Annotated in this window: 55 protein-coding genes (1 of these 55 running past the window's edge); 31 read left to right on the top strand and 24 right to left on the bottom strand. The window is 71.3% G+C overall.

Annotation, left to right across the window (positions count from 1 at the left end; all coding sequences use genetic code 11):
* On the top strand, window positions 1-1,189 hold a 1,189-nt coding region (gene groL / locus C4T42_RS12270; protein WP_103985154.1), incomplete at its 5' end, for a chaperonin GroEL.
* 100 nt (window positions 1,190-1,289) lie between these two features.
* Here the strand turns inward: groL and C4T42_RS12275 are convergent.
* The 8 genes from C4T42_RS12275 to C4T42_RS12310 form a co-directional block, all read right to left on the bottom strand.
* Complete coding sequence (locus tag C4T42_RS12275) at window positions 1,290-1,580, bottom strand: hypothetical protein (protein WP_244491748.1); 291 nt, start codon at window positions 1,578-1,580, stop codon at window positions 1,290-1,292.
* Window positions 1,581-1,875: 295 nt separating this feature from the next.
* Complete coding sequence (gene fae, locus C4T42_RS12280; RefSeq protein WP_012317540.1) at window positions 1,876-2,388, bottom strand: 5,6,7,8-tetrahydromethanopterin hydro-lyase; 513 nt, start codon at window positions 2,386-2,388, stop codon at window positions 1,876-1,878.
* A 238-nt stretch (window positions 2,389-2,626) separates the two neighbouring features.
* Window positions 2,627-3,466, bottom strand: coding sequence for a triphosphoribosyl-dephospho-CoA synthase (locus C4T42_RS12285; RefSeq protein WP_103985155.1), 840 nt, complete (start codon window positions 3,464-3,466; stop codon window positions 2,627-2,629).
* Window positions 3,463-4,371, bottom strand: a complete 909-nt coding sequence (locus C4T42_RS12290) for a RimK family alpha-L-glutamate ligase (protein WP_103985156.1) — start codon at window positions 4,369-4,371, stop codon at window positions 3,463-3,465. The genes C4T42_RS12285 and C4T42_RS12290 overlap by 4 nt, the downstream gene beginning before the upstream one ends.
* Window positions 4,372-4,492: 121 nt before the next feature.
* Complete coding sequence (gene mch, locus C4T42_RS12295; RefSeq protein WP_020091841.1) at window positions 4,493-5,467, bottom strand: methenyltetrahydromethanopterin cyclohydrolase; 975 nt, start codon at window positions 5,465-5,467, stop codon at window positions 4,493-4,495.
* Entirely contained in the window at window positions 5,464-6,615 is a 1,152-nt protein-coding gene (locus C4T42_RS12300) for an ATP-grasp domain-containing protein (protein ID WP_103985157.1), read from the bottom strand. The genes mch and C4T42_RS12300 overlap by 4 nt, the downstream gene beginning before the upstream one ends.
* A gap of 22 nt (window positions 6,616-6,637) precedes the next feature.
* Window positions 6,638-7,531 carry an NAD(P)-dependent methylenetetrahydromethanopterin dehydrogenase gene (locus tag C4T42_RS12305; RefSeq protein WP_056521160.1) on the bottom strand — a complete coding sequence of 298 codons (894 nt, stop codon included), beginning with the start codon at window positions 7,529-7,531 and terminating at the stop codon, window positions 6,638-6,640.
* A gap of 89 nt (window positions 7,532-7,620) precedes the next feature.
* Window positions 7,621-8,598 carry a beta-ribofuranosylaminobenzene 5'-phosphate synthase family protein gene (locus C4T42_RS12310; protein ID WP_103985158.1) on the bottom strand — a complete coding sequence of 326 codons (978 nt, stop codon included), beginning with the start codon at window positions 8,596-8,598 and terminating at the stop codon, window positions 7,621-7,623.
* A gap of 398 nt (window positions 8,599-8,996) precedes the next feature.
* Between C4T42_RS12310 and C4T42_RS12315 the strand changes: the two genes are divergently transcribed.
* The 16 genes from C4T42_RS12315 (at window position 8,997) to folK (ending at window position 22,716) form a co-directional block, all read left to right on the top strand.
* On the top strand, window positions 8,997-10,067 hold the full coding sequence (locus C4T42_RS12315; protein WP_103985159.1) for a formyltransferase: 1,071 nt from the start codon (window positions 8,997-8,999) through the stop codon (window positions 10,065-10,067).
* Window positions 10,061-11,707 (top strand): formylmethanofuran dehydrogenase subunit A, encoded by a 1,647-nt coding sequence (locus C4T42_RS12320; RefSeq protein ID WP_056521167.1) that lies wholly within the window; start codon window positions 10,061-10,063, stop codon window positions 11,705-11,707. The genes C4T42_RS12315 and C4T42_RS12320 overlap by 7 nt, the downstream gene beginning before the upstream one ends.
* Before the next feature lie 27 nt (window positions 11,708-11,734).
* Window positions 11,735-12,682, top strand: a complete 948-nt coding sequence (fhcD, locus tag C4T42_RS12325; RefSeq protein WP_103985160.1) for a formylmethanofuran--tetrahydromethanopterin N-formyltransferase — start codon at window positions 11,735-11,737, stop codon at window positions 12,680-12,682.
* Window positions 12,683-12,685: 3 nt separating this feature from the next.
* Window positions 12,686-13,480: a formylmethanofuran dehydrogenase subunit C gene (locus C4T42_RS12330; protein WP_103985161.1), complete on the top strand. Its 795-nt coding sequence runs from the start codon at window positions 12,686-12,688 to the stop codon at window positions 13,478-13,480.
* Between the two features lie 84 nt (window positions 13,481-13,564).
* A complete protein-coding gene (locus C4T42_RS12335) occupies window positions 13,565-13,771 on the top strand; it encodes a hypothetical protein (protein WP_012317529.1) in 207 nt (68 codons plus the stop codon).
* 78 nt (window positions 13,772-13,849) lie between these two features.
* Entirely contained in the window at window positions 13,850-15,508 is a 1,659-nt protein-coding gene (locus C4T42_RS12340) for a HAMP domain-containing sensor histidine kinase (protein WP_103985162.1), read from the top strand.
* Entirely contained in the window at window positions 15,505-16,209 is a 705-nt protein-coding gene (locus C4T42_RS12345) for a response regulator transcription factor (protein ID WP_020091831.1), read from the top strand. Before C4T42_RS12340 ends, C4T42_RS12345 begins: the two co-directional genes overlap by 4 nt.
* A gap of 224 nt (window positions 16,210-16,433) precedes the next feature.
* Window positions 16,434-16,523, top strand: a complete 90-nt coding sequence (gene pqqA, locus C4T42_RS12350) for a pyrroloquinoline quinone precursor peptide PqqA (RefSeq protein ID WP_012317526.1) — start codon at window positions 16,434-16,436, stop codon at window positions 16,521-16,523.
* Between the two features lie 33 nt (window positions 16,524-16,556).
* Entirely contained in the window at window positions 16,557-17,456 is a 900-nt protein-coding gene (pqqB, locus tag C4T42_RS12355; protein ID WP_103985163.1) for a pyrroloquinoline quinone biosynthesis protein PqqB, read from the top strand.
* Between the two features lie 186 nt (window positions 17,457-17,642).
* Complete coding sequence (gene pqqC, locus C4T42_RS12360) at window positions 17,643-18,728, top strand: pyrroloquinoline-quinone synthase PqqC (RefSeq protein WP_020091829.1); 1,086 nt, start codon at window positions 17,643-17,645, stop codon at window positions 18,726-18,728.
* Window positions 18,725-19,870, top strand: coding sequence for a pyrroloquinoline quinone biosynthesis protein PqqE (pqqE, locus tag C4T42_RS12365; protein WP_103985164.1), 1,146 nt, complete (start codon window positions 18,725-18,727; stop codon window positions 19,868-19,870). Before pqqC ends, pqqE begins: the two co-directional genes overlap by 4 nt.
* A complete protein-coding gene (locus C4T42_RS12370; RefSeq protein ID WP_103985165.1) occupies window positions 19,867-20,592 on the top strand; it encodes a hypothetical protein in 726 nt (241 codons plus the stop codon). Before pqqE ends, C4T42_RS12370 begins: the two co-directional genes overlap by 4 nt.
* The gene (locus tag C4T42_RS12375; RefSeq protein ID WP_091978084.1) at window positions 20,573-20,935 is read left to right on the top strand and encodes a hypothetical protein; all 363 of its coding nucleotides are present in this window, start codon (window positions 20,573-20,575) and stop codon (window positions 20,933-20,935) included. The genes C4T42_RS12370 and C4T42_RS12375 overlap by 20 nt, the downstream gene beginning before the upstream one ends.
* Before the next feature lie 97 nt (window positions 20,936-21,032).
* The gene (gene folP, locus C4T42_RS12380) at window positions 21,033-21,869 is read left to right on the top strand and encodes a dihydropteroate synthase (protein WP_103985166.1); all 837 of its coding nucleotides are present in this window, start codon (window positions 21,033-21,035) and stop codon (window positions 21,867-21,869) included.
* A gap of 2 nt (window positions 21,870-21,871) precedes the next feature.
* A complete protein-coding gene (folB, locus tag C4T42_RS12385) occupies window positions 21,872-22,249 on the top strand; it encodes a dihydroneopterin aldolase (RefSeq protein ID WP_091678357.1) in 378 nt (125 codons plus the stop codon).
* Window positions 22,246-22,716 carry a 2-amino-4-hydroxy-6-hydroxymethyldihydropteridine diphosphokinase gene (folK, locus tag C4T42_RS12390; RefSeq protein ID WP_103985167.1) on the top strand — a complete coding sequence of 157 codons (471 nt, stop codon included), beginning with the start codon at window positions 22,246-22,248 and terminating at the stop codon, window positions 22,714-22,716. The genes folB and folK overlap by 4 nt, the downstream gene beginning before the upstream one ends.
* A 27-nt stretch (window positions 22,717-22,743) precedes the next feature.
* Here the strand turns inward: folK and xoxJ are convergent, their stop codons facing one another.
* The 6 genes from xoxJ to C4T42_RS12420 form a co-directional block, all read right to left on the bottom strand.
* Window positions 22,744-23,589, bottom strand: coding sequence for a rare earth element methanol dehydrogenase accessory protein XoxJ (xoxJ, locus tag C4T42_RS12395; protein WP_244526844.1), 846 nt, complete (start codon window positions 23,587-23,589; stop codon window positions 22,744-22,746).
* Window positions 23,589-24,200 carry a c-type cytochrome, methanol metabolism-related gene (locus tag C4T42_RS12400; protein WP_020091821.1) on the bottom strand — a complete coding sequence of 204 codons (612 nt, stop codon included), beginning with the start codon at window positions 24,198-24,200 and terminating at the stop codon, window positions 23,589-23,591. The genes xoxJ and C4T42_RS12400 overlap by 1 nt, the downstream gene beginning before the upstream one ends.
* Before the next feature lie 133 nt (window positions 24,201-24,333).
* Window positions 24,334-26,139, bottom strand: a complete 1,806-nt coding sequence (gene xoxF1, locus C4T42_RS12405) for a lanthanide-dependent methanol dehydrogenase XoxF1 (protein ID WP_026604740.1) — start codon at window positions 26,137-26,139, stop codon at window positions 24,334-24,336.
* Window positions 26,140-26,842: 703 nt separating this feature from the next.
* The gene (locus tag C4T42_RS12410) at window positions 26,843-27,130 is read right to left on the bottom strand and encodes a hypothetical protein (RefSeq protein WP_020091819.1); all 288 of its coding nucleotides are present in this window, start codon (window positions 27,128-27,130) and stop codon (window positions 26,843-26,845) included.
* Window positions 27,131-27,240: 110 nt separating this feature from the next.
* The gene (gene rnd / locus C4T42_RS12415) at window positions 27,241-28,428 is read right to left on the bottom strand and encodes a ribonuclease D (RefSeq protein ID WP_056522182.1); all 1,188 of its coding nucleotides are present in this window, start codon (window positions 28,426-28,428) and stop codon (window positions 27,241-27,243) included.
* 93 nt (window positions 28,429-28,521) lie between these two features.
* A complete protein-coding gene (locus C4T42_RS12420; protein ID WP_020091817.1) occupies window positions 28,522-28,920 on the bottom strand; it encodes a hypothetical protein in 399 nt (132 codons plus the stop codon).
* 144 nt (window positions 28,921-29,064) lie between these two features.
* Here C4T42_RS12420 and aspS point away from each other — a divergent pair, with 144 nt between their 5' ends.
* Genes aspS through C4T42_RS12440 form a run of 4 tightly spaced genes read left to right on the top strand, consistent with a single transcriptional unit; the run spans window position 29,065 to window position 33,204 of the window.
* Complete coding sequence (gene aspS, locus C4T42_RS12425; RefSeq protein WP_103985168.1) at window positions 29,065-30,909, top strand: aspartate--tRNA ligase; 1,845 nt, start codon at window positions 29,065-29,067, stop codon at window positions 30,907-30,909.
* 20 nt (window positions 30,910-30,929) lie between these two features.
* Window positions 30,930-31,802 (top strand): glycosyltransferase family 2 protein, encoded by an 873-nt coding sequence (locus C4T42_RS12430; RefSeq protein WP_103985169.1) that lies wholly within the window; start codon window positions 30,930-30,932, stop codon window positions 31,800-31,802.
* Window positions 31,799-32,875: an acyltransferase gene (locus tag C4T42_RS12435; RefSeq protein WP_103985170.1), complete on the top strand. Its 1,077-nt coding sequence runs from the start codon at window positions 31,799-31,801 to the stop codon at window positions 32,873-32,875. The genes C4T42_RS12430 and C4T42_RS12435 overlap by 4 nt, the downstream gene beginning before the upstream one ends.
* On the top strand, window positions 32,872-33,204 hold the full coding sequence (locus C4T42_RS12440; RefSeq protein ID WP_103985171.1) for a hypothetical protein: 333 nt from the start codon (window positions 32,872-32,874) through the stop codon (window positions 33,202-33,204). Before C4T42_RS12435 ends, C4T42_RS12440 begins: the two co-directional genes overlap by 4 nt.
* Here the strand turns inward: C4T42_RS12440 and C4T42_RS12445 are convergent.
* Together C4T42_RS12445 and C4T42_RS12450 are read right to left on the bottom strand one after the other, a co-directional pair.
* Complete coding sequence (locus C4T42_RS12445; RefSeq protein WP_091978078.1) at window positions 33,174-33,425, bottom strand: DUF3297 family protein; 252 nt, start codon at window positions 33,423-33,425, stop codon at window positions 33,174-33,176. The genes C4T42_RS12440 and C4T42_RS12445 overlap by 31 nt on opposite strands.
* Entirely contained in the window at window positions 33,422-34,084 is a 663-nt protein-coding gene (locus C4T42_RS12450; protein ID WP_181049162.1) for a CatB-related O-acetyltransferase, read from the bottom strand. The genes C4T42_RS12445 and C4T42_RS12450 overlap by 4 nt, the downstream gene beginning before the upstream one ends.
* Window positions 34,085-34,150: 66 nt before the next feature.
* Between C4T42_RS12450 and C4T42_RS12455 the strand changes: the two genes are divergently transcribed.
* Window positions 34,151-36,478 carry an NADP-dependent malic enzyme gene (locus tag C4T42_RS12455; protein ID WP_020091810.1) on the top strand — a complete coding sequence of 776 codons (2,328 nt, stop codon included), beginning with the start codon at window positions 34,151-34,153 and terminating at the stop codon, window positions 36,476-36,478.
* A gap of 82 nt (window positions 36,479-36,560) precedes the next feature.
* Window positions 36,561-38,006 (top strand): acetamidase/formamidase family protein, encoded by a 1,446-nt coding sequence (locus C4T42_RS12460; RefSeq protein WP_020091809.1) that lies wholly within the window; start codon window positions 36,561-36,563, stop codon window positions 38,004-38,006.
* Between the two features lie 12 nt (window positions 38,007-38,018).
* Here the strand turns inward: C4T42_RS12460 and C4T42_RS12465 are convergent, their stop codons facing one another.
* The 5 genes from C4T42_RS12465 to C4T42_RS12485 form a co-directional block, all read right to left on the bottom strand.
* Window positions 38,019-40,535, bottom strand: a complete 2,517-nt coding sequence (locus C4T42_RS12465) for a methyl-accepting chemotaxis protein (protein ID WP_103985172.1) — start codon at window positions 40,533-40,535, stop codon at window positions 38,019-38,021.
* A gap of 401 nt (window positions 40,536-40,936) precedes the next feature.
* Window positions 40,937-42,490, bottom strand: coding sequence for an exopolyphosphatase (gene ppx, locus C4T42_RS12470; RefSeq protein ID WP_020091807.1), 1,554 nt, complete (start codon window positions 42,488-42,490; stop codon window positions 40,937-40,939).
* An 82-nt stretch (window positions 42,491-42,572) separates the two neighbouring features.
* The gene (locus tag C4T42_RS12475) at window positions 42,573-44,960 is read right to left on the bottom strand and encodes an RNA degradosome polyphosphate kinase (protein ID WP_091978075.1); all 2,388 of its coding nucleotides are present in this window, start codon (window positions 44,958-44,960) and stop codon (window positions 42,573-42,575) included.
* Window positions 44,961-45,058: 98 nt separating this feature from the next.
* Window positions 45,059-45,769: a DnaA/Hda family protein gene (locus C4T42_RS12480; RefSeq protein WP_020091805.1), complete on the bottom strand. Its 711-nt coding sequence runs from the start codon at window positions 45,767-45,769 to the stop codon at window positions 45,059-45,061.
* 13 nt (window positions 45,770-45,782) lie between these two features.
* Window positions 45,783-46,907 carry an AI-2E family transporter gene (locus C4T42_RS12485; protein WP_103985173.1) on the bottom strand — a complete coding sequence of 375 codons (1,125 nt, stop codon included), beginning with the start codon at window positions 46,905-46,907 and terminating at the stop codon, window positions 45,783-45,785.
* 143 nt (window positions 46,908-47,050) lie between these two features.
* On the opposite strand from C4T42_RS12485, the gene purM reads away from it, so the two are divergent.
* Together purM and purN are read left to right on the top strand one after the other, a co-directional pair.
* On the top strand, window positions 47,051-48,130 hold the full coding sequence (gene purM, locus C4T42_RS12490; RefSeq protein ID WP_103985174.1) for a phosphoribosylformylglycinamidine cyclo-ligase: 1,080 nt from the start codon (window positions 47,051-47,053) through the stop codon (window positions 48,128-48,130).
* Window positions 48,130-48,780, top strand: a complete 651-nt coding sequence (gene purN / locus C4T42_RS12495) for a phosphoribosylglycinamide formyltransferase (protein WP_103985175.1) — start codon at window positions 48,130-48,132, stop codon at window positions 48,778-48,780. Before purM ends, purN begins: the two co-directional genes overlap by 1 nt.
* Window positions 48,781-48,921: 141 nt before the next feature.
* On the opposite strand, the gene C4T42_RS12500 is transcribed toward purN, so the two are convergent.
* Entirely contained in the window at window positions 48,922-49,287 is a 366-nt protein-coding gene (locus C4T42_RS12500; RefSeq protein ID WP_020091801.1) for a hypothetical protein, read from the bottom strand.
* 173 nt (window positions 49,288-49,460) lie between these two features.
* Window positions 49,461-49,883 carry a nucleoside-diphosphate kinase gene (gene ndk / locus C4T42_RS12505; RefSeq protein WP_012317495.1) on the bottom strand — a complete coding sequence of 141 codons (423 nt, stop codon included), beginning with the start codon at window positions 49,881-49,883 and terminating at the stop codon, window positions 49,461-49,463.
* Between the two features lie 268 nt (window positions 49,884-50,151).
* Here ndk and C4T42_RS12510 point away from each other — a divergent pair, with 268 nt between their 5' ends.
* The gene (locus tag C4T42_RS12510) at window positions 50,152-50,616 is read left to right on the top strand and encodes a DUF2147 domain-containing protein (protein ID WP_020091800.1); all 465 of its coding nucleotides are present in this window, start codon (window positions 50,152-50,154) and stop codon (window positions 50,614-50,616) included.
* A gap of 6 nt (window positions 50,617-50,622) precedes the next feature.
* Here the strand turns inward: C4T42_RS12510 and C4T42_RS12515 are convergent, their stop codons facing one another.
* Window positions 50,623-51,258: a glutathione S-transferase N-terminal domain-containing protein gene (locus tag C4T42_RS12515; protein WP_103985176.1), complete on the bottom strand. Its 636-nt coding sequence runs from the start codon at window positions 51,256-51,258 to the stop codon at window positions 50,623-50,625.
* Window positions 51,259-51,498: 240 nt separating this feature from the next.
* On the opposite strand from C4T42_RS12515, the gene C4T42_RS12520 reads away from it, so the two are divergent.
* From C4T42_RS12520 to C4T42_RS12540, 5 genes are all read left to right on the top strand, one after another.
* A complete protein-coding gene (locus C4T42_RS12520) occupies window positions 51,499-51,807 on the top strand; it encodes a hypothetical protein (RefSeq protein ID WP_103985177.1) in 309 nt (102 codons plus the stop codon).
* A 126-nt stretch (window positions 51,808-51,933) separates the two neighbouring features.
* The gene (locus C4T42_RS12525) at window positions 51,934-53,973 is read left to right on the top strand and encodes an FUSC family protein (protein WP_020091796.1); all 2,040 of its coding nucleotides are present in this window, start codon (window positions 51,934-51,936) and stop codon (window positions 53,971-53,973) included.
* 23 nt (window positions 53,974-53,996) lie between these two features.
* Window positions 53,997-54,191: a DUF1656 domain-containing protein gene (locus C4T42_RS12530; RefSeq protein WP_020091795.1), complete on the top strand. Its 195-nt coding sequence runs from the start codon at window positions 53,997-53,999 to the stop codon at window positions 54,189-54,191.
* Complete coding sequence (locus C4T42_RS12535) at window positions 54,191-55,246, top strand: HlyD family secretion protein (protein WP_103985178.1); 1,056 nt, start codon at window positions 54,191-54,193, stop codon at window positions 55,244-55,246. The genes C4T42_RS12530 and C4T42_RS12535 overlap by 1 nt, the downstream gene beginning before the upstream one ends.
* Window positions 55,247-55,317: 71 nt before the next feature.
* Window positions 55,318-55,496, top strand: the 5' portion of a protein-coding gene (locus C4T42_RS12540; RefSeq protein ID WP_103985179.1) for a DUF3280 domain-containing protein. It continues 304 nt past the right edge of the window; only the first 179 of its 483 coding nucleotides appear in the window; it begins with the start codon at window positions 55,318-55,320; its stop codon lies off the right edge, out of view.

Consider the following 55,496-nt stretch of genomic DNA (forward strand, 5'->3'; position numbering starts at 1 on the left):
CGCCAACGGCGACAAGGAGATCGGCGAGATGATCGCCCACGCCATGCAGAAGGTGGGCAACGAGGGCGTGATCACGGTCGAGGAGGCCAAGACGGCCGAGACCGAGCTCGACGTCGTCGAGGGCATGCAGTTCGACCGCGGCTACCTCTCCCCGTACTTCATCACGAACGCGGAGAAGATGGTCGCCGAGCTCGAGGACCCCTACATCCTCATCCACGAGAAGAAGCTCTCGTCGCTCCAGGCCATGCTGCCGGTGCTCGAGGCCGTCGTTCAGACCGGCAAGCCGCTCCTGATCATCGCCGAGGACATCGAGGGCGAGGCTCTCGCCACCCTCGTCGTCAACAAGCTCCGCGGCGGCCTCAAGGTCGCGGCCGTCAAGGCGCCGGGCTTCGGTGACCGCCGCAAGGCGATGCTCGAGGACATCGCGATCCTGACCAAGGGCCAGATGATCGCCGAGGACCTCGGCATCAAGCTCGAGAACGTGACGCTCCCCATGCTCGGCCGCGCCAAGCGCGTGCGCATCGAGAAGGAGAACACCACGATCATCGACGGCGTCGGCGAGAAGTCCGACATCGAGGGCCGCATCACCCAGATCAAGGCGCAGATCGAGGAGACCACCTCGGACTACGACCGCGAGAAGCTCCAGGAGCGCCTGGCCAAGCTCGCGGGCGGCGTCGCGGTGATCCGCGTCGGCGGCGCGACCGAGGTCGAGGTGAAGGAGAAGAAGGACCGCGTTGACGACGCCCTCAACGCCACCCGCGCGGCGGTCGAGGAAGGCATCGTCCCGGGCGGCGGCACCGCGCTGCTGCGCGCCAAGAAGGCGGTCTCCGAGCTGAAGTCCGAGATCCCGGACGTGCAGGCCGGCATCAAGATCGTCCTGAAGGCGCTCGAGGCCCCGCTCCGCCAGATCGCCCAGAACGCGGGCGTGGAAGGCTCGATCGTGGTCGGCAAGATCACCGACAACACCTCCTCGGAGACCTTCGGCTTCAACGCCCAGACCGAAGAGTACGTCGACATGATCCAGGCCGGCATCGTCGACCCGGCCAAGGTGGTGCGCACCGCCCTGCAGGACGCGGCCTCGGTCGCCGGCCTGCTGGTGACCACCGAGGCGATGGTCGCCGACGCGCCGAAGAAGGACAGCCCTGCTCCGGCCATGCCGGGCGGCGGCATGGGCGGCATGGACTTCTAAGTCCGAGCCATCCGCTGAGACGAAGGAAGGGGGTCGCCGCGAGGCGGCCCCTTTTCTCTTGGCGCCGGCCTGCCGCGGTGGCCCGCGGGGCGCAGGCCGGTCAGAGGCCGCGACGCGACGCTTCGGCCGCGAGACGCGCCCGCACGGTGGCGATCAAGGATTGCCGGACGCGCTCCGTCGCCTGGAACGGGATATCGAAGTTCAGGCTGTGGTAGATCAGGGATCGGATGCTGTCCTGATCGGGATCGTCCGCGCTTGTCTGCATGAAGTCGAGGATCCAGGCATGGATCGCCGCGTGGTCGGACGTGTCGGGATCCGCGGCGAGGACCAAGTGGCCGCCGTGAATCCAGTCATCGCGCAGGGTTGCGGACACTTCGTCCGATGCAGGCATGACCTCACCTCGCGGCTCTGCCCGGTGCGGCCGGGACGATAGAGTTTTCGCGCGCGCCGATCCCGTTCTCCACCAGCGACCGCGGAGCTTCGACGCCGCGTCACCTGTACGTCGGCGCCTCGCCCGGCCGCGATGTGGCGCGGCGGTCCGGGCGGTGGGCGATCAACAAAAAACGGGACGGCTCGCGCCGTCCCGTTCAGGGGCCTAATTATCGGCCAAGGAAGATCGAAGCCAGTCGCTGGAGCAGGCCCCGCGGTGCGGGCGGAGGCTCGCTCTGCCCAGGACCGTCCCCGATCTAAGCGTTGGCGGCGAAGGGGTGCTGCGCCGAGTTGCGCTGCTCGGTGACCGTCGAGGCCTTCGGCTCGCCGTTCACGGCGCGCTGGATCGACAGCTTGGTGGCCTCGTAGTTGTACTTCTGGATCTTGGCGTCGTCGGCCGCCTCCCAGTGGATGAACACGCCGACCAGGATGTACAGGTCGTCGGCCTCGTCCGCCGGGATGATGCCCTCGGCCACCGCGTCCTGCACGGCCTTGGCAACGCCGTGCTGGGCCGGGCCGAACATCTGGACGGCCTGACGGGCGTCGTTGATGGTGACCTTGTTGAACATCAGGGTGTTCGGCTTGCACGGCAGGTTCGGCGCGATGACCGCGAGCAGGCTGGTGAAGCCGTGCTTGTTGTTCACGAGGCCGTTGCAGAAAGCCGTCTCGGCCGGCGAACCGCGCGGTCCGATGATGAGGTCGATGTGGGCGACCTCGTTGCCGTCGCCGACGAGCGCTTCGCCGACCTGAACCTTGGTGATCTTCGCCATTCGGTGTCTCTCCCTGGATTCCGAAATAGAGCCGCGCGCCGGGCGGTGCCGCGGCCGGGAAGCCATCCTTGTTATCGGCGCCCGACCATGCCGGCCGAGCCGGTTGGGCCGAGCCGGTTGGGCCGGACAGCGCGGCGGACCCTACAGCGGGCCCCTGCGGCTCACAACCCGCGCAAGGCCCTGACACGAAGGAATTTCCATCCGCCCGGCGCTATGGACACCGGATCGTGCACGCGGCTCAGGCCAGCCGGGCGCCGGCGCCCGCGAGCGCGTCCCAGAACAGCGTCGCGACGGTGAAATCCGCGCTCGTGCCGGGATTGATCGACCGCGCCTTCAGCGACGCGTCGAGGGCCAGCAGCGCGTCGACCGGCCGCGCGGCGAGGTCGATCCCGGCGAGTGCCGCCTCGACGTCCCGGCGGACGCCCTCGGCCGCGGCCGCGCCGTGCTTGCGCGCGACGTGGCTGTCCGGGACGGCGCGCAGGAAGGCGAGGTGGATCGCGGTCGTGCACCAGGTCGGGTCGAGCCCGGCGGCGCGGGCCTCGCGCAGGGCCGCGAGCCCGATCGCCGGCACGTCCGCGAACCCCGTAACGTAGGCGCGGGCGATCCGGTCCCGGTCGGCGGCCTCCGCCATGGCGTCGCGCAGGGCGCCGGGCGCCGCCTCGGCGACATCGTGCCGGGCGGCTTCGCCGAGGCCGCCCGGATTCGCGCGGCGGATGCCCGCGAAGACCGCCTCCGAATCCGCGCCGTCCAGCGTGTCGAGCACCGCAGCGACGGTCCGGTCCTCCTCGGCCGCGACCGCGAGCGGCGCGCAGAGCAGCAGGATGCCGAGATTGGTGTTCTGGCCCACCGCCGCCACGGTGGCGGCGACGCCGTCGCGGACCCGCGCCCCGACGCCCGCGCCCGGGCGGGCCAGGGGCGGGGCCGAGACGTCGGCGCTCGTGACGAAATCCGCCAGCACCATGCGGTGGCCGGGCGCGTAGGCGTGGACGTTGCCGGGCTTGAGGGCGTCGAGCTCCGCGAGGCAGGCCGCCCGGTAGAGCGTGCCGATCAGCGCCGCGTCGAGGCCGGCCCCGCTCATGCCACCACGAGCCGGGGGCGGCTGGCGCCGCGGGCCGCGGCGAGGAAGCCCCGCACCACCGCGGCGGCGATGTCGGTCTCGCAGACGGTCTGGAGCCCCGACCAGGCCGGCATGGAATTGACCTCGAGGACCGAGAACCCGCCCTCCCCGTCCTCGACGAGGTCGACGCCGGAATAGTCGACGCCGACCGCGGCGGCCGCCGCCTCGGCCAGCTCGGCGGCGGCGCGCGGCATCGCCCAGGGCAGCGGCCGGCCGCCCCGGTGGACGTTGGTGATCCAGCCGTCGCCCTCGCGGATCATGCCGGCGATCGCCCGTCCGTCGCAGACGAACACCCGGTAATCGCGCCACAGGCCGTCCCGGCGCGGCACGTAGCGCTGGAGGTAGTAGACCCGGGCCACCGCCTCCTCGTCGGGCAGGTCCTCCGGGCGCTCGATCAGGGCGAGCCCCTCCCCCTGCGAGCCGAACAGCGGCTTCAGGACCAGCGGCGCGCCCGGCCGCGCCTCGGCGGCGACCAGGGCCGCGGCCGCCTCGCGCTTCGAGAACACCCAGGTCGCCGGGGTCGGCAGGCCGGCCCGGTCGATGAGCAGCGAGGTCGCCGCCTTGTCGACCGAGCGCTCGATCGCGGTCGGCGCGTTCCAGACGGTGACCCCCGCGGCGACCAGGGCGTGCAGAACGCCCAGCCGCATCGTCGTCGCCTCGAAGGTGCCGCCCGCGATGGTCCGCATCAGCACGCCGTCCGGCAGCGCGTCGGCGAAGCCCGGCACGCGCAGCGGCTCGCCGCCGCCCGTGACAACGGCCACGTCGGCGAGGGAGAACAGCACCGGCTCCACGCCGCTCGCGCGCAGGGCCGCGAGCAGGCGGTTCTTGTGCCAGGTGCCGTTATCGGCCGCGAGCCCGATGCGCATGGGGGTCCTGATGGGGTCCTGATCGTCACGGGGCCGCCCGCCTCCGGGGCGGCCCGAGGTTCTGTCGCTCGGTGGATCGGACTGGGGTCCCCGCCGCGCGGGAGGGGCGCCCCGCGTGCCCTCAGGCGAAGGACGCGTCGACCAGCGTCGGCTCCAGGCGGCCGCCGCGGTAGGTGGCGCCGGAGCGCACCGACGTGACGATCGCCTCGGCCGGCGAGAACAGGGCGCCGTCGATCTTGTAGAAGTCGCCGTTCACCCGCGCGAAGATGTCGGCGAAGGGCGCGCCGTGGTCGCTCGACGTCGTGGAGGGCAGCTGCTCGGCGAGCTGCTTGGCGTCCGCGTCGTCGGCGTCCACGAAGAGCTGCACGCGCCCGCCGTAGATGATCGCGTCGTTGGTGCGGCCCATCGCCTTGATGAAGTCCGGGTGCGGCGGCGACAGCGGCGCCGAGCCGATCCCGTCCACGATGGCGTGCAGGTCGAAGCCGACCGTGTGGGCCTTGTGGAGGGCGACTTCCAGGACGCGGGCCACGACCTGCGTGGAGCCGGCGAGGCTCTGGGTCGGCGCGAAGATGAAGGTCAGGTCCTCGGGCTTGAGGCCGGAGGCCTCCGCGACCTTGGCGACGACGCTCTCGGGCGGGCCGCCGGCCGCCTCCAGTACGAGGGCGGTCTTGGTGGCGGAATCGCGGAAGCCGAGCTCCTGGTACAGCTCCTCGACGGCCGCCACCGCGCGGCCCGGGCCCGAGCCGAGGGCGAAGAAGCCGGAATCCCCGGTCTCGTCCGCGAGGCTCCAGCCCGCGTACTGGCTGCCGAGGCAGGCGAGCACCGGGTCGGCGGAATGGACCGTCACCGAGTACGGCCAGGACGCGATCGGCCCGCTCGGCGCGATCGTGACGGTGCCGAGGCCGCCGAGGCAGATCTCGGCGATGCGCCGCCCGGCCTCGATCGAGCCCCGCGCCTGCGCGCCGGCATCGACCATGCGGGCGCCGCCGGCGGCCTGCGACACGGAGAGCCGCAGCGTCGCGGCGTCGGCCACGAGCCGCTCGACCAGGGGGCCTGAGAGCGCGTTGATGCTGGGATAGGACGGGCTGGCACTCATGACGGGGCTTCCTCGGGGTGTGTTTTCTTCGCCGCGCAGACGGCCCGCAGGTGTGCCGTCCGCGTTTCCAACAGGGCGAGCACCTCCGCCCGGTCCGCGCCTTCGGCCAGCACCGTGCAGAGCGGCGCGTCGCGGCGGACCGCCGAGCCGGGGCACGGGCGGTCGCGCACGCAGTCCGGCCAATCGAGGTCCGGCACAGGCGCAAGCTCACGGTCCGCGTAACAGATCTGCGCGGCCGCCGCACCCGCCGGATGCGGGCCGGGCTCCGGCATCGTGCCGAGGCAGGCGGCGATGTGGGCCGCGAGCAGCGGCGTCCCGCGCCTGTCGAGGACGTCGAGGGTCGCGCCGGGCCTCGGGTTGATCTCCGTGAGCCACCACTCGGTCCCGTCGACCAGCAGGTCGGCGCTGGCGAGGCCGCGCAGGCCCGTCGCGGCGACGATCCGCTCGGTCCCGGCGGCGACGGACTCCGCGATGTGGGTGGGGAGCGCCGGGGTCTCGCCGGCGCCGCGGGCGAGCGCTCCGGCGTAGCGGAACGGCCGGATCGGCGACGGCGCGCACCATTGCTCGGTGACCGCGAGGACACGGATCGTTCGGCCGTCGGCGAGGACGTTCAGGGCGTGGGGCCGCCCCGGCACGCGCGCCTGGAGATAGTGGCCCGCCGGCGCGGGCGACCGGGTGGCCGGCCGGATGTGGCTGCCGCCGGAACCCCCGATCCGCTTGACCAGCCAGCCCGCGGGGTCCGCCGGCGGCGCGGCCGCCACGGCCGGATGTGGCACGCCGAGGCGCGCGCACAGGGCCGCGAAGGCCACGGGATCCTTCAGGGCGGCGACGGTCCCGGCCGAGGCGCCGATGAGCCGGTGCCGCGCGGAGAGGCGCGCGATCAGGTCGGGGGCGTCCTCGAAGCCGCTGCCCAGGATCAGGCCGACCGGGTTCCCGGCCAGCGCCGCGAGGTCGTCGAGCGCCGCCAGGGTGGCGTCGGCGGCGGGGCCGGTGCCGAAGCGGCCCGGCAGTTGCCGGTAGGCCTCGGCCAGCGCGCGGGTGTCGGAATCGCCGAACAGGTCGGCGACGTAGGGGCGAAGCCCCGCGCGCCGCGCCGCCTCGGCCAGGGCGCGCCCGGCCTGCGCGGCGATCAGGACCGCGTCCGCCATCGGCATCCGGTCCGGGAGCGGCCTAGCCGGCGATCTCCACGGCGAGCTCGTAGGCGTCGCGGAAGTCGAGGCACAGCGGCGTGTCGGAGGCGAGCATCCGGTCGAACAGGCGCCGCTGCGTCTTGTACTTCACGTCGCCGACGGCCAGCGCGCCGATGCCGACCCCCTTGCCGGTGGGCAGCGCGACGTCCACCGCGTTGACGTCGATCCCCGCGATGCCGGCGGGCGGCACGGCGTTGACGTCGGACGCCACGAGCAGCTTCGGCGCGGATTTCAGATCCTCCGCGGTGAGGATCGGGATGCCCGCCGGGCCGGCCGAGAGGATGACGTCGGCGTCGCGGATGGCCGCGCGCCGGTCGTCGGGCGTCGTGCCGTCGACGGCGCCGACCTCGATGCCGAAGCGCCACTTCATCGTGAAGGCGATCTTCGAGACGCGCTCCTCGCCGTCGTGGCCGACCAGGACGGTGGTCGCGCCCTGCAGGGCGCCGATCACCGCGGCCACGTAGGCGACGACGCCCGCGCCGCCGAAGATCACGATGCGCTTGCCCTTGAGGTCGGTGTTGAACTTCTGCCGCAGGGCGCGGGAGACCTGCGCCACCATGGCGGCGCCGGTGGTGAACGAGCCCGCCGGGTCGGCGAACACGTGGTTCACGAAGGGCGGCACGAAGGCCTTCTTGGCGCGGTCGACCATGTCGAGGGCGTCCTCGGCGTTCTTGCCGCCGATGAAGATGCCCGTCCGCGTCCCGTCGGCCGGCGACCGCGAGAAGATCGAATCCTGCGTCAGGGTGACGACGTCGGCGAGGCTGACCTCCGCGTAGGTCACCACCGTCTCGAAGCCGGCATCCACGGCCATGTTCACGTCGAACGGGCTCATGTGCCGGAGCGGCGTCAGCATGTGGAGGATCGAGCGGGCCATGGAATCCTCGTGCGGCGCGCGAGAAGAGAGGCGCCTTCTCTCCGTCCAAACCCGGAGCGGCGCCCCGGGTCAAGCCCGGGGCGGCCAGCTCACGCCGGACCGGTTACCGAAGCGCCACCGTTGCGGCCCCGGGCGATGACGAACCGGAGGGGGCCGCCGCGATCGAGGCCGGCCACCAGGGCGCGGGCCTCCGCCTCGGACGGGACCAGCGCGAAGCCCGTCGGCCCCCAGGAGGATTGGCCGTAGCCCGCGACGCCCTGCGCGGCGACGCTGGCGAGCGCCTCCGCCACCGCGGCGCTGGCGTAGCGGCCGCCCTGATGGGGCGCGAAATGGTCGCCGATCAGCGTCTGGATCCGGGTGATGCCGGCGCCGAAGCCCTGCGGCTCCGCCAGGGCGACGGCGGGCAGCACCTGCATCAGCGCGATCCGGCAGATCTCGGCGGCCTGGGCCTCGGGGAAGCGCGGCAGGTCGCGGAAGGCCTCGACCTCGCGCGTCCCGTGCACGCCGGCCATGCTCGGATCGAGGATCAGGACGATCCGCCAGGCCTCGGGATAGGGCAGGCGCGCGATCACCGGCGGCGGCCCGCCATCCGCGCCGCGGCCGCCGTCGACGATCAGGCCGCCCTCGGTGAAGGCGCACAGGCCGACGCCGGACCGGTTGCCCCGGTCCAGGGTCGCCGCGAAGGCCTCCGCCGCGAAGGGCTCGCCGTTGAGGCGCGCCATCGCGGCCGCCACCGCGAGGGCGAGCTGCGTGCCGGAGCCGAACCCGGCATGGGCCGGGATCACCCGCTCGACATCGATGGCGACGTCCCCGCCGCGCCCGAGATGGGCGGCGGCGGCCTCGACGTAGCCGCGCACCCGGTCGGATTCCGGGCCAGTGACGGTGGGCCGGGCGGCCCGGCGGGCGGTCAGGGCCAGGGATGGCGCGTCGATGGCCAGCCCGATGCTGCCGAAGCGCCGGCCGAGCCCGCCATGCAGGTCCAGGAAGCCGAAATGCAGCCGCGCCGGCGCCTCGACCCGCACGGTACCGTCCGCCGTCGCCTCGTTCCGTTCGGGGACCTCGCCCAACGCTCTTCCCTCGAATCCCGTCTCGAATCCCGCAGGCCCGGCCCCTGCGCGGCGCGCTTGTCACACGCGGCCCGGAACCGGGCAACGTGGACGCGCGCGGATCGTGCCCGCCGACGGCGCAGGACTGATCGATCGCGGAGAGCGCGCGCGGCGGTGAACCGATACCCGCGATTCACTTCCCGACGCGCATCGCCGCCGGACCCCCTTGCCGCGGTGCGCGGATGAAGGCAAACCTAGGCCCGCGACGGCGCGCCGAGTTTGCCGCCTGCCCGGACATGCCGGGCGGATGAGCCATTCCGATTCGGTGGGGAACCCTCGGGCTCGAGGGGCACCCGCTTCGTCCGGTCTTACGGCCGTCGCCCGCTCCGAAACCAAGCAAGAACGTTGCGAGAGGGAGCATGGCAGCCTGGGTGAAGGGTGGCGCGACGGACGCGGGCACCGCCATCGAGGCGGCCGCATCCCTCCTCGCCAAAGCGCGCGCGCCGGTGATCGCCGGCCTCAGCGCCGACGTGGCCGCGATCCGCGCGGCCTACGATCTCGCGGGGCGCATCGGCGCCTCCGTCGACACCGCCGGCGCGGCCGGCACCTACGCGGACCTCGGGGCGCTGAGCCGGGTCGGGGCGCTGACCTCGACACCCGCCGAGGCCGTCGGGCGCGCCGACGTGGTGCTGGTGGTCGGCGCCGCGCCCTGGCAGGCGCCGCTCCTGAAGCGCCTCGTCGACGGCAAGCCCGGCCGCGGTCGCGCCGCCGGGTCGGACCGCACCCTGCTGGCCGTCGGTGCCAACGCCACCGCGTCCCTGTCCTGGCCGGCCGAGGGCGGGCTGACCGAGGCGGTCGGCGTGCTGCGCGCCCACGCCCGCGGCCACCTCGCCGGCGATGATCTCCCCGGCCAGATCGCCGCGCAGCTCGCCGCCGCGCAGTACGGAATCCTCCTCTACGACGCCGCCGAACTCGGCGAGGTCGGCATCGAGATGCTCCAGGGCCTCGCCATGGAGCTCAGCGAGACGACGCGCTGCTTCACCCTCGCGGTCGGCGGCACCGGTCAGGACCGGGCGGTGGTGCCGGTCTCGGCCTGGCTCACCGGGCAGGCGCCGCGCAGCGGCTTCGGGCGCCGCGTGCCCGAGCACGATCCCTGGCGCTTCGACGCCGCCCGGCAGGTCGCCGCCGGCGAGGTCGACGCCGTTCTCTGGCTCGGCGCCGTCCCGGTGTCGCGCCCGGACTGGCTGTCGAACGTCCCCTCCGTCGCGCTGGTCGCGGACGGTGAGGCCGGAGCCGCCGAGGTGGTGATCGCGGTTGGCCAGCCCGGCCGCGATCACGGCGGCGTGTTGTGGAACGAGCAGCGCGCCGCGCTGACCTTCTGGCCGGCCTCGGCGCCGTCGGATCTGCCGTCGGCCGCGTCGGTGCTGGGCGCCCTGAAGGAGCGCCTGGTCACGGGCCCGGCCGCGTCGAGGAGTGAACCCGCATGCTGAGCGTGATCCGGGGCGGGCGCGTCGTCGATCCGACCGCGTCCCGCGATTCCGTGGGCGACGTCTGGATCGAGGACGGCCGCGTGATCGATCCGCCGGGCCGCGAGCCCGACGCCGTGATCGACGCCGCGGGCTGCGTGGTGATGGCGGGCGGCGTCGAGGTGCACTCGCACATCGCCGGCGGCAACGTGATCACCTCGCGGCTGCTCCTGCCCGACCTCTACGTCAGCGAGGCGGCGCCCGACGGCCATCCCTTCGCCCACGCGGGGGGGGCGGCGGCCTGGATCGGCTCGACCTACGCGCGGATGGGCTACACCACGGCCGTCGAGCCGGCGATGCCGCCGACCCACGCGCTGGGCACGCAGCTCGAGCTCGCCGACATCCCGCTGCTCGACCGCGGCGCCCTGACCGTGATGGGCAACGACGACCAGCTCCTGCAGCTCCTGCGCGAGCGCCAGGGCGGCAACGCCGTACGCGACCTCGTCGCCCTGTCGGTCGCCCAGTCGCGCGGCCTCGGGGTCAAGTGCATCAACGCGGGCGGTGCCTCGGCCTTCAAGGACGGGGCCCTGCGCCTGTCGCTCGACGACGAGATCCCCTGCTACGGGCTCTCGACCCGGCAGATCATGGGCTCGCTCCTCGACGCGGTCGAGGAGATCGGCGTCCCGCACCCGCTGCACGTCCACTGCAACAACCTCGGCCTGCCGGGGGCCGACGACAGCTTCATGGCGACGCTCGACGCGGCGGAGGGACGGCGCATCCACTTCGCTCACGCGCAGTTCTACGCCTACGGGGCGGTCGACCCGGCCAATCCCGGCACCGGCGGCTTCCGCTCGGCCGCCGAGCGGATCGCGCAGGCGATCGCCGACAACCCGAACGCCACCCTCGATATCGGGCAGGTCGTGTTCGGCCAGACCGTGACGGTGTCCCTCGACATCCTCCGCCAGTTCGCCGGCCGGAAGGGCGCCAAGCCGAAGAAGTGGGTCCTGAACGCGGGCGACGCCGAGGGCGGCGGCGTGGTGCCGTTCCTGTACCGGCCCCGGGGCCCGACCAGCTCGCTGCAATGGGCGATCGGCCTGGAGATCATGCTGCTCTCCACCGACCCGGAGCGGACGATCCTGACCACCGACCACCCGAACGGCGGCCCGTTCACCCAGTACCCGCGCATCATCCACCTGCTGATGGACAAGTCGGAGCGCGACCGCGAGATCGCGACGCTGCCGAGCGTGGTCGGTGAGCGGTCGAGCCTCCCCGGGCTGGAGCGCGAGTACACGCTCTCGGAGATCGCGCAGCTGACCCGGTCCGGACCGGCGAAGCTCCTCGGCCTCGCCGACCGGGGCCACCTGCGGGCCGGCGCCCGGGCCGACGTCGCGGTCTACCGCGACGACGCGAACCGCACCGCGATGTTCACCGCCGCCAAGCTCGTCCTCAAGGACGGCGTGCCGATCGTCGAGGACGGCGAGGTCGTTGAGTGGCGCGCCGGCCGCACGCTGTCGCTGACCGTCGAGTCCGACAAGGCCATGGCGAAGCGCGCCGACACCTACCTCACGGAGCGGTTCGGCGAGGGCCTCGACAGCTTCGCCGTGCCCGACGCGGCCTTCGGCGAGGGCCGGGAGAACTTCGAGGCGGTGCCATGCCGGGCGTGATCAGCGGGGCGAGCCGCGGGAAGTACGATGTCTGACCTCACCCTCAACGGCATCCCGGTCGTCGACACCTTCGCGGAGGCGTTCGACGTGGCCGGCACGGCCATCATCGTCACGAATGACACCGCCAAGTGGGCGATGATCGCCGCGACCACGATGACCGGCTTCGCCACCTCGGTGATCGGCTGCGGCGCCGAGGCCGGCATCGACGCCGAGCTGTCGCCCGAGGAGACGCCGGACGGGCGGCCGGGCGTGCGCATCCTGCTGTTCGGCTTCGAGCCGAACGGCCTCAAGGACCAGCTGATCAAGCGCGTCGGGCAGTGCATCCTCACCTGCCCGGGCACCGCCTGCTACGCGGGTGTCGACGGGCCGACCAAGATCAAGCTCGGCGGCGCGATCCGCTATTTCGGCGACGGCTTCGCGGTGGCCAAGCGCCTGCCCGACGCCACCGGCAAGGCCCGGCGCTACTGGCGCATCCCGGTGATGGACGGCGAGTTCCTCTGCGAGGACTCGGTCCGGGCCGTCGACGGCGCGGTCGGCGGCGGCAACCTGCTGTTCCTCGGGCGGAACCACGCCGAGACGCTCAAGGTCGCCGAGATCGCCGTCGAGGCCGCCAAGGCGGTCCCCGGCGTGATCCTGCCGTTCCCGGGCGGCATCGTCCGCTCCGGCTCCAAGGTCGGCGGCCGGACCAAGGGCATGATGGCCTCGACGAACGACGCCTACTGCCCGACCCTGAAGGGCCGCGCCGGCTCGGCGCTCCCGGCCGAGTGCGGCGTGGTGCTGGAGATCGTGATCGACGCCCTCACCTCGCAGGGCGTGTCCGACTCGATGCGCGCCGGCCTGCACGCCGCCACCGAGATCGGCGGCAAGCACGGCCTGATCGCCGTCACGGCCGGCAATTACGGCGGCAATCTCGGCCGCCACCACTACCACCTGCGCGACCTGATCGCGCGCGACAGCGCCAAGCCGGAGGGCTGAGCCGTGAGCACCCTCACCCTGCGCGCGGCCCCGCCCGAGCGCCTGGACCTCCTGAACGTCAACCCGCGGGCGCTCAGCCGCCTGTCCCAGGGCGAGGCCGAGCGCCTCGAGATCGGGACGACCCGGACCGGCGTGCGCCTCGGCGACTGCTTCGCGGTCGCGCTGGACGGCTCCGACACCCTGACCATCGAGGGCGGCCACGAGCGCCTCGACCGGGTCGGAGCGTCGCTGTCCGAAGGTACGATCCGGGTGACCGGCGATGTCGGCCAGCGCCTCGGCGCCGGCATGGCGGGCGGCAGCCTGACCGTCACCGGCCATGCCGGACCTTACGCAGCCTCCGGCGCCACCGGCGGCACGATCACCGTCGAGGGCGATGCCGGGGACTACGCCGGTGGCGCGGTCTACGCCGCGAAGGCCGGCCTCGACGGCGCGACGCTGATCATCCGCGGCAGCGCCGGCGCCCATCTCGGCGACCGGATGCGGCGCGGGACGATCGTGGCCGGGCGCGCGGGCGCCTTCGCGGGCTCGCGCATGATCGCCGGCACCCTGGCGGCGCTCGCCGTGGGCGATCATCCCGGCTTCGGCATGCGCCGCGGGACGCTCCTCGTCGGCAGCCACGGCCGGATGTCGCCGACCTTCGTGGAGACCGGGACGCACGACCTCGTGTTCCTGCGGCTGCTGGCCAAGGCCCTGCACGGCCTGAGCGCCGAGCACGCCGACCTCCTCGGCAAGCCGCTGCGCCGCTACTCCGGCGACCTCGCGACGATCGCCAAGGGCGAGATCTGGGTCGCGGCCTGACGCCGCCTGGGCAAGGGGCGTGGACGCGTCCTATGCTCCCCGCCAAGCCGGCCCGCACGAGGCCGGCAGCCCGGGGAGGCGCCCATGCTGCTTCTGCTGTCGATCTGTCTCGTCGCCCAGCCCTCGACCTGCCGCGAGGACCGGATCGAGATGTCCTTCGAGAAATCGAGCCCCTTCGTGTGCCTGCGCAACTCGCAGAGCGCGCTCGCGACGTGGCAGGCGGCGCATCCGGAATGGCACGTGGAGCGCTGGCGCTGCGCCGCGAAGGGCAGCCTGCCGAAGGACCTGTGACGGGTCCTTGGTTCGGCGCCCCGGCGGTGCCATGCTCGGGCCCGCCGGCACGCCGGTACTGAGAGCGGGACGGGGACGATGCGCTCGCTGAAGGTCCGCTTCGCGCTGCTGCTCGGCGGCACCGCCATCGTGGTGGTGCTGGCCGCCGCGGCCGCGCTGGCGGCGATCGGAGCGGCGGAGCGCACCGTCGACCGGACCCTTGAGGCCCAGCGGCGCCTGGAGCTGCTGGCCGAGCTGTCCGGCCGCCTGACGCAGTTCGGTCTCGCGGCGGTGGAGACCGTCGGCAATCCCGATGGCCAGCCCGAGGCGATGGCGATCGCCCGCGACAACGCCGACCGCGCCCTGACCACCGTGGACGAGGCGCTCGCCAAGAGCTTCCCGCCGAGTGACGACCCGGCCGACCGGATGCAGTACGCCGCCCGCACCCGCCCCATGGCGCAGCTGCGCGCGGCGCGCGCGGTGCTGGACCGGCAGGTGTCGCTGATCAGCCGCCAGACCGAGCCGGAGCGGCGTCAGGACGCGATCAAGGGCGCGCTCAACGGTTTCGGTGCCATGACCGGCCAGCCGCTCTCGTTCCTGATCGAGGCCGAGCGGCGCAGCATGGCGCTCGGCTCCGAGGAGGCCCGGGCGCTCTCGGAGCGCCTGCGGGTGGCCGCGGCCGCAGCGGTGGCCGCGGCCCTCGTGCTGCTGGCGATCCTCTACCGCGGCGTCACCCGGCCGACCCTGGCCCGCATCGAGGAGGTCCGCCGCGCCGCGAGCGCCATCGGCCACGGCGCCCTGGACACGCGCCTCTCCGTCGCCACGCGGGACGAGCTCGGCCTGCTCATGACCAACGTCAACCGCATGGCCGCCCGCCTCGCTCGCCGGGAATCGCGGGTCGCGGCCGACCGGGCGGCGCTGGAGGACACCGTGGCGGCCCGCACCGCCGATCTGCGCGCCGCCAACGCCCGGCTCGAGGCCGTCGATCAGTCCCGCCGCCGCTTCTTCGCCGATGTCAGCCACGAACTGCGCACGCCACTGACGGTGATTCTGGGCGAGTGCGACCTGGCCCTGCGCGGCGCGTCCCGGGGCACCGATCCGGGACCGGTCTTCGCGACGATCAAGAAGCGGGCGCAGCGCCTCAAGCTGCGCGTCGAGGACCTGCTGCGCGTCGCGCGCTCGGAATCCGGCGAGATCGCGTTCGACAAGCGCCGCCTGGGGCTCGCCCAGGTCCTGGCGGAGGCCGTGGACAACATGAGCTCCGAGGCGGCGCGGCGCCGGGTGGGCCTCACCCTCGATCCCGGCACCCGCGACGTCGAGAGCCTCGCCGACCGCGAGTGGATGCGCCAGACCGTCGAGAGCCTCGTCGACAACGCGCTCCGCCACGCCGCCGGCCTCACCCGGGTCGAGGTCGCCCTGGCGGCAGGTCCCGGACCGGTCGGACGGATCACCATCACGGATGACGGTCCCGGCTTCGGCGCGTCGGAGGACGCGCTGTTCGAGCGCTTCAAGCGCGGCTCGGGCGCCGGACCGGACGAGACCGGGTTCGGCATCGGGCTCGCGCTCGCGCGGTGGATCGTGGAGCAGCACGGCGGCACGATCCGGCTCGGCCCCGGGCCGGACGGGCGCGGGGCCCGGGTCACCCTGGACATCCCGGCCTGCGATCCGGCATGGGAGACGGGCCCGGTCGACGGCGCTGCCGTTGGCGCCCAAGTGGGCGCCCAACTGGGCGCGCAGGTGAAGGAGTCGGCCGCATGACGCGGATCCTGATCGTCGAGGACGATATCGACATCCGCGGCCTCCTCGCCCGGGGGCTCGAGGCCGAGGGATTCGAGGTCGGGACGGCGGCCTGCGTCGACGAGGCCCTGAAGGCGGCCCACGACCCGGCCCCCGGCGCCGTGCTGCTCGACATCAACCTCCCGGACGGTTCGGGCCACGACGTCTGCCGGTCCCTTCGCGAGGGCGGCTTCCCGGGCGCGATCCTGTTCCTCTCGGCCCGCGACGAGATCCGCGACCGGGCCGAGGGCTTGGCGCTCGGCGCCGACGACTACATCATCAAGCCCTTCGAGTTCGACGAGCTCGTCGCGCGCTTGCGGACCCACCTGATGCGCCGCGAGCAGGCGGAGGCGCCGCGCTCGCGCATCACCGCCGGCAAGCTGATGCTCGACCTCGAGACCCGGCAGGCGAGCTGCGGCGAGGCGAGCGCCCGCCTCACGCCCCGCGAGGCCGACCTGCTGGCCATGCTGATGGAGAATATCGGCAAGCCGGTCTCGCGCGCCGACATCTTCGACCGGCTGTGGGCGAGCCAGGGCGGGCTCTCCCTCAACGTGGTCGACGTCTATATCGGCTACCTGCGCTCCAAGATGGCCGATTTCGTGCGCTACGGCGGGCCCGGCCTCGTCACCGTGCGGGGTAAAGGATTCATGCTGGAACTGCGCGGTCCCGACTTCCGGCAGTAGGCCCCTGTACTTTAGTCGCAGGCCCGCCCATTTCGTGATGGTTTCCGGACGCTTAGGAAGTCTCTCACGAAAAATTTGGGAGGATCCGGCAACTTAGTGCTTGAAGCCCGCGCGTGAATCGTCGATACCTCTCCGGCGCCGGAAATGAGAGCGCCATCAGTGTCTTAGGGTCCTCTTAGGAACCGCGTGACACTCGGTGTAGATGTTGCCTGAGGAGAAACACCATGAAGTGGGCTGCCCCGATCGTGTCCGAGATCTGCGTCGGCATGGAAGTGACGAGCTACGAGTCGGCCGAGATCGACACCTTCAACTGAGTTTCACGGGCCGGGGATCTCGGGAGCCGCACCATGCGCGTCGTGATCCTCGGTTCCGCGGCCGGCGGCGGCCTTCCCCAGTGGAATTGCCGCTGCCCCATCTGCACGCTGGCGCGATCCGAGCCGGACCGGGTGCGGCCCCGGACCCAGTCGAGCATCGCGGTCTCCGCGGACGGGTCGGACTGGCTGCTGATCAACGCCTCGCCGGATATCCGGCAACAGCTCTTCGACAATGCGCAGATGCATCCGCGCGAGGGTCTGCGCCACTCGCCGATCCGCGCCGTGCTCCTGACCAACGGCGACGTCGACCATGTCGCGGGTCTCCTGACCCTGCGCGAAGGTCAGCCCTACACGCTCTACGGCACGCGCGGGATCCTCGATTCGGTCAATGCCAACCGCGTCTTCGACGTGATGGCCGAGGGCGTCGTCGCCCGTCAGCCGATCGGCATGGACCAGCGCTTCGAGCCCCTCCCCGACCTGGCGGTCACACTCTTCCCGGTCCCCGGCAAGGTGCCGCTCTGGCTGGAGGACGAGACCATGCAGATCGGCGCCGAGACCGAAACCACGGTCGGCGCCCTGATCGAGGCCGGTGGCCGGCGCCTCGCCTACATTCCCGGATGTGCCCGGGTGACGGACGGTCTGCGCGCGCGCATCGCCGGCGTGGACGCGCTGCTCTTCGACGGGACCGTCCTGCACGACGACGACATGATCCGGGCCGGCGTCGGCACCAAGACCGGCTGGCGCATGGGTCACGTGCCGATGCGCGGCGAGAACGGCTCGATCGAGGCCCTGGCTTCGGTCGAGATCGGGCGCCGCGTCTTCGTGCACATCAACAACACGAACCCGGTCCTGGTCGAGGGCTCGCCGGAGCGGGCCGATGTCGAGGCGGCCGGCTGGACCGTGGCGCATGACGGGCTGGGTCTGACGCTCTAGGACGCCGCGCCGACGGCCTGCCGGATCGCGGCGCCGCGGCCGAATGCGCGACCGACGGTCGCCGTGGACGGTTGGGCGCCCGGGGGGACGGCACTATATCGTGGCTTAGCCCGGACAGTCGCCCCGCGCACGAGGGCGGGATCGGAACACAGGAAACGCGACCTGAGGACGGACGCCGGACACGCCATGAACGCCATTTTCCCGACCCCCGATGCCGCCGACAGCCAGCGTCTCCTGAGTCCCGAGGAACTGGAGGCGGCCCTGCGCGACATCGGCGCGCGCCGCTACCACAACCTGCACCCGTTCCATCGGCTGCTGCACGACGGCAAGCTGTCGAAGGACCAGGTCCGGGCCTGGGCGCTGAATCGCTACTACTACCAGGCGATGATCCCGGTGAAGGACGCCGCCGTGCTGGCGCGGATGACCGATGCGTCGCTGCGGCGGATCTGGCGCCAGCGGATCGTCGACCACGACGGCGACCACGAGGGCGACGGCGGCATCGAGCGCTGGCTCAAGCTGGCCGAGGGCGTCGGCTTCGACCGCGACTACGTGCTGTCGACCCGCGGCATCCTGTCGGCCACGAAGTTCTCGGTGGAGGCCTACGTCCACTTCGTCTCCGAGCGGACTCTCCTGGAGGCGATCGCCTCGTCGCTGACCGAGATGTTCTCGCCGACGATCATCTCCGAGCGCGTCGCCGGGATGCTGAAGAACTACGACTTCATCACCAAGGACACGCTGGCCTATTTCGACAAGCGCCTGACCCAGGCGCCGCGGGACGCGGACTTCGCCCTGGACTACGTCAAGCAGCACGCCACGACGCCGGAGCTGCAGCGGCAGGCGATGGCGGCGCTGACGTTCAAGTGCACCGTGCTGTGGACGCAGCTCGACGCCCTGTACTTCGCCTACGTGGCCCCCGGCATGGTCCCGCCGGACGCGTGGCAGCCCGGCGAGGGTCTGGTGGCCGAGGCGTCCCAGGCCAAGCCTGGAGCGGCCGGCGGGAAGATGGCGGCCGGCGACCGTCCGCGGCTGCCGCGCGGCGTCCGGCTGCGCAACGACGAGACCCGCGGCAAGTGGGTCCTGCTCGCCCCCGAGCGCACCTTCGACCTCGACGACAACGCCGTGGCGGTCCTGAAGCTCGTGGACGGCGCGCGGAGCGTCGCCGACATCGCGGACGAGCTGGGCAAGACCTACGCGGCCGATCCCCGCGCCATCGAGGCCGACATCTTGGTGATGCTCGACGGCCTCGCGGAGAAACGGGTTCTCGAGCGATGAACGCGCTGACGCCGAACCGCCCCGATGCGCCGGCCCCGGTCGGTCTGCTCGCCGAGCTGACCCACCGCTGCCCGCTGCGCTGCCCGTACTGCTCGAACCCGCTCGAGCTCGACCGGCGGTCGGGCGAGCTCGACACGCAGACGTGGCAGCGCGTGCTCGGGGAGGCCGCGGCGCTCGGCGTCCTGCACGTGCACCTGTCCGGCGGCGAGCCGACGGCGCGCAACGACATCGTCGAGATCACCAAGACCTGCGCCGATCTCGGCCTGTACTCGAACCTGATCACGTCCGGCGTCGGCGGGGCGCTGGGCAAGCTGCAGGCGCTCTACGACGTCGGCCTCGACCACGTGCAGCTGTCGGTGCAGGGCGTCGACGCGCAGAACGCCGAGAAGATCGGCGGCCTGAAGAACGCGCAGCCGCAGAAGTTCGAGTTCGCCGCCAAGGTGGTCGAGCTCGGCCTGCCCCTCACGCTGAATTCGGTGATCCACCGCGGCAACATCCACGAGGTGGTGGGCTTCATCGATCTCGCGGTGAAGATGGGCGCCAAGCGGCTCGAGGTGGCGCACACGCAGTATTACGGCTGGGCCTACGTCAACCGCGCCGCCCTGATGCCCGACAAGGCGCAGGTCGACGAATCGATCCGGATCGTCGAGGCGGCCCGGGAGCGCCTGAAGGGCCAGCTCGTCATCGACCTCGTCGTGCCCGACTATTACGCGAAGTACCCGAAGGCCTGCGCGGGCGGCTGGGGCCGCAAGCTGATGAACGTCACGCCCCAGGGCAAGGTCCTGCCCTGCCACGCGGCCGAGACGATCCCGGGGCTGGAGTTCTGGAACGTCAACGACCGCTCGCTCGGCGAGATCTGGCGCGACTCGCCGGCCTTCACGGCCTATCGCGGCACCGACTGGATGAAGGAGCCCTGCCGCTCCTGCGACCGGCGCGAGAAGGACTGGGGCGGCTGCCGCTGCCAGGCGCTCGCGCTCGCCGGCGACGCGGCGGCCACGGACCCGGCCTGCTCGCTCTCGCCGCTCCACGCCAAGGTGCGGGCGCTCGCCACCGAGGAGGCGGCCGAGAACCCGCCCGACTACGTCTACCGGACGATCGGCAGCAACGTCCGGTCGCCGCTCAAGGAGGAAGTGAACTCGTGAGAAGTCTTGTCGTGAGGGGCCTCGCCGCGACGTCGGTCGCGCTGGCTCTGGCCGCGCTGCCGGCCCTCGCCGAGGACGCGCCGAAGCCCGCCACCGTCACCCCGGCGACCGCCGCCGCCCCGCCCTCCGCGGCGGATCTGCTGTTCGACCAGCCGCACATGAAGAACACGGCCGCGGGCTCGACGCTGACCTACGATTACCTGCGCCGCTCGGGGATCTCGAAGGGGCCGTTCGGGGCGCCGCTCGAGGACACGATCCAGCTGAAGGTGGCGCCCGGGAAGACCGCCGAAGGCCGCGACATCAGCGTCGTGATGTTCTCCGGGCTGAACCGGATGCCGGCCGGCCCGTTCGAGGACATGGCGGGCAACCCGGTCGTCTCGCTCTTCCTCGAGAACCATCTCCGGGCCGTCGCGAAGGTGCTGGAGGCGAACCCGCGCTACCTCAAGCTCGCGATCCGCAAGGGCCTGCGCGAGAAGGCGACCGTCACGCCGACCAAGGTGGATATCGGCGGCCGCGAGGTCGACGGCTGGCGCGTGGTCACGAAGCCGTTCGCGGGCGACTCGATGGCGCAGCGCATGCGCGGCATGGACGACATGACCTATACCTTCGTGACCGCGCCCTCGGTGCCGGGCGAGATCGTCTCGATCGAGGCGTCGTCGAAGAGCCCCGACGGCGGCGAACTGCTGGAGGAGAAGCTGAGCTATGATCAGAAGGCTGGCTGAACGGGGCGCGCTGGCCGCCCTCGCCCTCACGCTGTCGGGCCTGACCGGCTGGGCCGCCGAGGAGAACGACTACCCGACCGACGCGCGGGTCGACTACGTGTTCGGCTGCATGGCCGCCAACGGCCAGACCCGCGAGAGCCTGCAGAAATGCTCGTGCTCGCTGGACCAGCTCGCCGCGATCCTCCCCTACGACAAGTACGTTCAGGCGAGCACGGTGCTCTCGATGCGGCAGGGCATCGGCAACCGGGCGAACGAGTTCAAGTCGACCAAGATCTTCGACGACAAGGTCGCGGAGCTGCGCCGCGCCCAGGCCGAGGCCGAGATCCGCTGCTACCACGGCTGACGCGCAGGTCTGGGCCGCACGGTGAGGCCGGCGTTGCGCCGGCCTCCCGATTCGCGCACACCGGCTCCCGAACCGCGCTCGTGAACGGGACCCGCCTGTGACCCCCTCTTCCCGCCTGTCCGACCTGCTGCCGGCGCTCGGCGGCCGCACGCTGGTCATGGGCATTCTCAACGTCACGCCCGATTCCTTCTCCGACGGCGGGCTGTTCGCCGGGGAGGCCGAGGCCGTGGCCCAGGCCGAGCGGCTGGTCGCCAAGGGGGCGGCGATCCTCGACGTCGGCGGGGAATCGACGCGGCCCGGCCACGTTCCGGTCCCCGCCGAGGAGGAGCAGGCGCGCGTCGTGCCGGTCGTCCGGGCCGTGGCGCCGCGGCTGCCGGTGCCGATCTCGATCGACACCTACAAGGCCTCGACGGCGCGCGCCGCGCTCGAGGCCGGCGCGCGGATCGTGAACGACGTCTGGGGCCTCCAGCGCGAGCCCGACATCGCCAACGTCGCGGCCGCCCACGGCGCGCCGGTCATCATCATGCACAACCGCGAGACGATCGAGCCGGAGCTCGACATCGTCGCCGACATGCTGGCCTTCTTCGAGCGGTCCCTCGCGATCGCCCACCGGGCGGGCCTCGCGGATTCCGAGATCGTGCTCGACCCGGGGGTCGGGTTCGGCAAGACCTGGAACCAGCATCTCGAGGCGCTGCGGCGGCTGCCCGAGATCCGCGCCCTCGGCTTTCCGGTCCTCGTCGGCGTCTCGCGCAAGTCGCTCCTCGGACGCCTGCACGACCGCGAGACCCGTCCGGCGGACCGCCTGCACGGGTCCCTCGCCGCCCACGCCGTCGCGGCGACCCTCGGGGCCGACATCGTGCGCGTGCACGACGTGGCCGCGCATATCGACGCGATGCGCGTCGTCGACGCCGTGATGCGGCCGGAGGCGCGCTGAGCATGGCGGGCGACCTGATCCGCGTCACCCGGATCGCCGTGTTCGGCCGGCACGGCGTGCTGGCCGAGGAGGCGGTGCTCGGTCAGCGCTTCTACATCTCCCTGGAAGCGGAACTCGATCTCGGCCCGGCGGGCCGCTCCGACGACGTGGCCGGCACGGTGAGCTACGCGGATCTCACGGCGGTGGCGGTGGCGATCGCCACCGAGCGCCGGTTCAACCTGATCGAGGCCCTGGCCGAGACGGTCGCCGCGGAGATCCTCTCGCGCTTCGCGCAGGTCGACGCCATCACCGTTCAGGTCGACAAGCCGAGCGCGCCCGTCCCCGCCATCCTGGACAGCGTCGGCGTGGCGATCACGCGCCGCCGCGGGGCCGGTCGATGAGGGCGTATCTCGGCATCGGCAGCAATGTCGGCGACATGGCCGCGATGCTCGACCGCGCGGTCACCGGTCTCGCCGCGATCCCGGGCATCGACGTCGTGGCGCGCTCGGCCGACTACCGGACCCCGCCCTGGGGCAAGACCGATCAGCCGTGGTTCCTGAACGGGACCGTGGCGGTCGAGACCGACCTCGATCCGCACGGGCTGCTCGACGCCTGCCTGCGGGTGGAGCACGACCTCGGCCGGATCCGCGATGAGCGCTGGGGGCCCCGTGTGATCGACATCGACGTCCTGGCCTACGAGGGCGCCAGCATCGACGACGCGCGCCTTGTCCTGCCGCATCGCTACGTGCGCGAGCGGGCCTTCGTGCTCGTCCCGCTGGCGGAGATCGCGCCCGACCTCGTCATCGGCGGCGAGCGCGTGGTGGACGCCCTGGCGAAGCTCGACTCGACCGGTATCGCGCGCGCCTGATGGCGGCGCGCGCCGCGGCGCTGCGCGTCAGCGCTCGCCGGGGGCGACGAGCTTGTTCTCTTCCTCGTCGAGGAGCGGCACGTCGTAGTCGCGCAGGACCTTGTCGATGTCGGCCTTGCGCTTGCGCAGGATGGTGTTCAGCGAGCGCTTCCAGTCGTTCTCGCCGATCCGGACACCCATGGCGATCCGGTACGCCATCGGTGGACGCTCCGGCTCCTTCAGCAGTGGCACGACGCTCATGGGCGTGCCGGACTGCTTGGCGAGCCAGCCCGCCGCCGGGCCCCAGAGGACGGCCGCGTCGATCTCCTTCGCGGCCAGGGCTGCGACGATCTCGGCAGCGACCGTCTGGTGCTTGCGGGACGGGTCGAGCTGGTAGGGCGCGTAGGCCTTCATGGCCGAGACGAGGCCCAGTTCGCCCATCCGGTTGACCGGCGGCGTCCCGGCGATCACGCCGATGCTCTTGCCCTTCAGCCGCGGGTCGTCGAGGGCCGTCACACCGTCGAGTTCGCCCGCGCGGGTGACCAGCGTGTAGGCCGATCGATAATAGGGATTGGTGGTCTGGACGAGGTCGCTGCCGAAGGCCTGGCCCATGATGACGTCGCAGAGGCCGGTTCCGAGCGTGTTGCGCACGAAGCCCGGACCCTGCGTCAGCCAGTAGTAGCGGACCTTGATCTTCAACTCGTCGGCGATGATCGCCGCGATCTTGTTCTCGAAGCCGTCCTCCTTGCGTTCGGAGAACGGCATGTTGCCCGGATCACCGCAGACGCGCAGCACGTCCGTGGTGACGGTATCCGGCAGATGCTGGGCGAGCGCGCCCTGCGCCCCGAAGACGGTCAGGGCGCAGAGAACGGCGATCCGGGCAGGAGACGACATCAGCCGCCCATGCATTCCTTCTCCGCCTTCTTGGCGGTCTCGGGCTTGCCCTCGTGCTCGGAGGGACGGATACGCCCGATCGCGCCGGAGGCGCGCGCCTTGAGATAGACGTAGAGGTCGTCCGAGTAGCACATGACGTTCTTGTTGTCGCCGAAGGCCGGCATGACCTTCTGCTCGGCGGCGTTCACTTCCTGCTTGCCGCCCGCCAGGATGCCGATGAACTCCTCGTAGGAGAGGTGCTTCAGCGAGTCCTTGAGGGCCGGCGCGTAGGTCGAGCCCATGCCGTCCGGGCCGTGGCAGACGTGGCACTCGGCGTGATAGCGGCGGTAGCCCGAGTAGGTGTACCAGTCGAGCATCTTGCCGTCCTGGGTCACGTGGAACGTCGGGTGGCCCTCGGCGTCGAAGTACTTGCCGTCGTCGACCTTCACGGCCGCGTCCTTCTTCAGGAGCTTGTCATCCTGCTCGGCGGTCTTGTCGTTCGCGTTGAGCGAATTCGCCAGCTTGGGGTCGGCGGGCTTGGCATCCTCAGCATGTACGGCAACCGTCGAGACGGTCGCTAGGGCGAGGGCGGCGATAACCGGCCGCGTTACGATCTTGCTGAGGTTGAGCAACGCATGTGTCTCCCTTGATCGAGGCTCTTGGTCTCCCTCCGAGACGCAGCCTCTTGCGAGAAAGTCTAATCACAAGGATGCCGGCGCGGGAACCCGCGCCGGCACCATTTTTCACTTCAAACCCTGCGGCCGATTAGTTCGGCAGGGCGAAGACCGTCAGCTGACCGCCGAGGTTGGTGTACTGCGACAGAGCCGCGTAGCCGCCCACCGCGCCGAGGCCGGCGTTCGGGTCGGTCAGGCCGGCCGCGAGGCCGATGCCGGCCCAGCCGCCGACGCCCGAGAGGACGCCCACGTACTGCTTGCCCTTGTGCTGGTAGGTCATCACGTTGCCGATGATGCCCGACGGGGTCTTGAACTTGAACAGCTCCTTGCCGGTCTTGTCGTCGACCGCCTTCAGGTAGCCCTCAAGCGTGCCGTAGAACACGACGTCGCCAGCGGTGGCCAGAGCACCGGACCACACCGAGAACTGCTCGGGGTTCGTCCACTTGATCTTGCCGTTGACGCCGTCCCACGCGATGAAGTTGCCCATGCCGCCGTGCGAGTTCGGGGCCGGGTACATCGAGAGGGTCGCACCGACGTAGGGCTGGCCCGGGGTGTAGGTCACCCGGAACGGCTCGTAGTCCATGCAGACGTGGTTGGTGGGAACGTAGAACAGGTTGGTCTTCGGCGAGAAGGCCGCAGGCTGCTGATCCTTGGTGCCCAGCGCCGCCGGGCAGATGCCCTTGGAGTTGGTGTCCTCACCGTTCTGCTCGGTCGAGTACTTCGACACGACCAGCGGCCGGCCGTAGTTCTTCGAGCCCTTGTCCATGTCGACCTTGGTCGCCCAGTTGACGGCCGGGTCGAACTTCTCGGCGACGAGGAGGGTGCCGTCCGCGCGGTTCAGCGTGTAGCCGAAGCCGTTACGGTCGAAGTGGGTCAGGAGCGGCTGCTCCTTGCCGTCGATCTTCTGATCCGTGAGGATCATCTCGTTGATGCCGTCGTAATCCCACTCGTCGTGGGGGGTCATCTGGTAGACCCATTTGGCCATGCCGGTGTCCGGGTTACGCGCCCAGATGGTCATGGACCACTTGTTGTCGCCCGGACGCTGCTTGGGGTTCCAGGTCGAGGGGTTGCCCGAGCCATAGTACATCAGGTCGAGCTTGGGGTCGTACGAGAACCAGCCCCAGGTGCAGCCGCCGCCGGTCTTCCACTGATCGCCTTCCCAGGTCTTCAGGGAGGAGTCCTTGCCGATCGGCTTGCCGAGCGAGGTGGTCTTCTCCGGGTCGACGATCAGCTGATCGTCCGGGCCCTCGGAGTAGCCGCGCCACACCTTCTTGCCGGTCTTCAGGTCGTAGGCGGTGACGTGGCACTGCACGCCGAACTCGCCGCCCGAGATGCCGACGATGACCTTGTCCTTGACCGGCAGAACCGTCGCGGTGTTGGTCTCGCCCTTCTTCGGGTCGCCGTTCACGACCGACCAGTTGACCTTGCCGGTCTTGGCGTCGAGCGACACGAGGGTGGTGTCGGCCTGGTGCAGGAGGATGGCGCCGTCGGCGTAGGCCAGACCACGGTTGACCGTGTCACAGCACATGACCGGGATTACGGACGGATCCTGCTTCGGCTCGTACTTCCAGACGATCTTCGCGTCGTGGTCGAGGTCGAGGGCGTACACGATGTTCGGGAACGGCGTGTGCACGTACATCATGTTGCCGACGACGAGCGGCGAGCCCTCGTGGCCGCGCAGCACGCCGGTCGAGAACGTCCAGGCGACCTGCAGGTCCTTGACGTTCTTGGCGTTGATCTGGTCGAGCTTCGAGTAGCGCGTATTCGCGTAGTCTACCGTCTGAAGAACCTGTTCCGCCGGGTTGGCGATGCCCTTCATGACGCTTTCATTGGCCAGCGCCGGCGCGGCGACGGCCGCGACACCTGCGCCGAGCGCAAGGAGATGTACCGCTCTCATGGGTTCCTCCGACAAGTCTTGAGAGTTCTCACGGCGCGCGAAGAGAGTGGCGTCGCTCGGACTCCGACCTGACTGTTTGCGACAGGGATGGACGCCTCGGTAGCGGGCATAGTGGACTTCGAGGAGATCTACTGATCCCCTAGCCAGGAGCCGCCATCCCTGAGGCGTCTCCCTCGAAACCGAGGCTTGCCCGGACCTTAAGAGATTTTTGAGCGCCGTCAACTCGCTGTTCGACGCCTGTGGGCACACGGTGAAAGCTTCTTTTCGGGTGACACAGGCACGATGGATGTCATGCGTTCGCGAAAAGAAATGTTGCGACGCACAAGAGATGCTGCCTGCTCTGGCCTCGGTCTCACGGGGTTGTGTCCGTGTCCCATGCAGACCTTGCAAACAGGCGAGCTTTGCTGCGCTTAAGCATGCGTCCCCCGCGCGGTGGCCGGGATTTAGGCGCGCCCGGGCGCGCGGCCGTTGCAGGTCCGCGGACTGCACTGCAAGACGCTTCGGTGGCTATGGGTTGCCGAATTTTCCCGAATGCCCGCTGTGCGCCCAGTCGCCGCATCCCGCTTTTCCGCGGATCCCCGCCTGATCGGTGGGGTTCGCGCGCGACAAATTGCCGAATCATCCCGTTTTTGAGAATCGGTTTGGGTCGCGCACGCGGACCACTGGGTCGGTCGCGGAATCTGCGGGACGGCTCTGGCCGGCGTCAGACCGCGCCGACCGGCCCGGTGCTCTCGAACTCGGCCGTGTCGCCGATCAGGTCGGTCACGGAGATGTTGAGGCGACGGCCGTTGGACAGGCGGAGCTGGGCGTCGGGCTCGAGCCAGACCGGCCGCAGGCCCGCATAGCTGCCGTACAGATTGCCGTAGGCGACGACACCGCCTTCGCGCCTCTCGACCACAACCCGGTAGCGGACGCGGACGGCCTCACACCCTTCGGCCGACACGAGACCGCGCCCGGTCAGCGTCTTGAGGATCTCGTTCGGCTCGAACATACGCGGGACGCAGGGGCGGGATTAAGCGGCAACCTAATTGCCATTTAATCCCGGACCCGCGGCGAGTCACGCCCGCCAGTGCGGATTGTGCGGTCAGTGCCGCCGCGGCGTCATCGGTCCGGGTCGGCGCCGCCGCCGACAGGTTCGGCTTCCAGGGGACGGACCACGATGCGACCGGACTCGACCGAGAGGGCCAGCCGTCCCTGCTTCAGCGCCAGCGCCTTCTCGCCGAACAGCGTCCGGCGCCAGCCCTGCAGCGCCGGGACCTCGGCGTCGTCGTCGTCGGCGACCGCTTCCAGATCGTCGACCGTGGCGATGATCTTCGGCGCCACGCCCTCGGCCTCGCAGACCGCCTTCAGCAGGACCTTCAGGAGCTCGACGATCGCGCCGTTGCCGCCGCTCCGCCGCACGCGCTCGGGCATCCGGACGGCGCTCGTGTCGCGGGCGAGACCGCGCTCCACGGCGGCGACGATGTCGGCCCCGGTCCGGGAGCGCTCGAAGCCCGCGGGGATCGTCCGCAGCCGCCCGAGCGCCTCCGCGCTCCGCGGCGCCGCCGAGGCGATATCGATGACCGCCTCGTCCTTCAGGACGCGCCCGCGCGGCACGTTGCGCGTCTGCGCCTCGCTCTCGCGCCAGGCCGCGACCTCCATCAGCACGGCGATCTCCCGCGGCTTGCGCATGCGGCCGGAGAGGCGGCGCCACGCCTGCGCGGGATCGGCGCGGTAGGTCTCGGGGGACGTCAACACCGCCATCTCCTCGTCGAGCCACGCGCCGCGGTCGGTCCGCAGCAGCTCGGCGACGAGGACTTCGTAGATCTTCACCAAGTGGGTGACGTCGGACAGCGCGTAGGTCAGCTGCGCCTCCGAGAGCGGGCGCCGCGACCAGTCGGTGAAGCGGGAGGACTTGTCGATCTTGGCCTTCGCGACGTCGTTGACGAGCTGCTCGTACGAGACGGAATCGCCGTAGCCGCAGACCATGGCGGCGACCTGCGTGTCGAAGAACGGGTGCGGCAGGATCCCGCCGATCAGCCAGATGATCTCCAGGTCCTGGCGGGCGGAGTGGAACACCTTGACGGTGCCCTCGTCGGCCATGAGGGCGATGAACGGCCCGAGGTCGATCCCCGGCGCCAGCGGATCCACCAGGACGCCGGTCCCGTCCGGTGCCGCCATCTGGATCAGGCACAGTTTCGGATAATACGTCGTCTCGCGCATGAACTCCGTGTCGACGGTCACGAAGGGCTGCTCGGCGAGACGTGTGCAGATCTGGCGCAGCGCGTCAGTGGTGGTGATCAGGTCCATGCACCGGCTATACGCAACCGCGGCGGACATGGGGAGACGCGGCTTCGCAGGTCCCCATCTTTCACGCGTTCACGCGCGGCCCGGCGACCGCGATCACGCCACGGCCGCGACCGCCGCCTTCCGGCGCGCCCGCGCCTGCCGGCGGATCCGCAGCGCGTCGGCCCGGCGCTGCGCCTCGGCGCGCGCGAGCAGGCGGTCGAGGATGCCGGTCTCGATCCGCTCGCCGGTGGCCCCGTCGACGAGGCGGCGGATCCGGTCGACCCGGAACCCGCGATAGCCGCCGCGCCGGGCATCGATGCCGCCGAGCAGCGTCCGCCCCGGCCCGAGCCTGAGCTCGCGGGCGTCGAGGGAGCGGTTGCTCCAGGCCCCGGCCGCGTCCTCGTAGACGAGGTCGAAACGGCCCTCGAGGGGCAGCGTCCGCCACCCGGCCGCGGCGCGTTCGGGCGCCGCCTTCGCGGGGCGCTCCAGATCGAAAAAGAGGTTGTCGTTCATGGAGATGATATGGGGATTCGGGGTCTCCTGCGGTAGGCCGGCGGGCGAGTCGCGCGCGGCTTTCGGCGCCGTTCTGCGCGCCCCGCGCTTGACTTGGGGGGCCTCGCGTGAATGGTGCCGGCCTTCCCACAGAAGAAGCCCGTCATGCACCGTTACCGTTCCCACACCTGCGGGGCGCTCCGCCCGTCCGATGTCGGGCAGAGTGTCCGCCTCTCCGGCTGGTGCCACCGCATCCGCGACCACGGGGGCGTGCTGTTCGTCGATCTGCGGGACCATTACGGCCTGACCCAGTGCGTGATCGATTCCGACTCCCCGGCCTTCAAGGCCGCCGAGGCCGTCCGCTCGGAATGGGTCGTGCGGATCGACGGCCGTGTCCGCACGCGCCCGGCCGGCACCGAGAATGCCGAGCTGCCGACCGGCGCGGTCGAGGTCTACATCGACGACCTCGAGGTGCTGGGGCCGGCGGGCGAGCTGCCGCTGCCGGTCTTCGGAGACCTCGAGTATCCGGAGGAGACGCGGCTCCGGTACCGCTTCCTCGACCTGCGCCGGGAAAAGCTCCACGCCAACATCATGAAGCGCGGCGCGATCATCGACTCGCTCCGCCGCAGGATGCGGGACGGCGGCTTCTTCGAGTTCCAGACCCCGATCCTGACAGCCTCCTCGCCCGAGGGCGCCCGCGACTACCTCGTGCCGTCGCGGGTCCATCCCGGCAAGTTCTACGCGCTCCCGCAGGCGCCGCAGCAGTTCAAGCAGCTGACGATGATCGCGGGCTTCGACCGCTACTTCCAGATCGCGCCGTGCTTCCGCGACGAGGATGCCCGCGCCGACCGCTCGCCGGGCGAGTTCTACCAGCTCGACATCGAGATGAGCTTCGTCACCCAGGAGGACGTGTTCCAGGCGGTGGAGCCGGTGCTGCGCGGCGTGTTCGAGGAGTTCGCCGAGGGCAAGCGCGTCACCAAGGAATTCCCGCGGATCACCTACGCGGACTCGATGCTGAAGTACGGCGTCGACAAGCCGGACCTGCGCAACCCGCTGATCATCGCCGACGTCTCCGACCTGTTCGCCCGCGAGGACGTGGCGTTCAAGGCATTCAAGGGCGTGGTCGCTTCCGGCGGCGTCGTCCGGGCGATCCCGGCGACCGGCGCGGCGAGCCAGCCGCGCTCGTTCTTCGACAAGCTCAACGACTGGGCCCGCTCCGAGGGCGCGCCCGGCCTCGGCTACGTCGTGTTCGAGGAGGAGAACGGCGCGCTCACCGGCAAGGGACCGATCGCCAAGTTCATCCCGGCGGAGGTTCAGGCCCTGATCGCCGAGCGCTCCGGCGCGAAGGCGGGCGACGCCGTGTTCTTCTCCGCCGGTCCGGAGGCCAAGGCGGCCGGGCTCGCCGGCAAGGCGCGCGTCCGGATCGGCGACGAGCTGGGCCTCTGCGACAAGGACCAGTACGCGTTCTGCTGGATCACCGACTTCCCGATGTACGAGTGGAGCGAGGAGGAGAAGCGGATCGACTTCTCCCACAACCCGTTCTCGATGCCGAACATCGACCGCGAGGAGTTCCTCGCGCTCGACCTCGACGCCCTCGCGAGCGAGGACGAGAACGGCGCGAACACCAAGCGGATCCTGGACATCAAGGCGTTCCAGTACGACATCGTCTGCAACGGCGTGGAGCTGTCCTCGGGCGCGATCCGCAACCACCGTCCGGACGTAATGGAGAAGGCCTTCGCCATCGCGGGCTACGGGCACGAGGTGCTGGAGCAGAAGTTCGGCGGCATGCTCAACGCCCTGCGCATGGGCGCCCCGCCGCACGGCGGCATCGCGCCGGGCGTGGACCGCATCGTCATGCTCCTGTGCAACGAGCCGAACATCCGCGAGGTCGTGCTGTTCCCGATGAACCAGCGCGCCGAGGACCTGATGATGGGCGCGCCCTCCGAGGCGACCCCCAAGCAGCTGCGCGAGCTGCACATCCGCCTCAACCTGCCCGAGAAGAAGGCCTGAGGCGCCCGTAGTCCCCCGCGGTGGCGAGCCTCGTCGCGATCGTCGTTGCCCACGACAGCGCCGACGTGCTGCCGGCCTGTCTCGCGGCGCTCGCCGGCGAGCATGTGCCGGCGATCGTCGTGGACAATGCCAGCCGGGACGCCTCCGCGTCGGTCGCGGAGGCGGCCGGCGCGCAGGTGATCCGCAACGCCCGCAACGAGGGCTACGGCCGCGCCAACAACCGGGGCGTCCGCGCGGCCGAGACGGCGGAGCACGTCCTCGTCGTCAACCCGGACGTCGTGCTGCGGCCGGGCACCGTGGACGCCCTGCTGGACGCGGCCCGCACCTGGCCGGATGCCGGGCTTATCGCCCCGCGCCTCGTCGAACCCGACGGGCGCTTCTTCTTCCAGGCGCGGTCCCTGCTCGCGCCCTACCTGACCAATCCCGCGGGCCGGCTCGCGCTGCCGCAGGGCGATGCCTGCGCGCCGTTCCTCTCCGGGGCCTGCCTGATGATGCCGCGCGCCCTGTTCCTCGATCTCGGCGGCTTCGACGAGAACATCTTCCTGTTCTACGAGGACGATGACCTGTGCCGGCGCGTGGCCGACAGCGGCCGCGCCCTGATCCACGTCCACCGCGCCGAGGCGCTGCACGGTCGCGGCCGATCGTCGGCGCCGGAGCCGGGACGGGTGTTCCGCGCGCGCTGGCATCAGGCGTGGTCGCGCGCCTATGTCAGCCGGAAGTACGGCCTCCCGGACCCGAGCCTCGCCATCCTGGGCGGCAACCTGCCGAAGGCGCTGCTGTCGGGTCTGGTGCTCCGGCGGGCCGGGCTCGAGCGCTACGGCGGCTCGGCCGCGGGCGCCCTCGCCTTCCTGCGCGGCCGGACCGCGCTGGCCCACGAGGGTCTGACCGGATGAGCGCGCCGACGATCGCGACCGCGCTGGCGCGCGGGCGCAACGGCTTCACCGGCCTGCGGCTGATGCTGGCTCTGGCCGTCGTTGTGTCCCACGCGTTCAGCGTCGCGACCGGCGCGGCGGGCGACGAGCCCCTCGCCCGGCTCACCGGCTACACGCTGGGCGAACACGCGGTGAACGGATTCTTCGCGGTGTCGGGCTTCCTGGTCACCATGAGCTGCGACCGCCGCGGCCTCCGGGACTACGCCCTCGCCCGGACCCTGCGGATCCTCCCGGGACTCGTGGCGGCGACGCTCGTCGTCGCGCTCGGGCTCGGCGCGGCCCTGACCCGCCTGCCCGTCACCGAATACTGGCGCGATCCCGCCCTGTGGTCGTTCATCCGCGGGACGCTGACGACCTTCAAGAGCAACGCCGCCCTCCCCGGCGTCTTCGAAGCGAATCCCTACCGGGCGCCCCTCGGCACGGTCTGGACGCTCAAATACGAGGTGCTGTGCTACCTCGGCGTCCTCGTCGCAGCCCTGTGCGGCCTGCTCCGGCGCCGGTGGTCGGCGCCCCTGATCGTGGCCGGCCTGACGCTCGCCCTGACGATCGCCTGCGGCCTCCGCGGTCCGGACCTACCCAAGGGCACCGAGACGGCGCTGCGCCTGCCGCTGATCTTCGCGGCCGGGGCGTGTCTCTACCTGTGGCGCGACCGCCTGCGTGTCTCGGCGGCGGCCCTCGCCTGCCTGGTCTTCGGCGCCTTCGTCCTCGCGCGGACGCCGGCCTACCCGGCCCTTCTGTTCCTCGCCGAGGCCTACGGCGTGGTCTGGCTCGCCCTCGGCCCCCTCGCGCGCGGCCTTTTCGACCCTGCGGCCGACCTCTCCTACGGGATCTATCTCTACGGCTGGCCGGTCCAGCAGGCCCTGCACGCCCTGTGGCCGGCCGCCTCCGGGCCCGCGCTGCTGGTGCCGGCCCTCGCCCTAACGCTGCCGGTCGCGGCGCTGTCCTGGTACGGGGTCGAGCGGCCGGCCCTGTCGCTGAAGGCGCGCGCGCTCGGGCGGCGCCGCCTCGGCACGATCGAGCCGGCCGGGCCGTGACCGCCGCAGGCCCGCTTCCGCCGCTCGCGGCGCTGGGTCTGGCGGCGCGGATGCTGGAGGCGAACGGCTTCGCGATCGTCGCCCGGAACGAGCGCGGCGACAGCCTGTACCTGCGGCGACCGGACTGCGCCTGGCACCTGCGCGTCTCGAACCACCGGCGCACCGCCAAGCAGCGCGCCCGGCGCTCCGATATCCTCGCGAGCCTCGTCATCGACGGGCCGCGCTCCTCGGATCAGATCGGGAACCTCGTCCGCGAGGCCGTCCGGAACTTCGAGGCCGCCCTGGCGCGGATGGCGGATCAGGCGTCCGCGGCGGGGTCGCGGAAGTAGGGCTCCACGGTGCCCTTCAGCTTCACCGTCATCGGGTTGCCGGCCCGGTCGAGGGTCTTGCCGGCCGAGAGGCGGACCCAGCCCTCGCTCACGCAGTACTCCTCGACGTTCGTCTTCTCGACGCCCTTGAACCGGACACCGACGCCGCGCTCCAGCACCTTCTCGTCGTAGAACGGGCTGTTCGGGTTGGAAGCGAGGCGGTCGGGGGGCGTGTCGGTCATCGTCCGGATCTCGGATGGTCTTCGTGGAGGGCTCCGCCGGTACGGGAATCCGCGCCCGCGCGCAACGCCGCGAGCAGGTCGGCGATCCGCCCGCTCTGGAGCAGCGGAACCAGCCGCGTCACCGCGTCGTGCGGGAGGTCCCACCACGCCGCCGCCACGAGCGCCTCCACGGTCGCCGCGTCGAAGCGGTGGCGCACGACCTTGGCCGGGTTGCCCGCCACCACGGCGTAGGCCGGCACGTCGCGGGTCACCACGGCGCGGGCCGCCACCACGGCCCCGTGCCCGACGGTCACCCCCGAGAGGATCATGCAGCCCGATCCGAGCCAGACATCGTGCCCGATCACCACGTCGCCCCGGGAGGCGTGGAAATCCTCCGGCGCCGCGGCGTCCGGGAACAGCCCGCGCATCGCCGCGAACGGATAAGTCGACGCCCAGTCGAGGCGGTGATCGCCGCCGAGCAGGATCTCGACCTTGTCAGCGATGGAACAATAGCGGCCGATCGTCAGCCGCCGCCCGCTCTCCGGGAAGCGGACTTTTGGACGCCCGTACGAATAAGCGCCTATGGAGAACCCGTGGGTCCTCGCCAGCTCGGCGAGGTGGATCCGGGTCTCGTTGTGCGGGTTGCGCCCCCTGCGCAGCCGGTGCAACAGACCGGTCATGACGCGAGCCCGCGCGATGCGCGACCGCGTCGTCCTCGGTGAAAAAGGTGAGCGGGAGCGTGGGCGATGGCCGATAACATGTCCGAGGACCTCAAGGCCGGGGCGCTCGTCTACCACCGCCTGCCCAAGCCCGGGAAGCTGGAGATCCAGGCGACCAAGCCGCTCGGCAACCAGCGCGACCTCGCCCTGGCCTACTCGCCCGGCGTCGCCGCGGCCTGCATGGCGATCCACGACGACCCGCAGCAGGCCGCCGAACTCACGGTGCGCCAGAACCTCGTGGCGGTGCTGTCCAACGGCACGGCGGTGCTCGGCCTCGGCGATATCGGCCCGCTGGCCTCGAAGCCCGTGATGGAGGGCAAGGCCGTCCTGTTCAAGAAGTTCGCCGGCATCGACGTCTTCGACATCGAGGTCGACCAGAAGGACGTGTCGAAGCTCGTCGACGTCGTCTGCGCCCTCGAGCCGACCTTCGGCGGCATCAACCTCGAGGACATCAAGGCGCCCGAGTGCTTCGAGGTCGAGGAGCAGTGCCGGGCCCGGATGAACATCCCGGTCTTCCACGACGACCAGCACGGCACCGCGATCATCGTGGCCGCCGCCGTCCTCAACGGCCTGGAACTCGCCGGCAAGAACCTGTCCGACGTCCGGATCGTCACGTCCGGCGCCGGCGCGGCGGCTCTGGCCTGCCTCAACCTCCTCGTGTCGCTCGGAGCGACCCGCGAGAACATCACGGTCACCGACATCAAGGGCGTCGTCTACAAGGGCCGCGCCGAGCTGATGGACCGGTGGAAGGACGTCTACGCCCAGGAGACCGACAAGCGGACGCTCGCCGAGGTGATCCCGGGGGCGGACGTGTTCATCGGCCTGTCGGCCGGCGGCGTGCTCAAGCCCGAGTACCTGAAGGAGATGGCCGAGAAGCCGCTGATCATGGCGCTCGCCAACCCCTACCCGGAGATCATGCCGGATCTGGCCGAGAAGGAGCGGCCGGACGCCATGATCTGCACCGGCCGGTCGGACTTCCCGAACCAGGTCAACAACGTCCTGTGCTTCCCCTACATCTTCCGCGGGGCGCTCGATGTCGGCGCCCACAAGATCAACGAGGAGATGAAGAAGGCCGCCGTCAAGGCGATCGCGGGCCTGGCCCACGAGACCACCTCGGACGTGGTCGCCCGCGCCTACGGCGGCGAGGCCCGGCCGTTCGGACCCAAATCCCTGATCCCGAGCCCGTTCGACCCGCGCCTGATCCTGCGCATCGCCCCGGCGGTGGCCAAGGCCGCGATGGATTCCGGCGTCGCCGGCCGGCCGCTCCCGGACCTCGACGCCTATGTCGAGAGCCTCGACCGGTTCGTGCACCGGTCCGGCCTGATCATGAAGCCGCTGTTCTCGAAGGCGAAGGCCGAGCCCAAGCGCGTGATCTACGCCGAGGGCGAGGACGAGCGCGTGCTCCGCGCTGTCCAGGCGATCGTCGAGGACAAGGTCGCCCTGCCGATCCTGGTCGGCCGGCCGCGGGTGGTCGAGACCCGCCTGAAGCGCTTCGGCCTGTCGATGGTGCACGGCCGCGACTTCGAGCTGATCGATCCCGAGGACGATCCCCGTTACCGCGCCTACGTCCAGACCTATCTGGAAGTCGCCGGTCGCCGCGGCATCACGCCGGACGCGGCCCGGACCCTGGTCCGCACCAACAACACGGTGATCGGCGCCATCGCGGTCCGCCGCGGCGAGGCCGACGCGCTGATCTGCGGCCTGGAGGGCCGCTTCGAGACGCGCCTGCGCATCATCCGCGACGTGATCGGGCTCGCGCCGGGCGTGGAGCAGTGCGCCGCGATGAGCCTCGTGGTGACGCATAACGGCGCCTACTTCCTGGCCGACACCCATGTCCGCCAGAACCCCACCGCCGAGGAGATCGCCGACGTGGCGCAGGCCTGCGCCAGCCACGTCAGCCGGTTCGGGATGACGCCGAAGATCGCGCTCCTCAGCCACTCGGATTTTGGCCAGTCGGATTCGCCCTCCGCGATGAAGATGCGCGACGCCCTCGCGCTCCTGCACACGCGGAACCCCGAGCTGCAGGTCGACGGCGAGATGCAAGCCGATTCCGCCCTCAACGAGATGGTGCGCGAGCGCGTCCTGCCGGGCTCGCGCCTCAAGGGCGCGGCCAACGTCCTGATCTTCCCGAACCTCGACGCCGCCAACATCGCCTTCCAGTTCGCGAAGGTGCTGGCGGACGCGCTGCCGGTCGGCCCGCTCCTGATCGGCCCGGCTAAGCCCGCCCACATCCTGACGCCGTCGGTGACGGCGCGCGGCATCGTCAACGTCACGGCCGCCGCCGTGGTCGAGGCCCAGGCGGACGAGGCCGTCGCGCGCGCCGAGGAGGGCGGCGTCGGCATGCTCTCGGAGTGAGGGGCGCCCGTCGGCGGCCGCCAGCGTGGCCGTCGATTTGCTTGCCCGCCCCGGGACCACGAAACCACCGGGAGACGACGCGATGTGCGCGGGCGACGATCCAACCTGCCACGCCTTCGAGGAGCACCGCCGCCGGTTCCGGCGGGATCTCGAGCCTGAGCGGCGCGCCTTCCTTAAGAGCGGCTTCGCGGCGACCGGCGCCGCGGCCGCGGCCCTCGCGGCCGGCGGTCCGTCGCTCGTGAGCCCGGCCCTGGCCCAGGCGAGCGGCGCCAAGATCGCCGCCACGGCGCATTACCACCTGCCGGCGAATGCCGAGACGGTCCACTGGGGCTTCTTCAGCCGCAGCCTCAAGCCCAAGGTCGAGATCGGCTCGGGCGACTTCGTCACGATCGAGACGCTCACCCACCAGGCGAGCGACGATGCCGAGCGCATGATCCAGGGCGATCCGGGCGCCGAGAGCGTCTATCTCTGGACCAAGGACAAGATGGGCGTCTCGCCCCGCGGAGCCGGCGCCATGGACGCCAAGGTCGGCCCCGGCGGTGGCCTCGGCGTGCACATCTGCACCGGCCCGGTGGCGATCCGCGGCGCCGAGCCCGGCGACGTCCTGGAGGTGCGCATCCTCGACGTCGCCCCCCGCCCCTGCGCCAATCCCAGGTACAAGGGACTGGCCTTCGGCAGCAACGCGGCGGCGTGGTGGGGCTACCACTACAACGACCTGATCACCGGCGATAAACCCCGGGAGGTCGTGACCATCTACGAGGTCGACGCCACCGGCGAGCGCGACTGGGCCCGGGCGGTCTACAGCTTCCGCTGGCCCGGCGTGACCGACCCGTTCGGCGTCTCCCACCCGACCATCGACTATCCCGGCCTGCCGGTGGACCACACGAAGACCCAGAAGACCTTCGAGGTCCTGAAGGGCATCCGCGTGCCGATCCGGCCGCATTTCGGCACGATGGGCGTCGCGCCCGCCGAGGCCGACCGGGTGAACACGATCCCGCCGAGCTACACCGGCGGCAACATCGACAACTGGCGGATCGGCAAGGGCGCGACCCTCTACTACCCGGTGGCGGTGCCGGGCGCCCTGTTCTCCGTGGGCGATCCCCACGCCAGCCAGGGCGATTCCGAACTGTGCGGCACCGCGATCGAGTGCTCGCTCACCGGCACCTTCCAGTTCATCCTGCACAAGAAGGCGGACCTGCCCGGCACGCCGCTGGAGGCGCTCGACTTCCCGATGATCGAGACCCGGGACGACTGGGTTCTGTCCGGCTTCAGCTACCCGAACTACCTGCGGGATCTCGGTCCGGACGCGCAGAGCGCGATCTTCCAGAAATCCTCGATCGACCTCGCCATGCGCGACGCCTTCCGGAAGATGCGCCAGTTCCTGATGCACGCGAAGGGCCTCACCGAGGACGAGGCGATCTCGCTGATGTCGGTGGCGGTCGATTTCGGGATCACGCAGGTCGTGGACGGCAACTGGGGCGTCCACGCCGTGGTCAAGAAGGCGATCTTCTCCGATCGCGTCGCCTGACGCCTGACCCGGTCACGCGGCCTTCGCGGCTCCGGTCATCGTCATGAGGCCGGCGATGACCCGGTAGGTCTCGGTCCAGGCTTCCCGGACCTCCGGCGTGAAGTCCGGGCCGAGCCCCTGCTCCAGGGTCCAGAGCAGTGCCGCCCCGACCGCCTCGAAATGCGCCTGCAGCGCGCCGTAGCCGACGTGCCGGTCCCCGAGATCGCGCACGGCGGCGACGAGCGCCTCCGGCTTGTCGAGGTTGGCCACCGCCAGTGCCAGCATGGCGACGAGTTTGCGCTTCTGCGCGGTCATGTCGTCCGGGAAGAGCGACCGGACCTGCGGCGCGATGTCGAACAGGCGTCCGTAGAACAGCTCTGCCGCGGTGTCGCCGAGCGCCTGCACCGTCGCGAAGCTGCGCTGCACGATCGCGACCTGGGCGGCGGAGACCGCGTAGGACACGCGAACGCTCGCCAGGAACCGTTCGACCTCGGCGGTCAGACGGTCCGACTGGTCCGACAGGGCGGAGGCCGCCGCGAGAACCTGGCTCGCGGCCAGGCCGGTGCCCTCGGCCGCCTGCGCGACGCCGGTCATGGTCGTGGTGACCTCGCCTGTGCCGGTGGCCGCCTGCCCGACGTTGCGGACGATCTCCTGGGTCGCCGCACCCTGTTCCTCGACAGCCGCCGCGATCGTGGTCGCCGCCCCGTTGATCTCGCGGATCCGCGCGGTGATCGCCGCGATGGCCTCCACCGCCTGCCCGGTGGACGCCTGCACCTGCGCGATCTGACCGGAGATCTCGTCGGTGGCCTTGGCGGTCTGCGCGGCGAGGGCCTTCACCTCGGAAGCCACCACCGCGAAGCCGCGGCCGGCTGCGCCCGCGCGGGCCGCCTCGATGGTGGCGTTGAGCGCCAGCAGGTTGGTCTGCTCGGCGATCGACGAGATCAGCCCCACGACGGCACCGATCTGGTCCACGGCGCTGCTCAGGTCCTGGACGCGCGCGGCGGTCCGGTCGGCCTCGGCCGCGGCCCTCTGCGCGAGATCCGCCGATCCGTCGGCCTGCCGCCCGATCTCCTGGACGGAGGTGCCGAGCTCCTCCGCGGCCGCCGCCACGGTGTTGACGTTGCTCGAGGCCCGCTCGGCGGCGGCCGCGACCGCCGTCGACTGCCCGGCCGTCTGGGTGGCCGTCGCGGTCATCGTCTGCGCCGTGACCTGCAGGGCGTTGGCCGAGGACGCGACCGAGCCGATCATGCCTCCGACGGCCTCCTCGAACCGTTGCGCCATCTGGCGCAGGCTGTCCCGGCGCTGGTCGTCGGCGTCCAGCCGCGCCCGCTCGGCCCCGGCCTCGAGGTCGCGCGTGCGGATCAGATTGTCCCGGAAGGCCTGCACGGCCACCATGATCGGCGCGAACTCGTTCCGGTACGCTCGCACCGGGACGGCGACGGCGGTGTCGCCCCCCGTCAGCGCGCGCATCGCGGTGGCGATGATCCGGAGGGGGCGCAGCACGCCCCCGAACAGAGCCATGAGGCCCAGCCCGACGAGCAGCAGGACGGCCAGCAGCGCCGCGGCACTGTGCAGGAGAACGCCGTCCGCCTCCGCGGCGAGGCTCTCGGCCCGCGCCACCATCTCGGCGAGGGCGGCATTAGCGAGATCGACGATCGTCATCTGCTCGACGCTGTTTCGCTTACGGAGGTCTTGGAACGCGATGGGGGACGCGCGATGCTGGCTCAGGGCGTCGAAGATCGCGCGCGCCGCCTCCGCCGCCTCGCCCTCGAAATTGCTGCGCTTGGCCTTCTCGAACGCGGACCGCACGGCGTCCGAGCTCTGGGCGGCGGCCTCGCTGGTGCTCGACCACGCCGACTGGACCCGCGCCCGCTCCTCGGCCGCCGCCACGGTCTCGGGCAGCGACCACGACGTTCCCGCCGCCAGCGAGGTCTGCACGCGCAGGGCGACGTTCCCGATCGCGACACGGGTCGCCCAGGCAGACCGCTTGAGGACGAGGTAGTGCTGCAGGACGGCGTCGGAGCGCGGAATAGCCGAATCCACGGCGTCCGTGGTCGCCGTCAGCGCGTCGAGAAGTTCCTGAAAGGCCGTCAGCACGGCGGGCAGCAGCGCCGGGTCCCGCTTCGGCTTCGGTACGCGCAGGGCTTCATCGATCCGGGGGCGGAGCAGGTTCACGGCGTCCTGAGCCGCGTTGAGCCTCGCCATCGTCGCCGTCACGGAGGGCAGATCCCGGTCCCGCAGCAGGTCCTGAACGCTCGCGAAGCCCGCGACCATCGCGTCCCGGTTCGTCGCGTAGGCCTTCAGGCTCTCCGGGTCGGCGGAGGCATCCCCGCCCAGGGCGAGCGCTGCCCCCCGCTCGAGGCGTGTCGGCAGGATCGTCCCGAGCAGCTGGCGACTCGCGCGGGTCAGCGTGACCGCGTCCCGGGCCTGTCGCGCCTGAAGACGCGCGTCGAATAGAGCATTCCCCGCGTAGGCCAGTAACATCATCGCCATTGCGAGTATCGTCGTGCACATGACGACTCGAATCGAGACATAGCCAAGCCATCTCATCGCGTGAACATTCCGATGTGCGAGTGGGATCTGCGTGTTGCTCGCATCATAGGGCGAACGGCGCGCGCGTTCACGCTGCCGCTCGGCAGTGTTCGACAGTCTATCGCACCGACGTATTTTGCGAGCGGTGCGCTCTATTCCGGATTCAGAGGAGAATCGACATCAACCAATAAAAAAGTTGGGTTCGTGAATTAAGCCGGCGTTACCGCGGCGATGTCGGTCGGCAGGCGCACGCTCACCGATCCGGCGGCGTGCGGTGAGCGCCGGTGCGACGGTCACGAGGCCGCCGTCGGCCTCGGCACGCGTGAGCTCTCCCGCGCGACGGGCCCGGGCCATCGTGCGAGACCGGACCGCGGCGACGAGCGAGGCCCTGCCCGGGACCGGCGCCCGCGCCGCGCGGATCAGGGCGCGTCGTCCGCGAGCTCGACCCGCCCGTCCAGGCCGATGATGCGCCCGAGGCCGCGGACGCGGTTCAGCAGGCGGTCCCCGTTCAGGGCCTCCCAGTCCCGCGGCAGGCGCAGCACCACCCGTCCCTCCTCGACGGTGAGCGGCGCCCGTCCGAGGGCGCCGTCCATGCCGGCGGAGATCGGGAAGGCGATCCGGAGCAGGGCGCCCAGGAGGCGGGCGCGCTCGAACAGGCGCGGACCGGCCACGCTCCGGAGCATCGGGTTCGCCTTCTCGGGGGCCAGGCCGGTGTGCCTCAGGGACACCGCCAGGGCGAGATAGGCCCGGCCCGGATGATCCACGCCGACGAACGCGGCATTCTGGATCACCGCGATGCTCTGCTCACCGCGGTAATCCGGATGCGCCCGCCAGCCGACGTCGGACAGCAGGCAGCCGGCGTGCCGCAGACGGCGCTCGTCGGTGGTCTCGTGGCCGTCCAGGGTCGCGACGAACCGGTCCGTCCAGGTGATCAACTCCTCGCCGTGGCGGGGCGAGCGCGCGCGCAGAACGTTGAATTCCGACGCCGAGGCCAGCAGCGGATCGATCAGACGGGTGTCGCGGTCGAGCTGCTCGAACAGCAGGCCCTCGCGCACGCCCGATGCCGAGATCGCCACCTCGCGGGGGCGCCCGACCCGGATGATCTCCTCGAGGACGACGGCGCCGTAGGCGAGGAGCGGGCGCCGCGCCTCGGAGATCGCGTCGACGTCCTGCAGCAGCGCCACGTCGGTCTGCTCGACGACCTGCAGGAAGCTGAGTTCGTCGGTGGGCTCCACCGTGTAGCCGTGCATCACGTGGACGGGGTAGCCGCGGGCCGCCTGGTGGAGCCGCGCGATGGCCCGCCACGTGCCGCCGACCGCGTAGAAGGTCCGCCCGCGCAGGGTCTCGAGCTGCGGGGCGGCCTTGCGCATGTACTCGCGGACGATCTTGGCGGCCTTCTTGACCGAGCCGCCGGACAGGTCCTGCAGGGCGAGGCCGCCGAGGGGCATGGTCACCCCTTGTCCGACGACCGCCCCGCGGACGTCCACGAGCTCGAGCGAGCCGCCGCCCATGTCGCCCACGACGCCGTTCGGCGCGTGGAATCCCGAGACCACGCCGAGGGCCGACAGCTCGGCCTCGCGCCGCCCGGAGAGGAGCTGGATCTCCTGGCCACAGGCCGCCTCGGCGGCGCGGAGAAAGTCGGGACCGTTCTCGGCGTCCCGCGCCGCCGCCGTGGCGAGGACGTACACCTGCCTGACGCGCATCGTCTGGCACAGCACCCGGAACCGCGCCAGGGCGGCGAGTGCGCGCGTCACCGCCTCCTCGTTGAGGCGGCCGGTCGTCAGGACGTTGCGGCCGAGGCCGCAGAGCACCTTCTCATTGTAGAGCGGCGTCGGCGCCCGGGTCAGTCCGTCGTACGCGACGAGGCGGACCGAGTTGGAGCCGATGTCGATGATCGCCACAGGATGGCGCGCGGTGCTGTCGATCGCCTCCGCGTCGTGCGCGAGGGTGAGGTTGGCAAGAGGGCTGCCCAAACGTCCGAGTCCTTCATCAGCCCGGCGCGCCTGCCGGCGCGCCGTGCGGGAGGTTTAGCCCAGCGACGCCGCGCAGCGAAACTCAGCTGCGTTGGGCGCGGCGGCTCAGCGCCCGCGGGCTCGACTTCTTCGAGGCCTTGCCGCGCCCAGAGAGGCTGGGATTGGTCATGAAATACTTGTGGGCGTTGAACGGCTCCTCGCCCTCGGCGGGCTGGATCCGCTCGCAGCCGCCCGAGGCGAGGAGCCGCCAGCTCTGGCGGTTGTCGAGCAGGTTGGCCAGCATGATCTGGTCGAGCACCTGCTGATGCACCGTCGGGTTGGTGATCGGCAGCAGCGCCTCGACGCGGCGGTCGAGGTTCCGGCTCATCAGGTCGGCGGAGGAGATGTAGACCGTCGCCTTGGGGTGCGGCAGCCCGACGCCGTTGCCGAAGGCGTAGATTCGTCCGTGCTCCAGGAAGCGACCGACGATCGACTTGACCCGGATCGTCTCCGACAGGCCGGGGATGCCCGGGCGCAGGCAGCAGATGCCGCGGACCACGCAGTCGATCTGAACCCCGGCCGCCGAGGCGTCGTAGAGCGCATCGATGATCTGGCTGTCGACCAGGGAGTTGCACTTGATCCAGATCGCGGCCGGGCGCCCGGCCTTCGCGTGCGCGACCTCGGCCTCGATGTGCTCAAGGAGCTTGTTCTTGGCGGTCAGCGGCGAGACCGCCATGCGCTCCAGCTCGGCCGGCTCGGCGTAGCCGGTGATGAAATTGAAGATCCGCGACACGTCCCGCGCGATCGCGGGGTCCGCCGTGAAGAACGACAGGTCCGTATAGATGCGCGCGGTGATCGGGTGGTAGTTGCCGGTGCCGACGTGGCAGTAGGTGACGAGCTTGTCGCCTTCCCGCCGGACCACCAGCGACAGCTTGGCGTGGGTCTTCAGCTCGACGAAGCCGAACACGACCTGCGCGCCCGCCTTCTCGAGGTTGCGCGCCCAGCGGATGTTGGCCTCCTCGTCGAAGCGCGCCTTCAGCTCCACGAGGGCGGTGACGGACTTGCCGAGTTCCGCGGCCTCGGCGAGGGCCGCCACGATCGGCGAGTTGGACGAGGTTCGGTAGAGAGTCTGCTTGATCGCGACCACGTTCGGGTCACGGGCGGCCTGCGCGAGGAACTGCACCACCGAATCGAATGATTCGTAGGGGTGGTGGACGATGAAGTCCTTCTGCCGAATCGCCGCGAACACGTCGCCGCCGCTCTCCCGGATGCGCTCCGGGAAGCGGGGATTGTAGGGCTTGAACTTCAGGTCGGGCCTGTCGATGCCGACGACCTGGGACAGCTCATTCAGGGCCAGCATGCCCTCCACGAGGAAGATCGCGTCCGCGGCGATCTCCAGTTCGTCGGCGACGAAGCTGCGCAGATCCTCCGACATGCCCGCCTCGACCTCGAGACGGATCACGACGCCGCGCCGCCGCTGCTTCAGCGCCGTCTCGAAATGCAGGACGAGGTCCTCCGCCTCCTCCTCGATCTCCAGGTCGGAATCGCGGACCACGCGGAACGCGCCGCTGCCCTTGACGAGGTAGCCCGGGAAGAGCCGCCCGGTGAACATCCCGATCACCTGCTCGATGGTGATCAGACGGGCGGAAGTCTCGCTGTCGCTCACCGGCAGGCGCACGAAGCGGTCGATGACGCCCGGCAGCCGGATCAGGGCGCGCAGCAGCCGGCCGTCCTTCGGCCGCACCAGCATCAGCGCGATGGTGGTGCCGAGATTCGGGATGAACGGGAACGGGTGGGCCGGATCGATCGCCAGCGGCGTCAGGACCGGGAAGACGTGGTTGAGGAAGTACTCCTCCAGCCACGCCGCCTGCTCGGCCGTGAGGGCCGCGGGCTCGACGATGTCGATGTCGCTCGTGTGCAGCTCCGTGCGCAGTTCCCGCCAGCGGGCCTGCTGGTCGGCGGCGAGGCGCGACACCTCGGCGCCGATCCGGACGAGTTGCTCGGACGGCGACAGGCCGTCCTGCGACGGGACCGTGATCCCCGCCCGCACCTGATCGATGAGGCCGGCCACGCGGACCATGAAGAATTCGTCCAGATTGTTGGCCGAGATCGACAGGAAGCGGAGGCGCTCCAGGAGCGGGTGGTTGGGGTTCGACGCCTCTTCCAGCACCCGCCGGTTGAACTGCAGCCAGGACAGCTCGCGGTTCACGTACCGCTCCGGTGAGTGGCGCAGGGTTCGCCCGGCTTCCACAACCGGCTCGCGGGCCGCGCCGACCGGCGGCTCCGCGGGAGTCGCGGCCGCCGCGGCCGGCCACTCGTCGTTGGCGTCCGGAATGGCTTCCGCCGGAGCCGCCGCCCCCGCGACCGGATCGGCCTGCAGGCGCTTGGGCGCGACCGCCCGCCGCGTCGCCGGACTGGCCGTCGCGCGCCGACGGGGCTCGGGCGCCTCATCGGCGGCGTCGCGGTCCACGGGCTTCTGCGTCGATTCCATCCCGGATCCCTGTCTCTGCTCCTCGCGGCGGCGGAGCGTGTATCACCCTAGACCGGCGGCCTTCACGACAGTTTCGTGACGGCCACTGCATTCCTCCTTCAGGCGTTCGGGTCCGGCTCGTCCTCCAGCCCCATGCGGCGCAGGACGGCCAGCGCGAGCGGCCGGCTGATGCGGCGGCCGCGCCCGAGGGCGTCGCGGTCGAGCTCGGCGACGACGTCGCGGGCTCGGCCCAGCGACCGGTCGATCCGCAGGGCCAGCGCCTCGATGACGCCGAGATCGACCACCAGCTGCCGGTCCACGAACAGCTTGACCAGGACGGCGCGCAGGAGCGCGTCGTCCGGCGCCTCGATGGCGATGCGCGGCGCGAGGCGAAGCCGCGAGCGCAGATCCGGCGTCGTGAGGCCGAGGGCGTCGATACCCGTGGCGCTGGTCAGCAGAACCGGGCAGCCCCGCTCGCGGGCGCGGTTGAGCAGGTGGAACAGCGCCGCCTCATCGCGCCGCTCCGCCCGGTCGATGTCCTCCACGACCAGCGCCCCGTTGGAGACGAGGTGCTGGACCGCGTCGGCACCCAGCTCGGCGGCCGGGAGGGTCCAGGCGTGGGCCCGCTCGGCCCAGATCGCCGCGAGGTGGCTTTTGCCGCTGCCGGAGGGGCCGGTGAGGACCAAGACGCTGTCAGGCCAGTCCGGCCACGCCTCGATCAGCGCGTAGGCGGCCTCGTTGGCCGGTCCGACGAGGAAATCCTCGCGCCCGTAGCGGGGGTCGAGCGGCAGGTCGAAGGCCAGCTGCCGGGGTGGGGCGTTCTCGCGCATAGGCCGCTCAGGATCATCCCGCGCCCGCGGAGGTCAAGGCCGAAGCGTCCTTGCCCTCGTGCTCGATCAGGATCGGCTGCCCGGCGTGGTAGAGGCGGCTCTCCAGGTAGCGGGCCAGGGCGAAGCGGACCAGCACGCCGATCGAGGCCGCGATCGGGACGGCGAGCAGCAGCCCGACGAAGCCGAACAGCGTCCCGAAGGCGAGCAGGGCGAACATCAGCCAGACCGGGTGCAGCCCCGTGGAATCGCCGACGAGCTTCGGAGAGATGACATTGCCCTCCAGGAACTGGCCGACGAGGAAGACGGCGACGGTCAGGCCGAGATGCAGCCAGTCTCCGGAGGGCCAGAACTGGACGAGCGCGACGCCCACGGAGAGCATGAAGCCGGTGAGCGTGCCGACGTAGGGGATGAAGGTCAGGAACCCGGCGATTAGGCCGATCAGCACGCCGAAGTTGAGGCCGACCAGCCAGAGGCCGACGGCGTAGAAGCTGCCCAGGATGAGGCAGACCAGGGTCTGGCCGCGGACGTAGCCGGTGACCGCTCCGTCGATCTGGCGCGCCAGTTCGCGCACCGTCGCCCGGTGCCGGGGCGGCACCCAGCCGTCGATGGCGGCGACCATCCGGTCCCAGTCGACGAGGATGTAGAAGGCGACGACCGGCGTCACGACCAGCAGGGAGGCGATCGAGATCAGCGCCTGGCTGCCCGACCAGAGCGATTTCAGGAAGGCCAGGAGCCACGTGCCGGCCTGGGTGGCGAGCGTCCCCACGGAGGATTGCAGCTCGTTGAGGACGTTCGCGCCGCCGACGCGCTCGAGCAGTGTCCCGGACCGCTCGGCGATGATCGCCTGGAGCCGCGACACCATTCCGGGCAGCGCGTTGACGAGCGCCACGACCTGATTGGCCGTGAGCGGGATCAGGATCAGCAGCGTCACGACGAGGACGATGACGAACAGCGCCAGGATCAGCAGGCTCGCCGCCAGACGCCCGAGGCCGAGCCGCTCCAGCCGGTCTGCCAGGGGGTCGAGGAGGTAGGCCAGCGTGATGCCGGCCACGAACGGCAGCATCACCTCCCGCAGGAGGTAGACGATCAATCCCAGGGCCACGACAGCGGCCAGCCCGATCACAGCCCGTGCGCGCACGATGACGCTCCCCCCAGCAGCACACCACGCCAGCGGGCAGAGTGGGTATGCGGAGCGCGCCGATCAAGGCGCCGCCGGCACGACTCGCGCGGCGCGCGGGAAGCCGCTAGAGCGGGGCCAGTATTCAGCGAGGTGGCGCGGGCATGACGGCCAAGGACGGCAACGAGCCGAAGACGGGGCTGACCTACGCGGCGGCGGGCGTCGATATCGATGCCGGCAACGCCATGGTCGAGACGATCAAGCCGCTGGTGCGCTCGACCCGGCGCCCGGGCGCCGACGCCGAGATCGGCGGGTTCGGCGGCCTGTTCGACCTGAAGGCCGCGGGCTTCCGCGACCCGATCCTGGTCGCCGCCAACGACGGCGTCGGCACCAAGGTCAAGATCGCCATCGAGACCGGCCGCCACGACACGATCGGCATCGACCTCGTGGCGATGTGCGTGAACGACATCATCGTCCAGGGCGCCGAGCCGCTGTTCTTCCTCGACTACTACGCGACCAGTAAGCTGGTCCCCGGCGTTGGCGCCGACATCGTGCGCGGCATCGCCGAGGGCTGCCGGCAGGCCGGCTGCGCGCTGATCGGCGGCGAGACCGCCGAGATGCCGGGCCTCTACGACGGGTCCGACTACGACCTCGCGGGCTTCTCGGTCGGCGCCGCCGAGCGCGGCGCGCTGCTGCCGCGGCCCGGCATCCGGCCCGGCGACGTCGTCCTCGGCCTGCCCTCCTCCGGCGTCCATTCCAACGGCTTCTCGCTGGTCCGCCGGATCGTCGCGAAGACGGGTCTCGGCTGGGACGCGCCGGCCCCGTTCGCCCCGGGCCGCAGCCTCGGCGAGGCGCTGCTGGAGCCGACCCGGATCTACGTGAAGCCGCTGCTCGCGGCTTTGGGCGCCACCGACGGGATCCGGGCGCTCGCCCACATCACGGGCGGCGGCTTCCCCGACAACCTTCCCCGGGTCCTGCCGGACGAAGTCGGCATCGCCGTCGACCTCAATGCCGTGACCCCGCCGCCGGTCTTCGGCTGGCTCGCCCGCGAGGGCGGCGTCGCCGAGGCCGAGATGCTGCGGACCTTCAACTGCGGGATCGGCATGGTAGTGATCGCCGCCGCCGACGCGGTCGACGACGTCGACGAGGCCCTGACCCGGGCCGGCGAGACCCCGGTCCGCCTCGGACGGATCACGGCGCGCGGCCCCGAGCCGGTGACTTTCAGCGGCCGCCTCGCCCTGTGATGGCGTCCGCCCGCAAGACCCGCGTAGCGATCCTCATCTCGGGGCGCGGCTCGAACATGCTGGCGCTGCTGGAAGCCGCGAAGGATCCCGCCTTCCCGGCCGAGATCGTGCTGGTCCTGTCGAACCGCCCGGAGGCCGCCGGCCTCGCCCGGGCGGCCGAGGCCGGCATCCCGACGCAGGCCATCGATCACCGGGCCTTCGCCGAACGGGCCGGTTTCGACGCCGCCCTCGACGCGGCGCTGCGGGCGGCCGAGGTCGACCTCGTCTGCCTCGCGGGCTTCATGCGGATCCTGACGACCGACTTCGTGGCGTCCTGGGCCGGCCGGATGCTCAACATCCACCCTTCGCTTCTGCCCCTGTTCAAGGGCACCCACACGCACCGGCAGGCGCTGGACGCGGGCGTGCGCCTGCACGGCTGCACGGTCCACTTCGTGGTGCCGGAACTCGACGCCGGACCGATCGTCGCCCAGGTTGCGGTCCCGGTCCGCCAGGACGACGATCCCGACAGCCTCGCCGACCGCGTGATCGTGCAGGAGCGGCGGCTCTACCCCGCGGTGCTCGCCCTGGTGGCGGGCGGCCGCGCCCGTCTGGACGGCGATCGCGTCGTCATCGACGAGAGGGCGCCAGACGGCGCTCTGTTCAGCCTCTAGGCGGCGGTAGCACGGGCGTTTCCGTCCGCGCGAGCGGGGCGCCGCGATCCGGCCGCGCCACGCTCGCCATGTTCCGCCCCCGGGGCTGCTCCGCCGACGAAGACAGTGCGCGGACCCGGAGGCCTTCGCAGCTCTTGGCGCTCAGACCGGGCGCTGGAGCTTGCAGCTGTCCAGGGCCGAGAGCGCCTTGGCGCGGGCGGTGTCGTTGAAGTAGCCGGTGGTCCGGTAGGCCTCGATCTCGGAGGCGTCGAGGCTGCGCAGCGTCTGCCGCGCGTAGCAGCCGCAGGGGCGCTCCAGGGAGGCCTCGCTGGCGCTGGTCATGCGGGCCTGGACGACCGTGCAGGCGTGGCGCACGCGGCCCTCGAGGTTGGTCTTGCTGGCGGTCTTGAGTGCGGGGTCCGGCTCGTACTGCTGGAACGGGGCCGAGGATCCGCCCGCGAGGGCGGCGGTCGCGCCGAGGGCGAACAGGCCGGTCGCGATCAGCAGGGGCAGGCGGCGCATCGTCATGGTCGGGGTCGTCCGGGGGCTGAGATTGGCTAAGCTCGGCCGTTGGACGCTCCCGGGCTCCGTCCCGTCAAGGACGACCCGGTCACACAGGGCGGCATTCCCGGCGCCGCCGGGTACGGGGCGCGCGAATGGCGGGTCGGTGTGCCCAACCCGCCACCGCGCGTCGCCTCGCCTCAGGCGGCGATGTCGGAATCCTTGAAGAACTGCGCGATCTCGAGCTTGGCGTTCTCGGCGCTGTCGGAGCCGTGGACGGTGTTCTCGCCGACGGACTCGGCGAACTTCTTGCGGATCGTGCCCTCGGCGGCCTGGGCCGGGTTCGTGGCACCCATCACCTCACGGTATTTGGCGACGGCGTTCTCGCCCTCGAGGACCTGGACCACCACCGGGCCGGAGGTCATGAAGGTCACGAGCTCGCCGAAGAACGGGCGCTCCTTGTGCACCTCGTAGAACTTCTCGGCCTGCTCCTTGGTCATGCGGATGCGGCGCTGGCCGACGATGCGCAGGCCGGCCTCCTCGATGACGGCGTTGACCGCGCCGGTCAGGTTCCGCCGCGTCGCGTCGGGCTTCAGGATCGAGAAGGTGCGCTCGGTGGCCATGGTGCGTCCGGTCTGTCTGTGGAAAAGATGTGCGGCGCGCCGGCGATCCGGACACGCCGCGGCAGCGAGAATTTCGCTTCGGCGCCGGGCTTATAGCGGGCGCCCCCCGGTGCCTCAAGCGGCCGGGCGCGCCCGGGCGGGGCAAGCGCGGCCGTGGCTCTGCCGCAACACCGCCGAAAAATCGCCCGATTGCGGCGGCTCAGTCGCGCACCAACCGACTTCGTCCACCCCTCGGGCGCCCGCGGCGCCCCAATCCCGGAGACGAACCATGCGACTCGCTCTCAGCGCCAGCCTGCTTCTCGCCGGCCTCACCGCCGCCTCCGCCGACACGGGCAAGGACCCGTCCGGCACCTGGCTCACCGGCGACGGCCGCGCCAAGATCCGGATCGACCGCTGCGGCCCCGGCCAGAAGCTGGTCTGCGGCAAGGTCGTCTGGCTCAAGACGCCGACCTTCGACAACGGCGCCCCGCGCACCGACCTCAAGAATCCCGACCCGAAGAAGCGCGCCCGTCCGGTGATCGGTCTCCAGCTGATCGAAGGTCTGAAGCCGGACGACGCGAAGTTCACCGGCGAACTCTACAATATCGAGGAAGGCAAGATCTACACGGTCAGCCTCGAGCGGGAGAGCGAGGCCGAGCTCAACGTGTCGGGCTGCATGCTCAAGATCCTGTGCGGGTCGCAGACCTGGACCCGCGTGCCGGACGTGAACCAGCAGGCCGCCAACAAGAACTGAGCTTCGTCAGATCGCCGCGAGGCCGCGCTGCACTGCCGGCCTCGCCAGGATGCTCTCGAGCCACCGGGCGACGTTCGGGAGGGTGTCGATGTCGACACCCTGCTTGAAGTTGAGCTTCGCCCAAGTGAACGTCGCGATGTCGGCGACGGAGTAGTCCTCGGCCAGGAAGGCGCGCCCCTCGAGGCGCCGCTCCAGCACGCCGTAGAGGCGCTTGGCCTCGGCGGTGAACCGGTCGATCGCGTAAGGCAGCTTCTCGGGCGCGTAGATCTTGAAGTGGTGTGTCTGCCCGAGCATCGGCCCGAAGCCCGCCACCTGCCAGAACAGCCACTCGTCGACCGCCACGCGGGCGCGCTCGTCGGTCGGGTAGAACTGCCCGGTCTTCCGGCCGAGATACTGCAGGATCGCGCCTGATTCGAAGACCGAGATCGGCTGTCCGCCCGGACCGTCCGGATCGAAGATGGCCGGGATCTTGTTGTTGGGCGAAATCGCCAGGAAGTCGGGCGCGAACTGCTCGTTCTTCGCGATGTCCACGGGAACGATGCGATAGGGGAGCCCGCACTCCTCCAGCATAATCGGGATCTTCCAGCCGTTCGGCGTACTCCATGTGTGGACGTCGATCGGCCGCCCGGACACCGCTGCCATGCTTTGCCTGCTCCTGGACCCGATCGTCGGCGGCGCGGTGGTCCTCCGCCGTTTCCGAATTGCCCCGGCAGTGAAGACGATTTCCCGGCCGCGCTCAAGGGCACCGCGCCCGTAGACGCGGTCGCACGGCGAAGCTGCGCCGGGGCTGGCGGCGGCGGCGCGGCCGGGCTTGCCGGCGCCGCGGGAGAGCGGCGAGATTGCGGCTCGGGCGCCGGAACGGCGCCCGAGGGGGAACATCCGATGATCGATCGTCTCGTCAGGATCGCGGTCCTGTCCGCGCCGCTGCTCGCCGCCTGCCCGGCTCTCGCCAAGGAGCCACCTGCCAAGGAATTACCCGCTAAGGAAGCACCCACGAAGGCGCCGCCCGCCGCCGAGGCGCCGGCCGCCAGGGCGCCGAGTGCGGGCCAGTCCGCCGCCCGCGATCGCCAGAAGACCTGCGGCACCGAGTGGCGCGCCCTGACCGACGCGCAGAAGGCGGCGCAGGGACCGAAATGGCCGCAGTACTGGAGCAAGTGCAACAAGCGCCTGAAAGGTGGCGACAAGGCCTGATCGGCTAGAACCGCGGGGCGTTCCGTTCGTTCGAACATCCGCGGCGGGTTGGCAGGAGGCATGAGGCGATGACGGACCCTTCTCCGTCCGGTCGGGCGGTGGACAGCGCGCCGCGCGGGGTCCGGCATGGCTGAGGCCCCCGCCGGCTCCGTCGCAGATCGCCGCCCCGAACCGCTCGGCGACCGCGTCCTGGCGTTCCTCGATGCCTGGGTGCCGAAGCCGGCCGCCTGGGCCTTCGCGCTGCGGATCTGGATCGCCATGATGCTGGCGCTGGCCGCCGCATTCTGGCTCCAGCTCGACAGCGCCTCGTCCGCCGCCACCTGCGTGGCGATCCTCGCCCAGCCCAAGCGGGGGCAGGCGATCTCGAAGGCGGTCTACCGCCTGCTCGGCACGCTCGTCGGCGCGGCGGTGGCGCTCGTCTTCATGGCGCTCTTCGGCCAGGACCGGGTGCTGCTGCTCCTCAGCTTCACCGTCTGGCTCGGCCTCTGCGTCTTCGTCGCCCAGTTTCTGCAGGACACGCGGGCCTACGGCGCGATGCTGTCCGGCTACACTGTGGCGATCATCGCGCTCGGCCAGATCGACGATCCGCAGGGGACCTTCGACGCCGCCGTGTCCCGCGTCGCCGCGATCGTGCTCGGCATAGTCGTGATCACCTTCATCAACGACGCCCTCGCCTCGCCGAGCACGTGGCGGGCGCTGCTGCCGCAGCTGCGCGCGGCCTGGGACCAGACGCGCGGCTACGCCCGCGAGACTCTGGCGTCGGGGGATCTCGGCGCCCCGCGCACCGCCGCGCTGATCCGCGCCATCGCGCCGATGCGGGCCGATGCCAGCGCCATCGCGGGCGAGCTGGACGACGGCCGGTACCGCGCGGCCGGCGCGCGCAGCTGCATCGCCGCGCTCTACGTGATGGCGGCGTCGATCCGCGGCCTCGGGGCCGCGGCCGCGTCCCTGCGCGATCCGAGCCCGGCCGTCGCGGAGGCGATGGCGATCTGCCGGCGGGTGGCCGACGCGCCCGATCCCGACGCCCTCGACCGAGACGACGAGCGCCTGCGCGACTTGGTCGACGCGGCTATCCGCGACGGGACCCGTCCCCTCGATGAGGTCGTTGTGCTCCAGCGCGCCCTCGACTTCGTCTGCGCCGCGACCTTCGCGCAGGACGGCATCCGCGCCGTCGCCGACGGCCACAGGCCTCTGCGCGACGCCGAACTGCCGACGCACCGCGACTTCCCGGTCGCCCTCCGCGGCGCCCTGCGGGTGGCCCTGAGTTTCGCGGTCACCGCCGCCACCTTCGCGGCGCTCGGCCTGCCCCAGGCCTCGTTCGCACTGGTCCAGGTGGCCGCCACCGCGGCCCTGTCGTCGATGACGCCGGACCCGAAGAAGTTCGCGAACGGCGTCGTCGTCGGCATGACGCTGGCCGCCGCCCTGGCGGGCATCGCCCGGTTCGCGCTCCTCAACGGTGTCCAGGGCTTCCCGATGCTGGCGCTCGTGATGGCGCCGGTGATCTTCCTGGGCTGCTTCCTCTCGCTGAACCCGAAGACCTTCGGGGTCGGCTTCATCCTGATCGTGTTCTTCCCCGTCCTGCTGGGGCCCTCGAACCCGCAGACCTACGACGCCCTGAGCTTTCTGCTGAACGCGTTCCTCGTCGTCGTGGCGGCCGTGATCCTGTCGATCATCGTCCGCCTCATCCTGCCGATCTCGCCGGCCCAGCAGCGGGTCTTCGCCCTCGGTTCGGCGCGGCGGGCGCTCGCCGACGCCCTCGTCGGCCAGGGCGGCGACGCCACCACCCGCACGAGCCTGAATGCCGACCGGCTGTTCCAGTTCGCCGCCTACAGCTCGGGGAGCGCGGCGGTGCGGCAAGCGAACCTGCACCACGCCTTCGCCCTCGCCCGCCTGGAGGCCGCCGCCGCCCGGGCCCACGCGGAACTGCGCCGCCTCTGGTCAGTCAAAGCCCTGCGCGGCGCGATCCCGCGGGCGCGGGACGCCCTCGCGGCAGGCGACGATCGCGGGCTCGAGATGGCGGCGCGCGACCTGATCCGCGCCGCCTCCAGCCAGGACCGGGCGGTGCGGCTCACGACGGCCCGTGCCGCCAGCGACCTCGTCACCGCGTCGCGGACCATCGCCCGCCACAGGCGATTCCTCCAACGCCTCGACATCGCGCTATTCTGATTGCCGCTTCTTCCGGGGTAACCATGCACGAGGACATCCATGTCGGCGGGGTGCTGGTCACGGCCTTCGTCGCTTACGCGCTCGCCGCGTTCGTGATCCTGGTCGTCCTTCGCCTCGTCTTCGCCCGCATCCGCTTCAGCCGCTACGTCGCCAACGCCCCGCTCGCCGAAGCCGGCCTCTACGTCTGTGTCCTCGCCCTCCTGATCGCGTTCATCTGATGCCCGACACGACCGCCGACGAGGACGATCCGAAGTCCGCCGCCCGCGACGGCGCGCCCGGGCGGAGCGACCCCCTGCCCGCAGTGCCGCGCCGGGGCCGGGCCGCCAAAGTGTTCCGCCTCGCGGCCACCGGCGTGATCCTGCTCGCGGCGATCCTGGCGGGAGCCTTCGTGTGGGAGTTCTTCGTGGCGGCGCCCTGGACGCGCGACGGCACGGTCCGGGTCCAGGTCGCCAACATCGCCCCGCAGGTCGCGGGTCAGATCGTCGAGGTCCGGGTCCAGGACAACCAGAACGTCCGCAAGGGCGACGTCCTCTACGTCATCGACCCGGTCGATTTCGAGGTCGCCGTCACCTCGGCGGATGCCGAGGTCAAGAATCGCGAAGCCGACCTGCAGGTGAAGAACGCCGAGTCGGCCCGGCGCCAAGCGCTCTCGACCGTGTCGACCTCGATCGAGGAGAAGCAGCGATTCGCAGGCGCCGCGAAGATCGCCGAGGCGTCGCTGGAGAGCGCGCAGGCGCAGCTGCGGCAGGCCAAGGTGAATCTGGAGCGCACCCAGGTGAGGTCGACCGTCAACGGACGGGTGACCAACCTGCTGATGCGGGTCGGCGACTACGCCCGGACCGGCACCTCGAACATCAACGTGGTCGACACAGACTCCTTCTGGATCGACGGCTATTTCGAGGAGACCAAGATGTCCAACATCCGCGTCGGCGACCCCGCCGACGTGAAGCTGATGGGCTTCGATCCGCACCTGACCGGCACGGTCCACAGCATCACGCTCGGCATCTCCACGGCGAACGCCGCCGCCAGCACGCAGGGGCTGCCGGACGTCAACCCCGTCTACACCTGGGTGCGCCTCGCCCAGCGGGTGCCGGTCCGCATCCGCATCGACCACGTCCCGGCGGGCGTCCCGCTCATCGCCGGCATGACCGCGACGGTGTTCGTCAACGGCGGCCGCGGCCCGGCACCGAGCTGGTTCATGGACCTGCGCGACCGCGTCTCCGGCCTGGCAAAGCCGGCGGCCAGCCCCACCCGGGAGGCCGACCGGCGCTGAACCGCCGCGCGGACGCGACTCGGTTGGCGGGGGCGCGGTTTCCCGGAGACGCATCCGCGCCGGAGATCACGATGAACCGACTGCTCGCACTCGCCACCGTCCTGCTGGCCGCGGGACCGGCCGCGGCCGCGCCCCCGCGGGCCGCGGTATTCGATTTCCAGTTCTCGAACCTATCGCCGGTGCCGGGTGACGCCGCCGACACCGCGCGGCTGAAGCGGGTCAGCGCCGAACTGCGCGACCTCCTCCAGAA

The organism is Methylobacterium sp. 190mf (assembly GCF_900107945.1).
Lineage (GTDB): Bacteria > Pseudomonadota > Alphaproteobacteria > Rhizobiales > Beijerinckiaceae > Methylobacterium.

What these genes read in the sequence shown, in the direction of transcription:
- C4T42_RS12450 (WP_181049162.1), bottom strand. Translation starts at nt 34,084, where the DNA reads ATGACCGGTCTGTTGCACCGGCTGCGCAGGGGGCGCAACCCGCACAAC.
- xoxJ (WP_244526844.1), bottom strand. Translation starts at nt 23,589, where the DNA reads ATGTCGTCTCCTGCCCGGATCGCCGTTCTCTGCGCCCTGACCGTCTTC.
- C4T42_RS12420 (WP_020091817.1), bottom strand. Translation starts at nt 28,920, where the DNA reads ATGAACGACAACCTCTTTTTCGATCTGGAGCGCCCCGCGAAGGCGGCG.
- pqqC (WP_020091829.1), top strand. Translation starts at nt 17,643, where the DNA reads ATGAACGCCATTTTCCCGACCCCCGATGCCGCCGACAGCCAGCGTCTC.
- C4T42_RS12335 (WP_012317529.1), top strand. Translation starts at nt 13,565, where the DNA reads ATGCTGCTTCTGCTGTCGATCTGTCTCGTCGCCCAGCCCTCGACCTGC.
- C4T42_RS12345 (WP_020091831.1), top strand. Translation starts at nt 15,505, where the DNA reads ATGACGCGGATCCTGATCGTCGAGGACGATATCGACATCCGCGGCCTC.
- purM (WP_103985174.1), top strand. Translation starts at nt 47,051, where the DNA reads ATGACGGCCAAGGACGGCAACGAGCCGAAGACGGGGCTGACCTACGCG.
- C4T42_RS12305 (WP_056521160.1), bottom strand. Translation starts at nt 7,531, where the DNA reads ATGGCCCGCTCGATCCTCCACATGCTGACGCCGCTCCGGCACATGAGC.
- C4T42_RS12480 (WP_020091805.1), bottom strand. Translation starts at nt 45,769, where the DNA reads ATGCGCGAGAACGCCCCACCCCGGCAGCTGGCCTTCGACCTGCCGCTC.
- C4T42_RS12535 (WP_103985178.1), top strand. Translation starts at nt 54,191, where the DNA reads ATGCCCGACACGACCGCCGACGAGGACGATCCGAAGTCCGCCGCCCGC.
- aspS (WP_103985168.1), top strand. Translation starts at nt 29,065, where the DNA reads ATGCACCGTTACCGTTCCCACACCTGCGGGGCGCTCCGCCCGTCCGAT.
- C4T42_RS12530 (WP_020091795.1), top strand. Translation starts at nt 53,997, where the DNA reads ATGCACGAGGACATCCATGTCGGCGGGGTGCTGGTCACGGCCTTCGTC.
- C4T42_RS12275 (WP_244491748.1), bottom strand. Translation starts at nt 1,580, where the DNA reads ATGCCTGCATCGGACGAAGTGTCCGCAACCCTGCGCGATGACTGGATT.
- pqqB (WP_103985163.1), top strand. Translation starts at nt 16,557, where the DNA reads ATGCGCGTCGTGATCCTCGGTTCCGCGGCCGGCGGCGGCCTTCCCCAG.
- C4T42_RS12445 (WP_091978078.1), bottom strand. Translation starts at nt 33,425, where the DNA reads ATGACCGACACGCCCCCCGACCGCCTCGCTTCCAACCCGAACAGCCCG.
- ndk (WP_012317495.1), bottom strand. Translation starts at nt 49,883, where the DNA reads ATGGCCACCGAGCGCACCTTCTCGATCCTGAAGCCCGACGCGACGCGG.
- C4T42_RS12460 (WP_020091809.1), top strand. Translation starts at nt 36,561, where the DNA reads ATGTGCGCGGGCGACGATCCAACCTGCCACGCCTTCGAGGAGCACCGC.
- C4T42_RS12525 (WP_020091796.1), top strand. Translation starts at nt 51,934, where the DNA reads ATGGCTGAGGCCCCCGCCGGCTCCGTCGCAGATCGCCGCCCCGAACCG.
- xoxF1 (WP_026604740.1), bottom strand. Translation starts at nt 26,139, where the DNA reads ATGAGAGCGGTACATCTCCTTGCGCTCGGCGCAGGTGTCGCGGCCGTC.
- C4T42_RS12375 (WP_091978084.1), top strand. Translation starts at nt 20,573, where the DNA reads ATGATCAGAAGGCTGGCTGAACGGGGCGCGCTGGCCGCCCTCGCCCTC.
- fhcD (WP_103985160.1), top strand. Translation starts at nt 11,735, where the DNA reads ATGTCTGACCTCACCCTCAACGGCATCCCGGTCGTCGACACCTTCGCG.
- C4T42_RS12465 (WP_103985172.1), bottom strand. Translation starts at nt 40,535, where the DNA reads ATGAGATGGCTTGGCTATGTCTCGATTCGAGTCGTCATGTGCACGACG.
- C4T42_RS12500 (WP_020091801.1), bottom strand. Translation starts at nt 49,287, where the DNA reads ATGACGATGCGCCGCCTGCCCCTGCTGATCGCGACCGGCCTGTTCGCC.
- folK (WP_103985167.1), top strand. Translation starts at nt 22,246, where the DNA reads ATGAGGGCGTATCTCGGCATCGGCAGCAATGTCGGCGACATGGCCGCG.
- C4T42_RS12455 (WP_020091810.1), top strand. Translation starts at nt 34,151, where the DNA reads ATGGCCGATAACATGTCCGAGGACCTCAAGGCCGGGGCGCTCGTCTAC.
- pqqE (WP_103985164.1), top strand. Translation starts at nt 18,725, where the DNA reads ATGAACGCGCTGACGCCGAACCGCCCCGATGCGCCGGCCCCGGTCGGT.
- C4T42_RS12515 (WP_103985176.1), bottom strand. Translation starts at nt 51,258, where the DNA reads ATGGCAGCGGTGTCCGGGCGGCCGATCGACGTCCACACATGGAGTACG.
- C4T42_RS12320 (WP_056521167.1), top strand. Translation starts at nt 10,061, where the DNA reads ATGCTGAGCGTGATCCGGGGCGGGCGCGTCGTCGATCCGACCGCGTCC.
- C4T42_RS12340 (WP_103985162.1), top strand. Translation starts at nt 13,850, where the DNA reads ATGCGCTCGCTGAAGGTCCGCTTCGCGCTGCTGCTCGGCGGCACCGCC.
- C4T42_RS12475 (WP_091978075.1), bottom strand. Translation starts at nt 44,960, where the DNA reads ATGGAATCGACGCAGAAGCCCGTGGACCGCGACGCCGCCGATGAGGCG.
- pqqA (WP_012317526.1), top strand. Translation starts at nt 16,434, where the DNA reads ATGAAGTGGGCTGCCCCGATCGTGTCCGAGATCTGCGTCGGCATGGAA.
- C4T42_RS12300 (WP_103985157.1), bottom strand. Translation starts at nt 6,615, where the DNA reads ATGGCGGACGCGGTCCTGATCGCCGCGCAGGCCGGGCGCGCCCTGGCC.
- C4T42_RS12510 (WP_020091800.1), top strand. Translation starts at nt 50,152, where the DNA reads ATGCGACTCGCTCTCAGCGCCAGCCTGCTTCTCGCCGGCCTCACCGCC.
- C4T42_RS12290 (WP_103985156.1), bottom strand. Translation starts at nt 4,371, where the DNA reads ATGCGCATCGGGCTCGCGGCCGATAACGGCACCTGGCACAAGAACCGC.
- C4T42_RS12315 (WP_103985159.1), top strand. Translation starts at nt 8,997, where the DNA reads ATGGCAGCCTGGGTGAAGGGTGGCGCGACGGACGCGGGCACCGCCATC.
- folB (WP_091678357.1), top strand. Translation starts at nt 21,872, where the DNA reads ATGGCGGGCGACCTGATCCGCGTCACCCGGATCGCCGTGTTCGGCCGG.
- fae (WP_012317540.1), bottom strand. Translation starts at nt 2,388, where the DNA reads ATGGCGAAGATCACCAAGGTTCAGGTCGGCGAAGCGCTCGTCGGCGAC.
- purN (WP_103985175.1), top strand. Translation starts at nt 48,130, where the DNA reads ATGGCGTCCGCCCGCAAGACCCGCGTAGCGATCCTCATCTCGGGGCGC.
- C4T42_RS12435 (WP_103985170.1), top strand. Translation starts at nt 31,799, where the DNA reads ATGAGCGCGCCGACGATCGCGACCGCGCTGGCGCGCGGGCGCAACGGC.
- mch (WP_020091841.1), bottom strand. Translation starts at nt 5,467, where the DNA reads ATGAGTGCCAGCCCGTCCTATCCCAGCATCAACGCGCTCTCAGGCCCC.
- C4T42_RS12520 (WP_103985177.1), top strand. Translation starts at nt 51,499, where the DNA reads ATGATCGATCGTCTCGTCAGGATCGCGGTCCTGTCCGCGCCGCTGCTC.
- rnd (WP_056522182.1), bottom strand. Translation starts at nt 28,428, where the DNA reads ATGGACCTGATCACCACCACTGACGCGCTGCGCCAGATCTGCACACGT.
- C4T42_RS12410 (WP_020091819.1), bottom strand. Translation starts at nt 27,130, where the DNA reads ATGTTCGAGCCGAACGAGATCCTCAAGACGCTGACCGGGCGCGGTCTC.
- C4T42_RS12285 (WP_103985155.1), bottom strand. Translation starts at nt 3,466, where the DNA reads ATGAGCGGGGCCGGCCTCGACGCGGCGCTGATCGGCACGCTCTACCGG.